Below are 56,245 nucleotides of genomic sequence, written 5' to 3'. Positions count from 1 at the left end.
CAAGCCCGCGACCGACAAGCCCGCGACCGACAAGCCCGCCGAGGCGCCGGCGGACAAGCCCGACCCGGGCGTCCCGCTGGCGGGCGAGCGCCACTTCAAGTCGCTGCAGCAGCTGACCTTCGGCGGAGAGAACGCGGAGGCCTACTTCTCCGGCGACGAGAAGCGGCTGGTGTTCCAGAGCACCCGCGACGGGGCCGGCTGCGACCAGATCTACACGCTCGACCTGGCCGAAAAGACAGCCAAGAAGGTCAGCTCGGGCAAGGGCCGCACCACCTGCGCCTACTTCCTGCCGGGTGACCAGCGGATCCTCTACGCCTCGACCCACGCGGCCGCCGACGACTGCCTGCCCAACCCCGACCGCAGCCGCGGCTACGTGTGGAAGCTGTACCCCGAGTTCGACATTTATACCGCTGCCGCGGATGGGAGCGACATCCAGCCGCTCGTCACCGGCCCCGGCTACGACGCCGAGGCCACCGTCTCGCCGACGGGCGACGCGATCGTGTTCACCTCGACGCGCGACGGCGACCCCGAGCTCTACAAGATCAACGTCGACGGCACCGGCCTCGTCCGCCTCACCAACACCCGCGGCTACGACGGCGGCGCCTTCTTCTCGCCCGACGGCAAGCGCATCGTCTACCGCGCCAACCACCCCGAGGGCGAGGAGGAGCTCAAGGCCTACGACGACATCATCAAGGAGCACCTGGTCCGCCCGACCCGCCTCGAGATCTTCGTCATGAACGCCGACGGCAGCGAGCAGCGCCAGGTCACCAAGAACGGCAAGGCCAACTTCGCCCCGTTCTTCCACCCCGACGGCAAGCGCATCATCTTCAGCTCCAACCAGGGCGACCCCAAGGGCCGCAACTTCGACCTCTACCTGATCGGCGACGACGGCCAGAACCAGGAGCAGGTCAGCTTCAGCGACACCTTCGACGGCTTCCCGATGTTCACCCGCGACGGCAAGCACCTGGTGTTCGCCTCCAACCGCGGCGCCAAGAGCCACGGCGACACCGACGTGTTCCTCGCCGAGTGGGTCGACTGACCCTGTCTCGAAGGACCTGTCCTAAGGGGCCTGTCCCGAAGGACCTGGCTCTCGGGCCTGCTCGACGGGTGGCGCGAGCAGCTCCCGCCGCTCGCGCTTGGCGGCGAACATGAGCTCGAGCCCGACGACGTAGGCCACCAGGTCGAGCGCCACGAACACCGCGACGCCGGCGGCGATCGCCGGCCCGCGCCCGCGTCCGCGCCGGCGCACTGCCCGGCCGGCGAACACCGCGAGCGCGACGATGCCCGGCAGGACCAGCAGGCCGGCCCAGCCGAGGTGGAGCGAGTCGAGCAAGAGCGTCGGTGGAGGCGCGACGTCGGCCAGCAGCGGCGCGCTCACGACTCGGGCTCGGTCAGATACGAGTACGGCTGCTGCTTCCACACCGACGGCCAGGTGGCGATCACGCTGGGCCGCTCCTTCATGCGCAGGCAGAAGGCGTGGAGGTTGGGGTAGCGCTGCTGGAGCTCGAGCCCGAGGTGGGCCGCGGTGGCGACGTAGGCGAACACCGCGAGGTCGGCCAGGCCGATGGCCGAGCCGGACGCCCAGTGGCCGATGCCGTAGTAGTACTCCCAGAAGAACAGCTCGTCGTGGAGGAACGACGCCAGGTGGTCGACCTCGGCCGGGTCGAGGTCGATCGCCTTGGTGTTCATCAGGTACGAGAACAGCGCCATCCCGACCTGCTTGAGGTTGTTGGCCTCGTGCAGCCGCGTCAGCGCCCGCCCGCGCAGCGCGTTGGTGTTGGGCAGCAGCGCCGGCTGCGGGTAGGCGTATTCGAGGTAGTCGAAGATCGCCAGCGTCTCGTAGACGACGATGTTGCCGTCCATCAGCACCGGCACGGTCCCGCGCGGGTTCTTGGCCAGCATCTCGGGGCTCTTGTGCTCGCCGGCCGCGAAATTCAGCAGCTTGCACTCGTGGTCGAGCCCCTTCTCTTCGAGGGCCAGCCGCACCATCCAGCACGGCGGCGAGCACTCGACCGCGCGGATCGTGCTGGGGTCCGGCATGTAAAGCCTGATCTCCTCAGACGATTCGGACGAGGACATGAGTGCGTCTTGTTAACACTTCCGTCCGCCGCGCGTCAAGCGCACACCTGCCCGCCCGGTTAAAGGGGCCTTCAGCGGCCCCTCGGAGGTCTTCGAGTACACTTCCGGCACAATGAACGCCGGGAAAGCCAAGAAGCGCGTCATCATCGTCGGCGGGGGTTTCGGCGGCCTGCGCGTGGCTCGCGGGCTGGCGGGCGTCGACGACGTCGAGATCACCCTGCTCGACCGGCGCAATCACCACCTGTTCCAGCCGCTGCTGTATCAGGTCGCCATGGCCGGCCTCAGCCCGGCCGAGATCGCCGTCCCGATCCGCACCGTCTTCAGCCGCCAGCGCAACTGTCGCGTCATCCTCGAGTCCGCGGTCGGCATCGACTTCGCCAACAAGAAGCTGAAGACCTCCGGCCTCGGCGACCTCGACTACGACTGGCTCGTCCTCGCTTGTGGCTCGCGTCACAGCTATTTCGGCCACGGCGAGTGGGAAGACTACGCGCCCGGCCTCAAGTCGCTCGAGGAGGCGACGGAGATCCGCCGCCGGGTCCTGACCGCGTTCGAGCTGGCCGAGAAGGAGACCGACCCGGCCAAACAGCGGCGCCTGCTGACGTTCGTGGTCATCGGGGCCGGCCCGACAGGCGTCGAGCTCGCCGGGGCGCTCGGCGAGATCAGCCGCTTCACCCTGTCCCGCGACTTCCGCCGCATCGACCCCGAGCGCGCCCGCGTGATCCTCATCGAGGCCGGTCCGCGGATCCTCCCCACCTTCGCCGAGAAGCTGTCCGACAAGGCCACCCGCGACCTCGAGTCGCTCGGCGTCACCGTGTGGACCAACACCATGGTCACCAACGTCACCGCCGAGGGCGTCGTCCTCGGCGGCGAGTCGGTGCAGTCCGCCACCGTGCTGTGGGCCGCCGGCGTGGCCCCGTCCGAGCTCAACCGCTCGCTCGGGGTCGAGCTCGACCGCCAGGGCCGCATCATCGTCGAGACGGACTGCAGCATCCCCGGGCACCGCGAGGTGTTCGTCATCGGCGACCAGGCCCACCTCGAGGAGGAGCCCGGCAAGCCGCCGCTGCCCGGCCTGGCCCCGGTGGCGATCCAGCAGGGCAAGCACATCGCCCGCAACATCCAGAACGAGCTCAAGGGCAAGCCGCGCGAGCCTTTCCGCTACCTCGACAAGGGTCAGATGGCGACCATCGGCCGCCGCCGCGCGATCGCCCAGTTCGCCGGCATGGAGATCGCCGGCTTCGTCGCCTGGCTGGCCTGGCTGCTCGTCCACGTCTACTACCTGATCGGCTTCAAGAACCGCCTGCAGGTCATGTGGGAGTGGACCTGGTCGTATATCCGGTTCCGCCGCGGCGCCCGGCTGATCGTCAACAAGGAGTGGCACGCTCCGCGGGCTGCGCCGGCCAAACCGGCCGAACCACCGGCCGTGCCAGGGCCGCTTCCGCCGCCGCCGGCCACCCAGGCCCACGCGTGAGCTCGCGGGCGCGAGCCTAGATTTGCCCGCCAGGCGCCGCTCGGCGGGCGAGCGCGCGCGGATTCGCCAACCGCGTCGGACCGTGCGCACCCTCTCGTCGCGGAAGCCCTTTGCAAAAGCGGCCGAACTGCCGCGATCATCGTAGCGACCGCGATGTCCGCCACCCCCGACGACATCCCTCGCGACTACGACATGAGCGGCTCGCTGTGGATGCGTCTGGTCGACGCCTCCAGCATGTCGGTGTTCTTCTTCTTCGAGTACCTGCTGGCGCGCGACGTGTACCTGCACCTCGACGCCGCGCCCGGCGGCCTGGCGACCTGGCTGTTGCCGCTGGCGCTGGTGCTCGGCTACGTCACCGCCGACTTCGTCTCGGGCTTCGTGCACTTCCTGGCCGACAACATCGGCTCGACGCGCACGCCCTTCTTCGGCCCGGTGTTCATCCGCCCGTTCCGCGAGCACCACGTCGACCCGCTGGCGATCACCCGCCACGACTTCCTCGAGGTCAACGGCGCCAACTGCCTGATCAGCCTGCCGGTCCTGATCGGCACCTGGTACTTCGTGCCGATCCACGGCACCGCCTCGCTGTTCTTCTCGGCCTACATCGGCCTGTTCCTGTTCGGCATCTTCCTCACCAATCAGTTCCACAGCTGGGCCCACCACCCGAACCCGCCTGCGTGGATCCGTCGGCTCCAGCGCACCGGCCTGATCCTCGGCCCCGAGCACCACGCGCGCCACCACACGCCGCCGTTCAACACCTACTACTGCATCACGTCCGGCTGGCTGAACCCGATCCTCGCCCGGACCCGCCTGTTCGAGCGCCTCAAGGAGCCGCTCCGCCGCGTGCTCGAGCCGATCGCCGGCAAGGCCGACGAGGTCGGCGGCGTCCAGGAATAAGCTGTCCTTCGGGACAGGCCATGATCATCTGTCTCTCGGGCCAGCTCCACGCTCGCGCCGCCAGCTCGCCTGTCGCTCGGGGCAGCCCTTCCCGGCAGGAGCTCGCCTGAACCAGCCCTGCCCGCCCTGCGCCGCCGGCTCGCCTGTCGCTCGGGCCAGCGCCACGCCGCCCTACGCCGGCCGCGTCCACAGCGGCGGCCAGTCGTCGAAGCGCACCACCTCGACCCCGTCGATCGCCAACGCGTAGAGCGGCTCGTCGGGGAATTCGCCGAGGCGGATCGTCCAGCGCTCGCCGTCGACCGTCGCCACATACATGGCCGAAGAGTCCTGTCCCTTCGCCCATTCGATGACTCGCCGCAGCCGCCCGTCCATCTGCATCTTCGTTTAAAATCCCAGGCTCTGGTTGACGCCGGCGTCGGTCTTCTGCGCGCTCTCGACGATCGCCAAGAAGGCCGCCTCGCCCTCGAGGCCCTTGGCCTTGTTGCGGTCGAGCAGCCAGTCGAAGGTCGGGCCGTCGGGGTTGCCGTACTTGGCGCGATCGCGCTCTTGCAGGGCCGCCCGCTCGGCCGGGTCGGACATCATCGCGCGCGCGGTCATGCGGGCGTCGTGGCGCAGCTGGTACGCGCGGCGGGCCTGCTCCTCCGCGGGGATCTGCTCGGCCTTCCAGCGCTCGACCTCGCCGGCGATCGCGGCCACGCGCTCGAGATAGAGCTGACGGGCCTGGCGATTGGTCCAGCGCGTGCCGGTCTGCTCGAGCCGCTCGGCCTCCGCGGCGTCCTTCGGGCGCGGCAGCCCCTCGGGCCAGGTCTCGACCGTCGCCTCTTCGCGCGCACAACCAGCGAGCGCCGGGCCGGCCAGGCACAGCGCGACGAGGGCGAACCGGAGCCACGAGCGCACGGGGCCATGATGCCACAAGGCGCCGCGCCTGTAAGTCGCGCCCGGGGCCCGACGTTCGCCGGTATCATCGGCACCCTCGCCGCCTCGTGAGCCCGTGATGCATCGACTTCGACACCTCCTGGCCGCCGCGTTCATCCTCCATTCGTTCGGTTGTGCCAAGCGGGCCAGCGAGAGCGCCGCGTCCTCGCCCCCGATGGAGGAGTCCTGGGGCGGCGGCGGCGCGATGGCCGGCGGCGAGGCGGCCCCCGAGATGCCGTACCCGACCGTCGCCTCCAAGGCCGACGACTACGAGCGAGCCGCCAGCACCGAGGACATGCGGGACGCCGCCCCGCCCGCGACCTCGCTGGGCGCCCCGGCCCCGACCAAGAGCGTGCAGTCCGGCCCGACCCGTCCCGAGCCCAAGCCGGCGGACACGCCGACCGCCAGCGCCGGCCAGGGCGAGGACAAGGGCAAGGAGCCGCAGAAGCAGTTCGCGCGGCAGATCATCTACACCGCCGACATGGCGATCTCGTGCTTCAAGCTCGACGACGCCATGCAGCGGGCCGAGGCGCTCACGCTCGAGGCGGGCGGCTACGTGCAGACCATGTCGCAGGGCTACTTCGTCCTGCGGATCCCCGCGGCCCAGTTGCGCCGCGTCATGGAGGAGCTCGGCAAGCTCGGCGTGGTCGAGTCGCGCAACCTGCAGGCCCAGGACGTGACCCAGGAGTACGTCGACCTGACCACGCGGATCCGCGTGCTGCGCGAGACCCAGAGCCAGCTCATCACCCTGCTCAAGCAGGCGCGCAACGTCGAGGAGGCGCTGCAGGTCCGGCGCTCGCTCGACGCCATCACCATGGAGCTCGAGCAGGCGCTCGGCCGCCTGCGCTTCCTCGAGAACCAGATCGGCTTCTCCACGCTCACCGTGCGGATGAGCGAGCGCGGGCCCCAGAACGCGGTCCCGTCGAGCAACGATCCCTTCCCGTGGGTCGACACCCTCGGCGTCGAGGCCACCGAGTGGAACTGAAGGCCATGTTCAAAAATACCTGTTCTTTCGCACTCGTCATCGCCGCGGCCGGGCTGCTGGCCGGCTGCAAGAAGTACGCGATCGAGCCGCCCGTCGGCTTCGTCGAGGTCAGCAGCCACTCCTACGAGACGCGCATGAAGGCCCAGGACGACGTCGGCCTGCGCGTCCATCGGTTCGAAAACGTCCGCGGCGGCACCCTCGGCTACTGGGCCGCCGACCTCGTCACCAAGCTGGGCAAGCGCGGCTACGTCCTCACCAACCAGCAGCCCGCGCGCAGCAAGAACGGCCGCGAGGGCACCCGCTTCGACTTCGACTACACGATCCCCGGCACCGACGCGCCGAAGTTCTACACCGTCGTCCTGTTCGTCACCGACGAGTACAAGTTCACGCTCGAGCTGGCCGGCGACCGCGAGCACGCCAAGGCCTACCAGGCGCGGGTCGCCGAGATCACCCGCGAGCTCAAGGTCCGCGGCTGCAAGACGGCCTCGAAGATCTGCGGCGGTCCTCAACCGCCCAAGCTGAGCTCCCCGCCGCCCGACCCGATCCCGGGCCTCCCCGAGCCGCCCGAGCCCGCGACGCCCGCCGCGCCCGCCGCGGCCCCGAGCCCGTGAGCCCCTCGCAGCGCGAAACTCCTCGCGCAGCGCTCCTTCCTGGAGCGTCATCACGACCTCGCCGAACTCGGGCGCCCGACGACCTCGGCTCGCACCGATGTCTCCTCCCTCGAGCAAGCATCATCACGACCACGCCGAGCTCGGCCATCCAGACACCTCGGCTCGCGTCGATGTCTCCTCCCTCGAGCGTCCTCACGACAACGCCGAGCTCGATCGTCCAGACGACCTCGGCTCGCGCCGATGTCTCCGTACTGCGCTGCTCCCTCGAGCCGTCTTCACGACATCGGCTCGCGCCGAGGTCTCCTCATCGCGCCCGTCACTCGCGTGCAGTCGCTTCTGCCGCCCCCCGCCAGTCTCTCCAAAGACCTCACGCGCCACGCTTTCGTCGCTGTCATGACCTCGCTCGCCCTCGGCATGCCCGGTTTGGCGTGCCCTTCGACTGACGGACCTTGACGTCCTCCCCCGCCACGGGCCACCAATACGACTCGTGCCGTTCGTCGCCGTCGCCTCCGCCGGATTCGCCCACGCGCGGCAATGGGGCGTGCTCGCGGCGCTGCTCGGCTTCGCCGCCGGCTGGACCGCCTGGGCTTTGTTGCGCGGCGACCCGGCCGCGCTCCTCGGCGACGACCTCGACCTCGGCCAGCGCCTCGCTGCCGTGCGCGCCGGCCTCGCCGGCCTCGTCGTGTTGCTCGGCGGCTACTTTCTCGCCGCGCGCCGCCGCGGCCGACCGCTCGCCGAATTCGCCGTCGCCTGGAACCGTCGCCTCCTGCTCCTCGCCGGCGCGCCCGCCTGCGTCCTGCTCGCCGTCCCCGGCCTCGCCGAGCGCCGCGGCTTCGTCCCGCTGGTCACCAGCCTCGGCCTCGGCCTCCTCGCTGCCGCCAGCGCCGCCGGCTGGCGCGACATCCTCGCGCGATGCCGCCCGCGGCCGCGCCTCGTCGCCGCGATCTTGCTCGCGCTCGGCCTCGGCGTCGCCGCCCTGCTCATTCATCTCGGCGTGGTCCGCCATCACGCGCTCGTCAGCAACATCCACGACCTGGGCATCTTCGAGAACGTCCTGTGGCGCTCGCTCCACGGCGATCTGCTGGCCACCAGCCTGTTCCCCGACGACACTTTCAATCATCAGCACTTCGCCCCGCTGCTGCTCGCGCTCGTCCCGTTCTACGCGATCGCTCCGCGCGCCGAGACCCTGATCGTCGTGCAGGTGCTGTGGCTGTGCTCCGCCGCGATCCCGCTCTATCTATTCTCCCGAAGGCGCAGCGACAGCCTCGCCCTCGCGTTCGCGGTCACCCTCGCCTTCCTCGTCTCGCCGCTGATCCACGCCAGCGCGCTGTGGGACTTCCACGACCTCACCCTCGCCGTCCCGCTGGTGCTGTGGGCGCTGTGGGCCCACGACGGCGATCGCCGCCTCGGCCTCGCGCTCGCAGTGGCCGCCCTCCTGCTCGTGCGCGAGGAGATGGGCCTCGTGGTGGCAGCCTTCGGCCTGTTCGCCGCCCTCGACGCCCGCCCGCGCCGCGGCCTCGTCCTGCTCGCCCTCGGCCTCGCGTGGTTCGTCCTCGTCGCCCGCGTGTTCGCCCCCGGCACCGGCGTGGGCGCCCACGCCGACGGCCTGCGCGGCAACCTGGCTGAAGCGACAGGCTACCGCGACCTCGCCCTCGCCCTGCTCGCCAACCCGCTGCGCCTCCCGCTCGAACTCCTGCGGCCCGACAAGTTCGGCTACCTGCTGTGCCTCGGCGCCCCGCTGCTGCTCCTGCCCATGTGCGCCGGCCGCCTGCTCGTGCTGCTCCTCCCGGGCGCCGCGATCTTCGTGCTCAGCGGCAACCAGTACGTCGCCGATCCGTACTTTCACTATTCCGCCTTCTTCTTGCCCGCGGTGTTCGCCGGCGCGGTCGTCGGCGCGGCCAACCTGCAGCGGCGACTCGGCCGACCCCTGGCGCTCGAGCTGGCGGCCGGCATCGTCGTCGCCGCGCTCGCGTTCGGCTGGTCGTTCGGCCTGCCCGGCGGCAGCTTCCGCGCCGGCTTCCACCCGGTCCCGACCGCGCTCACCGAGGCCGAGCGCGAGCGCCACGCCTGGCTCACCGAGCTGGCCCGCACCCTGCCCCCCGACGCCTGCGTCGCCGCCACCGGCGACGTCGGCGCCCACCTGGCCGCCCGCCGCTGCTTCGCCTGGTTCCCCGCCCGCCTCGACGTCGACTACCTCGTCCTCCACCGCGAGGACATCAACGCCAAGCACATGCCCCTGCTCCGCAAGCTCCGCGCCGAGCAGCGCTTCCGCACCGTCGACGAGCAGCACAAGATCCTCGTGCTGCAGCGCAACCCCGACAAATGACCTAGAGGACATGCTCTTAAGGGCATGCTCTTAAAAACATGTTTTATTGAACATGTTCCGTGGATCGATGCGTTCGGCGCGCAACTTCGCAGTCACCGCCGCCTCCACCGCGCTCGGCATCACGCGGCCGCCTCCGCCAGCACCTCCCCCCACGGGCGCCCCACCTTTTACACAGCCTTGACCGTCGCCCATCGCGTCCTCCGCTACACCCGACGTCGGAGGCAACGATGCAGATCCGCGGCGCGCTCTGGACCACCATGGCCCTGTTTCTGTCCCTCGGCGCGCCGGTGAGCGCGAGCGCGAGCGACCTTCCACCTGTCCTCGAGGACATCATCGGCCGGAGCCTCGGCCTCGCCCAGCTCGCGCAGCTCGCCCTGGCAAACGACGACGCCGCCGCCCAGGCTGCCCGCCTGCGCCTGCGCGCCGCCGGCCCCGAGGGCCTCCGCGCCTTCGAGCGCGCCCACGAGGCCGCGCTGACCGCCGCTTACGACGCAGTCCTCGCCGCCGCCGAGGCCCCGCAGGACCGCCGCGATCCCGCAGGCCTCGCCGATCCGGCCCGCGCCCGCCTGCTGGCCGCCCTCGACACCGTGTGCGGCCAGCGCGACTGCCTGCTGTCGCGCCTCTACTGGCACACCGACCTCGACGAAGCTGTCCGAACGGCCAGGCGCGAGGGCAAGCCGGTCCTCTCGCTGCGCCTGCTCGGCGACCTGCGCGACGAGCTGAGCTGCGCCAACAGCCGCTTCTTCCGCGCCCTCCTCTACCCCGACCCGGCGGTGCGCGCCCTCCTGCGCGACCGCTTCGTGCTCCACTGGGCCAGCGAACGAGCGGCGCCGAAGATCACCATCGACCTCGGCGACGGCCGCCAGGTCGTCACCACCATCACCGGCAATAGCGCCCACTTCGTCCTCGACGCCGGCGGACGTCCGGTCGACGTCGTCCCCGGCCTCTACGCCCCCGCCGAATTCGTCGCCGCTCTGCAGCGCGCCGAGGACCTCGCCCGCCGCACCGCCGTCCTCGCCGGCGACGACCTCCGCGACGCGCTCGCCGACCACCACGAGGCCCGCGTGCGCGCCCTCGACGAATCGTTCAAGAGCCAGGCGATCACCGCGGGTCAGCGCGTGTCTCCGCCGCCCCGCGCGGCTCGTCCCGGCGCCCTTGAGCCGCGCGCCGGTCAGGCCGCGCCGCTGGCGATCAGCAAGATGGCCGTCGAGGCGCCGCTGCTCGGCGCCACCGGCGAGCCCGTCGACCGCGTCGCCGAGCGCTGGGAGCGGATCGCCGACGTCACCGCGCCGTCGATCGCCCTCTCGCGCGCGAGCCTCGGCCTCGTGCGCACGCAGCAGTGGCGCAGCGGCGACACCTCGCGCGACGCCGCCGACAGGTCCGCGGCGATCGTCGCGCTGCGGCGTACGCTCGCGCTCGACACGCTGCGCAACGAGCAGGAGATCCACCGGGAGATCCACGGCTGGTGGGCGCGCGGGGCCACCGCGCCCGCGGACCTGCAGTCACTCGTCCGACGCGTGTACGACGAGTTGTTCATGACGCCTGCGCGCGACCCCTGGCTCGGACTCGCCGACCCGACGAGCTACGGCGGCCTCGTCGGCGGCGGACGGCGGTCGCAGGCCCACCTGTGAGCGCGCGCGAGCCCGCCCTCTCGTACCCGTCCCGACAATTCCTGCCCCGAAGCACAGCCGACTGTGTAAATCTGGAGGCCCGGAGGCCGGGGGCCCACGCCCCACGGGCTCGTGCGCATGAGTGATTTCCTCGTCGAAGCCGCCCGCAGCAGCCCCGCGATCGCCGCGAGCCTGAGCAAGCTCCGGCAACGCGCCGAGGCTGCGATCCGCGACGCCGCGATCGCCGACACCGTCCTCGACGCCCGCGACTCGGCCCCGCACCCCACGGTCCCGCGCGGCTCCGACAGCGCCACCGTGATCCCGCGCGAGCACGCGCACTCGAACGCGCTCGACGCCTTCGGCACGCGCGAGCCCAAGAGCTGGAGCGCCGACCTCCTGCGCGACGTCGCCGCGCCCGACGTGTTCGCCAGCAACCCGCTCGGCGAGCTCGAGCTGCTGGCGCTGCGCAGCGCCCAGGCCCTGCGCACCCAGGGCTCGCGCCTGCGGCAGGTCACGATCCTCGTCGCCGGCCTCGCCGCGGCCATCGTCGGCGCCGGCCTCTACGCCGCCGTCCAGGGCGAATACGGCCTGTCCGGCGGCCTCGTCGCCGGGGGCCTGGTCGTGCTCGCGCTGGTGATCGGCAAGTGGAACCCGTTCCGCCGCGCCGCCCGCTCGGCCGAGCTCGCCGAGCTCGCCGACGCCACCGCGACCACCCTCCGCCTGCGCATGCGCGCCCTCGCCGAGCTCGGCGACAGCAAGACCCGCGCCCTCGAGCAGTGGAAGGTCGTCATCGAGATGACCGAGTCGGTCCGCCGCCGCCGCGCGTGACGACGCTCCAGACGTGTTCGATAAAACATGTCGCATAAGACATGTCGATTTCGACATGCCCTGAAAGACATCCCATCCAGAATCGCTCGACGCTCCGGCCACGGCCCTCGCAGCAGCCAGGCCGAAGAAGTCCCCGCCCGCCTCCGGCCTCACGCTGCGGCTCGCGGACTCCTCGCGCTTCTCCCTGCTCGCTGAGCCAGAGAGGATCGCACTCATAGCTGCCCGTTGGCCTGCTATGAGTCGATACACTCTCCCGCGGCCTCGAGTCGACCGAGCTCCTCACGCTGCGCTTGTAGGAGTCGGCCGAGCTCCTCGCTAACGCGGCTTCACGCCGCGTCCGCGAGGAGTCAGCCGGACGCCGCGACTTCACCCCTGCACGCGGGCGAACTCCGGCCCGCGGAACACCTGCCTGGCGTTGCCGCGCTCGATCGCGTTGTGCTCGTCCCAGCGGGCCCGCTCGGCCTCGCTGCGCCGCGCCGCCGCGCCCGCCAGCAGCAGGGCCGCCAGCCGCTCGCGGGCGACCCTTCGGTTCTGCCCCTGCGAGCGCTCCTCGCGGGCCACCACCTCCAGGCCGGTCGGCTTGTGGCGCAGGCGGACCGCCGTGCTGCGCTTGTTGACGTTCTGCCCGCCCGCACCGCCGCTGCGGACCGCCGACTCTTCGAGGTCCGCCTCGCGCACCGCGGTGATCGCCTCGGCCTCGACCGGCAGGCGCGTCAGCTTGACGAACCAGTTGCGCCGGCGGTGCGTCGGCCGCAGCGGGCTGCGCCCGATCCACTGCACCGTGCCCTCCCACTGCGACAGCAGCGTCGCGATGCCTTCCCCTTCGGACATGTCCTCGAGTTCATACAGCAGCGACCACGCGGTCTCCGCCGCCGGCCCCGGTGCGCGCGACAGCTCCTCGCAGCCGAGGCCCGCCGCCGCCGCCGCCGCCGCGAACACCGGCCCGAGGCGGTGCACCACCCACGCCAGCTCCGGCGGCCCGTGACCGCCGGAGATCAGCACATACGCCTTCATCGTCGACTCCGGGTCTTGTAGGTCAGCACCGGGCGCAGCGTCGCCACCACGGTGCACAGGCCGGCCGCCACCAGATCGCCGACGACCGCGTCGATCTTTTTATAGGCCTCCGGCGCCTCCTCGTAGAGCAGCTCGCGGTCCTCGCAGATCACCCGCCCGCCGAGCGGCGTGCGCACCAGATCGTCGGGGCGGTAGCGGTCCTGCAGCCGCTCCTTGACGTCGCCGCGGCGCCACTTGCGACCTGCCCCGTGGGCCAGGGACCAGCCCGCCTCCGCGCGGCTCGGATCGGGCTTCACCACGTAGCTCAGCGTCCCGCGCGAGCCGGGGATCACCACGATCCCCGCCGTCGACGGCGCCGCGCCCTTGCGGTGCAGCCACCGCTGCGGCGCGCAGTCCGGGCACGGCACCACCGCGTTGTGGCACACGTCGAGCACCGGGGCGATCGCCGTGCCGAGCGCGTCGGCGAAGCGGCGCGCGATCAGGGCGCGGTTCGCCTGCGCCCACGCGACCGCCCCGTCGTGCGCGCGCAGGTACGCGCGCGTCCTCGCCGGCGCTGTCCAGCCCGGCCGCCGCGAAGCGGTCGACGTGGGCGCGCAAGATCGCCTCGCCGAGCCCGCGCGAGCCGCTGTGGACCAGCAGCACCAGCGCGCCTGCCGGGATCCCCAGCGACGCCCACGCCTCCGCGTCCTCGATCGCGTCGACCTGCTGCAGCTCCGCGAAGTGGTTGCCGCCGCCGATCGTCCCGAGCGACGCGTCGTGGTCGGTCGGCGCGACTGTCCTTTCGGCCAGGAACTCGCGCGCATCGCCTTCCCACGGCCCGTCGAGGTCGCCGAGGCGGTCGGCCCAGCGCTCGAGCTTCTGCCTGCGCTGCGGCAGCTCGGTGGCCCACAGCGCCATCCCGCAGCCGATGTCGTTGCCGACCAGGTGCGGGTAGATCCGCCCCTCGCTGACGAACGCCGCCCCGATCGGCGAGCCCTTGCCCGGGTGGAGGTCGGGCATGCCGACCGCCGCGATCATCCCCGGCAGCGTCGCCGTGCGCTCGAGCTGCTGCACCGCCTCGCCCTCGATCCACGTCTTCGGCGACGCCACGATCCGCACCGCCGGCCTGTCTTGCGTATCCATCCTTGCACCTCCGCCTGGCGCCTGCAGCGGCCCCAGGTCTCCGTCGTTCGTCGCCGCGCTGCCGCGAAGCGGCGCCCGCCGTCCCGCGCTCTTGTCGTTCGTGCCCATCATCGCACCCCCGGCGGCAGCCGCCGCAGCTCGCGCTTGCCGATCTGCCGCTTCGCCGTCGCGTAGCGGTCCCAGTAGCCGTAGTGCTGGTTCAGCTCCCAGCCGCGCTGCCACGGGGACCCCAGCTTGCGCAGGTCGCCGAGCAGCAGGTCGTGCACCTCGCGGTCCGGCTCGCGCGGCAGCGGCGACAGGGTGATGCGGTACCACTGCCCGTCGATCTTGCGGTACTGCGCCTCGCGGCCGATCGGCACCACCTCGATCGCGGGCGGCGGCGTCGCCGGGCCCGGCACGAACGGCACCTTCTTCAGCAGGCCCGTCTCCGGACACACGTAGACCTGCGCCCTGCGGTAAGCGCCGAGCGGCCGCACGCCCCACGAGCCGTGCTCGTACAGTCCACCGTCGATCTCCACCACGTTGGTGTAGACCATGTCGCGCAGGTGGTCGAGGACGTGCTTCTGCACCGCGCTCGTCACCCGCAGGTGCGCCGCGATCTCCGAGTGCACCGCGTCCCACGGGCGGCCGACCCGGCTCAGCAGGAAGCGGCGCAGCGGCGCCAGGTTCTCGTTCAGGTGCTTTGAGCCGCGGCCGCGGCTGATCGGCTCGTCGTTCGGCGCGGTCTCCGGGTCGGCGCGGCGGCGCATCTCCGCCCGCCGGCCCTTGCCGCCCCAGCCGCCGCCCATGCGCGGCCGCTCGATGATCACTTCATACATGTCCCAACGCAATCAACACCTCGCCTCTCCGCCCGCAAGGGCGATGGAGTGGGTCTCCCAGGAATCACAGCAGTTCGAATTGCCCATGGCAGGAATCTCGACACACGACAATGCCCGGGGCAGGCGCGGCGACGCTGCCCCCATTCGCCGAGAATGGCGAATGAACATTGGGAGGCCTCCGCCGCCGCGTCAGGCCAGCCCGCGGGCGCGGACGGGGCGGCGACGTGCGAAGACGTCGCGGCCCCGTCCGCGTCGCGCGGGCCCTCGCTGCCGGGGCTCACGGGCGACCAGAACGGCCTGAAACGGCCTCCTGGGCCCCGAGAGCGGCGTCCTGCGCCTCGCCGCCGTCAGGGCCTCGTCGCAGGGGCGACGCGGTCGGCGGGCGTCATCGCAAAAGCGACGCACCTCACCGGGAGACGGCGGGGAGACTGCTCCGGCCGCGCGTCCGAGATGTGGACCGCGGGCGAAGACGAACGGACGCGGCGAGCGGGCCTGCGTTCGAGCGGATGTGGCTCAGTGGCGAGACATGACCGAACCGCCTGGTGAGAGGCGATGTGCACTCTATACAGTACGACCCCGGGCGGGTCAAGCACCATTGCGCAATCGTATCACTTTAGGCGGTTTTTGGGCTGCGACGGCAGGAACCAGCCGAGGCCGGCCCCGAGGCCCGCGAAGGCGACGCAGACGAACAGCGTGTCGACGCCGTGCGTGCGGGGCTCGCCGGCGAAGCGGATGGCCTGGATCGCGAAGCCGAGGATCAGGCCGAGCGCGGCGCCGAGCACGATCACCGCCGGGCGGGCGGCCGGTCGGTTGTCGCGGAGGATCAGGCGCTTGAGCGTCGGCGGGCGCTCGTCGAGCGCCTTGCGGAACGGGACCATGCGCGCGTCGGAGCGGTGGAGCGGCGGCTCGACGGTCGGCATCTGCCCGGTGTCGCCCGACGCGAGGTAGAGCGCGGTGTTGCGGACCTTGCCGGCCAGCCGGCGCGACAGCTTGCGCAGCGCCTCGCGCATCTCCTCGGCCGACTGGAAGCGCGCGCTCGGGTCCATCGCCAGGGCGCGCTGGAAGAACTCGCGGAACGGCCGGGTGATGTTGGGGACGTGGTGCTCGATCGGCGTCGCCGGGTCGGTGGCGATGCTGTAGACCAGCGAGTGGACGTCGTCGGCCTGGTGCGGCAGCTTGCCGGCGATCGCCTCGTAGAGCACCACGGCGGTGCTGTAGAGGTCGGTGCGCTGGTCGAGCTGCAGGCTCGCGGCCTGCTCGGGCGACATGTAATAAGGCGTGCCGAGCAGGCCGTCGGGGGCGCTGGTCTCGGTGCTGGTGGCGAGCAGCAGCGAGGCGCCGAAGTCGAGCACCTTGAGCCCGAGCTCGAAGGTGTCGGTCTCGAAGTTGCGGATGTTGGCCAGCATCAAGTTGTCGGGCTTGATGTCGCGGTGGACGATGCCCCGCTTGTGCGCGGCCAGCAGCGCCGACAGCACGCCGTCCATCAGCTCGACCGCCTCGTCGGTCGGCAGCTTGCCGCCGCTGCGCTTGAGGTGGTCGCGCAGGCTGCCCTGCGTCAGCAGCTCCATCGTGATGTACTGCAGCTCGGCCGTGGCCGGCGAGATGTCGAGCACCCGCACGATGTTCGGGTGGCCCATCTCGCCCATCAGCTTGGCCTCTTGCCAGAAGCGCTCGATGATCTGCGCCTTGTGGCGGAAGCGGTCGGCGAGGAACTTGATCGCCACGGCGCCGTGCATGTGCGAGTGCTCGGCGCGCCAGACGATGCCCATGCCGCCGCGCCCGAGCATCGCCTCGAGCCGGTACTTGCCGTCGATCTCGGTGCCCGGCTGCAGCGCCGCCGCCCGCACGTCGCTCGGCACGCGCCGCCGCGGCTGCACCATGCCCACGTGCGCGCCGGAGCGGTCGAGCGTGGTGGCCATCGTCGTCCGCATGCCCGGGATGCTCTGCGTCGGCGCGCGCAGCCCGGGGTCGGTCGTCGTCGGGCCCGACGGCGTGGCCATGTCGGACGGCAGGTGGGCCTGCGACGTCGACGCGCTTGCCAGCGTCGCCTCGGGGGCGGGCGACGGTTCCTCGGGCTGCTTCATCGGGCGGGCTTGCGCCCCATGATGCCTCACTGAGGCCGGAAGATCACGGGGAACTCGAAGCTCGAGTTGTCACCGTTGGCCAGGATCGCGTCCTTGCCCTGGCAATCCGGGGCCGCGTTCGACAGGCAGTAGTCGATGCTCCACTGGACCACGAACGGACGCGTCTTGAACTCCTCCGGGGGGACGTCGCCTTTCGCCCACATCTCGTGCGAGAAACCGATCTTCGGCGTGCCCATCAGGGGCAGGAGCGAGCACTGAATCGCCTTGTCGCCGTCGGGCTCGTTGGCGTCCGCGACCAGCGGGCACAGCCCGGAGCAGCCGTCCTTGTCGGACTTGCACTCGCCGGTGCCGAACGGCGACATCGTCACGCGGTAGAGGAAGCCGAAGAAGCACGAATCACCGCAGGTGCCCTTCTTCACCTCGAAGCGCGGGTCGGCGTCGCCGTCGAAGCGCAGCGGCTGGTCGGGATCGAAGTCCACCACCATCGGCTCGAGCGCGTTGTCCATCTGCCCGCTGTGGTCGCCGGAGATCGCGTAGGCCTTCGGCGCCTGCTGAGTCTGCTTGGCGCAGTACGGCGCGTACACCTTCACGCCCGACTGCTCGGCCGCGACGATCCACGCCCAATTGCCGTAGCGCGATTCGCCGATCGTCCCGACGATCGCGCAGCTCTGGTCGTCGACGCCGAGGCCCGTCGGGACCTTGCCGTCGCCCGACCCGGCCGGCGTGGAGCAGGTGATCGGCGAGCCGTCGCCGCCGGTGACGTAGTCGAGGATCGTCTTGTCGCCGCCCGCGGCCACGCACGGGCCGTCGGCCGCGAGCGCGTCGTAGTCGACCTTGAGCTGGTCGCCGACGGTCAGCGCCGGACAGCTCGCCGTCGCCACGGTGTCCTCGAGGTCGGTGACGGTGATCTCGACGGTGAACTCGCCCGAGGTGGTGGGGACGCCGGAGATCTCGCCGCTCGCGGGGTTGATGGCGAGGCCGTCGGGCAGACCGGAGGCCGACCAGGTGTACTTCGGCACGCCGCCCGACGCGGTCGGCTGGTGCTGGTACTCGGCCCCCTGCGCGCCCTTCGGCAGCGCCCCGCAGTCGACCGCCAGCGCCGGCGGCGGCTCGTCGGTGGTCACGAGCGTCGTGGTCGGCTCGTCGGTCGTCACCGTGCTGGTGGGCGACGTCGGCGTGTCGGTCGTCGACGTCGTCGTCTCGCTGTCGGTCGTGGTCGCCGGCGGCTGGGTGGTCTGCGTCGCCGAGCCGACGTAGCTCCCACCTCCCGCGGCGTCGTCGTCGCTGCACGCCATGGGCAGCGCCGCCGCGCCGAGCACGAACATCCACGTCCATCCGGGCCCGGAGAGTCGCCCTCTCCGATCGCGGCCTTCGCTGGCGAACCGCCTCATCGTCCGATCTCCTTAGTTCAAAAGCCCTGCAATCGGGCGGGCGGAGCATAGCACCTCGCCGCCGCCACCCCGGCGGAATTTCTTCCGTACACCGTCCGCGGCCGCGTCTGCAGCGTCCGGCCGGCCGCGGGAAATCCCGTCCGCGGCGGTCAACCGCCCGGCCACGCGCGCTACTCTACGGCTCACCCGTGAGCTTGTGGCAGCACCTCTGGCCCCCGCGGCCGCGTCGCCTCGAACGACTGTCCGACATCCTCGGGGCCGGGCGTGACGAGCTCGTCACCTTCGCCGGCAGCGTCGAGCCGCTCGAGGCGATCCACGATCCCGTCAGCGGCGAGCTCGCGGTCGCCATCGACTACCGCGCCGCGCCGCCGCACAGCGTCGTCGGCGTCGCCGGCGCGCTCAGCGTCATTTCGCGGACCTTCCACGTCGCCCGCCAGCAGGCCGTCGACTTCCTCGTGGCCGAAGGTCCGCACCGCGTCCTCGTCTGCGTCGACCGCGGCACCGACCTCGACGCCTTCCACCGCGACCTGCTCACGCGCCACGGCGTCGGCCTGCGCACCGAACGGGCGCTGGTCCGCCCCGGCGACCGCGTGTGCGTGATCGGTCGGCGTCTCGGGGCACGCCCGACATCGCCGCTGCGCGACGAACCATACCTCGCGGTCGTGCGGGCGCAGCGGTTCTGGCCGCTCGAACCGCCGCCGGCATAGCCAATCACCGCCGGTTCCGTCGGCCACCCGCAGGCGGGACGTCTCACGTCGAGGTCACCGAAAGGCGGACGCGCCGGTCGACGCGCCCCCGCGACGGAGGCCGCGCCTCGCCCGAACCGACACGGCCACGTCCCGCGCCCCAGCTCGGACCCTCGCACGAGGTGACTCCCGCTCGAGCGCCAACCTCCTCTCACGACCTCGGCCCGGACGCCCCTCTTCAACGCCACGACCTCGCTCGCGATCAAGTTCGGACTCACGACGGACTCGCTCTCGAGCTCCGGCGCCCTCACTCGTCGGCCTCACACGACCTCGTCTCGACCTCTCCCCGACCGTCCTCGCTCCGCGACCTCGCCGCGCTCCAGCGCGGCCCTCTTGCTCGCGTCGCTCGCGACCGTCCTCGCTCCGCCACCTCGCCCGCGCTCCAGCGCGACGCTCTTGCTCGCGTCGCTCTCGACCGTCCTCGCTCCGCCACCTCGCCCGCGCTCCAGCGCGGCGCTCGTGCTCGCATCGCTTGCGACCGTCCTCGCTCCGCGACCCAGCGCCGCGCTCCAGCGCATCGCTCGCACGATCTGACTCGCAATCACTCGAGCGCCCACCGATCTCGCTCCAGCGAGACAGCCGCGCACGACTCGACCCGGCGCTCGAGCGGCGGGACCCGACTTCACCCCGACGAGACGTCGGCGCTCGCACGACGAACTCGAGCGCAGACCCGATCGCACGGACCCGAGACGAACGCGCACCCCCGACCGGCGAGACGATCGCGCTCTCACCACCCGACTCACGCGAGCGCGACCTCCCCGCCCTCGAGTGAGGTCACGACCTTTTCTCTCTTACTGCCCGGCGCCGATGTCGCCGCTGCGCTTTTGCATCGGCGGCGACAGGTCGTGTGCGAGCCGCGGCGTCAGTAGCCGCGGAGGCGGCGGATGTCACGGCGTTCTTGTTTGGTCGGCCGGCCGAGGCCGCGATCGCGCACGACCATTCCGGGCACCTCGGTCGGCGGCGGACGCGGCGGCGACTTGTCGTTGAAGAGCGTGCGGGCCACTGCAGCCGGGCCGCGCCGCTCGCTGAGCCCCAGCACCTCCAGGATCCGGACCCCGTCGCCGGTCTTGATCGTGACCTCCTCGCCGCGCTTCAGCGATCGGGCCGCCTTGGCCGTGACGCCGCCGACCTTCACGTGACCGGCCGCGCACGCCTCGCTCGCCAGCCCGCGGGTCTTGAAGCAGCGGGCCGCCCACAACCACTTGTCGAGGCGCACCGACTGCAGCGCGGGGTCACCGGCGGGGCCGGCGGCCGTCGGACCCGCCTCGGCCTCATCCTCGTCATCGTCGTCGTCGGCGCGCATCCAGGGGCTCTCAGCATGCCCGGGCCGCGACGAGTTCGCCAGCGCCGGTGACGCCTCGCGCGCGCTCGCCCGGCCTTGCGCGATCGTCGCTCGACGCGCCGGCGACGGCGGCGACAGCGAGCCGGAGCGTACGTCGCGGCCACGACGAACATGCCCCAAGAGACATCCCCGCGGCCGCGCGCTTGACAAGCGAACCCGGCCGCGAAACCCTCATGAACGCATGCAAGGCGCCCCCCCGATCAACTTCGCGGTGCCCGGAGACGTCGGGGCCGCGCAGCGAATGGCCGCCGCCGCCCGCGGCGACGCCGTCGCCTTCATCGAGCTGTGCGAGAGCTACGCCCCGGCCCTGCTGGGCGCGACCCTGCGGATCCTCGGCGACCGCGTGGCCGCCGAGAGCACCGTCTACGGCGTCCTCCTCGACGCCTGGCGCGGCGCCAAGCAGTTCGACCCGCGCCAGGCCAGCGTGCGCGTGTGGTGGACCATCGGCGCCCGCGCCGCGGCCCTGCGCGCCCTGCCCGAGCACCGCGCCGCTCGCATGGCGGCCGTCCACGACACCCAGATCACCACCCTCGACGACAAGACCGAGGCGCCCGACGTGGGCCCGCTGCGCCAGGCCGTGCAGACGGCGATGCTCGACCTCGACGACGAGCCGCGCAGCGCCCTCCAGCTGGCCTACTTCGAGGGTCTCGGCGCCGGCGAGATCGCCGACCGCGCCCGCACCTCGCCCGAGGTCGTGCGCGCCCAGGTCGCCGACGGCCTGCGGCGGCTGTCGGCCGCGCTGGCCGGCACCGCGCCGAGCATCGACGTCCCGCGCCCGCACGACCGCCTCGCCGCCGCGTATCTGCTCGACGAGCTCTCGCTCGAGGACCGCGCCCGCTTCGACCGCGGCGAGGCGATCGGTGAGCTGCAAGCCAGCGAGGTCGCCGCCCAGCGCGACAACGTCCACGGCCTCGCGCTCTACACCTTCCCCGCCGCCCTGCTGCCGCAGACGCGCGCGCCTGGTCGCCGCGATCGCCGGCCCCGAGCGCCTCAGCCCCTTCACCGACGACCTCGCCGCCCTGCTGCGCCTGCCGCTCCACGACGCCCGCGAGATCCTCGCCCGCGTCGACGCCCCCCGCGGCTGGCGCGACGACGCCGGCCTGCGGATCCTGCCCCTCGAGACAGGGTCCGAAGTCCGTGTCCCAGAGAGCATGTCCGAAGAGCCAGATGCCGTCGGCGACAGCGACATCACGGTGGTCCAGCGCGCGGCCTGGCCGCGGCGGCTGATCGTGCGCGTCGCGCCGGGCGCCGTCATCCCGTCCCGCTACCCGCACAGCGAGGCGCGCGTGCTGGTGCTCCAGGGCGGCCTCAGTCACGAGGAGGCCGGCGCGGCGCGCCCCGGCGATCTCGTGCCGTGGCCCTCGGGGACCACGCTCGGGGTCGCGGAGCCGGGCGGGCCGGAGCTGATCCTCGCCGTCCTGAACCAATGAGGTGCCGGGCGCGCCGTGGCGTGCTAACCACGGCCCCATGTCCGGATCTACCCACCGGCCCGACGAGACGCGCCGGGCCCCCGCGCGCGAGGCGATCCTCGCCGCCCACAGCTTCCCCGGGGAGTACACGATCAAGGCCTTCGGCCCCGCGGACGACGCGTTCCGGGCCGAGGCGGTCGACCTCGCGCACGGCGTGGTCGGCCCCGCGCGGCTGGTCGTGAGCGAACGACTGACCCGCTCGGGCGACCGCCTCTGCCTCACGTTCACGCTCCACGCCGAGCAGGTCGAGGAGGTCGAGGAGGTGTACGCCCGGCTGTACAGCATGCCCGCCGTCCTCTTAATCTTTTGAGCGTGGGGACGTCGCTCACTCCCTGCACGCCCTGAATGTCTCCGCGGCGCCGCGGGTCTCACCGCGCGGCTCCCGTCACCCCAGCCTTCTTCACGCCATGCCTGCACGTCCCCTCCAGCTCCTCGCCCTCGGCGTCGCGCTCACCTCCGGCCTCGGCGCCAACCTCGGCTGCAAGCCCAAGGCGGTGCGCGGCGGGCCCGGCACCGAGAACCCCAACCTCGACCAGGGCGCGATGAGCACCACGCTCGACCGCAAGGACCTGCAGGACCTGCTGCAGGTCTCGCTCGAGAAGCTGCACGCCTCGCCGTTCTGGGCCCAGATCACGAGCTTCCCGGCCCCGGTGATCGTGGCGATCTGGCCGTTCAAGAACGAGACCTCGGAGCACATCGACGACCAGCTCAACACGCTTCTCGGCGACCTCGAGACCGAGCTCGTCAACAGCGGCGTGGTCCAGGTGGTCAGCCGCGAGCGCCAGGCGGAGATGGCCAGCGAGGCCGCGGTGCAGCAGAACCGCTCGGTCTACGACCCGAACTTCGCCGCCCAGATCTCGCGCCAGATCGGCGCCAAGTACTTCGTCACCGGCAAGGTCGGCAGCGTCGACGAGTTCTTCAACAAGGAGCGCCGGGTCCAGTACACCCTGTTCATCCAGGTGATCGAGGTCGAGACCAGCCTGGTGCGCTTCCAATACAAGGCCGAGCGCAGCAAGGCGATCGTCCGCTAGAGGGCCCATGGTCGCCCCGTCCGCGCGCCCGCGAGCCGGCCTTGCCGCGCTCTCGCTCGGCCTGGTCCTCACCACCGGCTGTGCGACCTACTCGGACCGCACCCGCGAGGCCGCGGCGCGGCCCAGCGGGGCGACCTGCCCGGCGCGGAGAAGCAGGTCAACAAGCTGCTCGGCACCCGCAGCAGCAAGGACATGCCGACCAAGTGGAAGAAGGACACCGCGCTCGCCCTGCTCGAGCGCGGCATGATCCTCCACGCCAGCGGCGCCTACAAGCTCAGCGCCCGCGACCTCTCGGTCGCCGAGAAGCAGCTCGAGCTCCTCGACATCGCCCGCGACGGCGCCGGCCAGCTCGGCAAGTACGTGTTCTCCGACAGCTCCACCAAGTACAAGGCGCCGCCGTCGGAGAAGCTGGTCCTCAACGCCTACAACCTCCTCAACTACCTGCTGCAGGGCGACCTCTCGGGCGCGCGCGTCGAGGCCAAGCGCTTCACCGTGATGCACGAGTACCTCACCAGCTACGACCAGCGCGGCCGCCCGCGCGCCGAGGGCGAGGCCGACGTCGTCCACCCCCACGGCGCGTTCGGCAGCTGGCTGGCCGGCTTCGTGTTCGAGCGCCTCGGCGAGCACGAGTCGGCGCTGCGCTACTACGACGAGGCCCTGCAGGCGCGCCCGTTCGCCAGCCTGGTCGGCCCGGTCCAGCGGCTGTCGGCGCTGGCCGGCTACCGCTCGCCGCGGATCGACGCTGTCCTTGGGGGCATGTCCTATGAGACAGCCCAGGCGCCGAGCGAGGTCTTGGTGGTCGTCAGCGTCGGCCGGGTCCCGCTCAAGGAGGCGCGGCACATGCCGATCGGCGCCGCCATCGGCCTGGCCCACGCCTACATCACCGGCGACAGCCGCGTGCTCGAGCGCAGCGCGCTCAAGATGGTCGTCTACCCCGAGCTGGTGCCGTCGGGCAGCGCGTTCGAGACCGCCGAGTTGCGCGTCGACGGCCAGCCGGTCGGGCTCGAGATCGCCAGCGACATCCAGACCGAGGTCATCGACGAGTACGAGCAGATGAAGCCGAAGATCATCGGCGCCGCGATCTCGCGCCTCATCGTCCGCGCGGCGGTGGCCGAGGGCGCCCGCGCGGCCGGCAACAGCGCGAAGGAGGGCGGCGCGATCATCGGCCTGTTCGCCGCGCTCGCGGCCGAGGGCGCCTTGCTCGCGGCCGACCGCCCGGACACCCGCTCCTGGACCCTGCTCCCGGGCCTCGTCCTCGTCGCGCGCGTCCCCGTGCAGCCCGGTCCGCACGCCGCCACCGTGGTCGCGTCCGGCCGCGGGGGCAGCGAGACCCGCAACTACTCGTTCGATGTCCCGGCCGGCGGCTTTGTTGTGCTGGACGTCACCACCCTGCGCTGACCCTCGCTTACGCTGATCGTCAACCGCCTCGCGCTTCGTCTCACTCCCACGCTCTCCCTCGAGGTGCCCCATGATGCGTCGTCGCCTTCGTCTCCGCGCCCTGCACTCCCTCCTGATGGTCGTCGGCGCCTACCTCGGCCTGTGCAGCCTCGCGCCGGTCGCCGAGGCCAGCGTGCTCGGCCGCCGCGGCATCGAGATCGAGGGCCCGCAGGACCGCCGCGGCTTCTTCATCGGCCCCGGCATCGGCTTCGGCGCCACGTACTTCGACAGCCCGCTGTTCGCCCGCACCTACAACGAGGCGACGGCCTTCATCCCCGGCGGACGCATCGAGCTGGCCCTCGGCGGCGGCGTCGGCAAGCGCCTCACGCTCGGCGTCAACCTCCACCTCGGCACGTACATGTCGAGCCGCTTCGGCCCCAAGGTGTTCTTCGGCGGCGACGTCGAGGCCAACATCTTCATCGTCCGCGGCTTCTTCGTCCGCACCGGCCTCGGCATCGGCGGCGTGCCCCAGGGCGACGGCCGCCGCGTCCGCATGGGCGCCGGCGGCGTGGTGGGCCTCGGCTACGAGTTCTGGCTCAACGCCAGCGCCGCCCTCGGCGTCGCGCTGCTCTACGACCTCCGCGCGGTCCCGGGCGACGGCCTGCGGCACACGCCGTACGTCGGGCTCCGATTCGCCTGGTACTGACGAACGCGCCGGTCTTCGGAGGTGACCACCTCGCCGTCGTCCCCGCCCGCCCAGACGCGATGGCCCGCCCGTCGAGCAGGCGGACGCTCCAGAGCACCTCGTCGCTCACACCTTCCGCGCCGCCCTCGCACCACCACGGTCGGGCAGTCGGCCGGGCGCGTCGGCGTGGATCCACGACGGCCTGTCGCTCCGGGTTTCCGGAGCAGCAGCTCTGCGGGCACGGCCGAGCGTCGCGAACCATCGCGCATGCGGGTGACGGCGAGCGGCGCGGAGCTCAGGAAACGCCGAGGAGGATGCTCGTGCGGATGACGCTGGCGCCGACCTTGCCGGTGTGTTCGCCGCTGCCATCGAGGTAGACCGCCTTGACGGCGACCTGGACCTTCTCGGCCTCTTTGTTGGGGTCGTAGATCTCCACCGGGCCGCCGATGACGCACTTGGTCCCGTCCCAGCTGCCGGTGTCGAAGGTCGCGACGCGTTGGTGCCAGGCGCCGTCGTAGAAGATCGACACATCGTAGAAGAGCACTGTCCACGCGCACTGCGACTGGGTCAGCGGCGGTCCGGCCCAAAACGGGCTGACCAGCAGGTGCGGATGGATCCAGAAATTGTCGACATTGGTCGCCTCGATCACGTAGTGGTCGCCACAACTCTTGCCCCCGTAACTGGCGCTGGGCGACGAATTCGTCATGCTCGCCGACAGGCTCGGGTTGGCCGGATGGGCGATCAGCGGGGCCGAGAAGTGGTGCTGGCCATTGGTCGAGCAGCGCGGCGAGACTTGGGTCTCGGCCCACTCTTCCGGGGTGAGCTCGTCCACCTCGGAGTCGCAGGCGGTGAGCAGCGCGAAGGAGGCCGCGCCGGCCGTGAATAGGAGATACTTTTGCATGGGATACGTGCTTTCTGCGGCACCTGGACGGCCGCTCGCGGGCGACGGCGAGGGCCGTCTATCCGCACAGTGACGACCGTGCGGCGATCAATTGCAGGGCGCCGCCGCGTTCTTCGGACCACGAGGTCACATCCTGCCTCGCGAGGCGGAGCCGCTGCGGCCCGCTCGCTCTCGGCCGGCGCGAGGCGCTCGACCCTCGTCCCGGCCCTGACACTGCTACAACAAGCGGCGCCGAATTGCGCCGCGAGAGCGTCTGGTGGTGCTAGGGTTCGGCGCCGCACGGGTCCGCACGACCCCAGGCGGGACCGATCATGAAGCTCCTTGTCACCGGCAGCACGGGTCATCTCGGAGAGGCATTGGTACGCACGCTCCGCGGCGACGGCCACGACGTCGTCGGCCTCGACCGCCTCGCCTCGACCTTCACCGACGTGGTCGGTTCGATCGTCGACCGCGCCACGGTCGCGCGGGCGGTCGCCGGCGTCGACGCGGTCGTACACACGGCGACCTTGCACAAGCCGCACGTCGCCACGCACACGCGCCGCGAGTTTGTCGACACCAACATCACCGGCACCCTCAACCTCCTCGAAGAGGCAGCAGCGGCGAGGGTGCGGGCGTTCGTCTTCACCAGCACCACCAGCGCTTTCGGCCGCGCCCTCACGCCCCCGCCGGGCGCGCCGGCGGCGTGGATCACCGAGGCCGTCACGCCCGTGCCGCGCAACATCTACGGTGCCACCAAGGTCGCCGCCGAAGACCTGTGCGAGCTCGTGCACCGCGACACCGGCATGCCGTGCCTCATCCTCCGGACCTCGCGCTTCTTCCCCGAAGACGACGACGACGCGACGACACGGCGCGACTACCCCGACGACAACTCCAAGACCAACGAGTACCTGTTCCGTCGCGTCGAGCTCGAGGACGTCGTCTCGGCGCACCTGCGGGCGCTCGAGCGGGCGCCGGCGATCGGCTTCGGCCGCTACATCGTCAGCGCGACGACGCCGTTCACCCTCGACGACCTCCAGGCCCTGCGGGAGGACGCCCCGGGCGTGGTCGCTCGCTTGTTCCCCGAGTACGCGGCCGAGTACGCGCGCCGCGGCTGGCGCATGTTCCCCACCATCGATCGCGTCTACGTCAATCAGCGCGCGCGCGACGAGCTCGGCTGGCGGCCGCGCCACGACTTCGGCGCGGTCCTGGATCGCCTGCGCGCCGGCGAGGAGCCGCGCAGCGCCATCGCCCTCGCCGTCGGGTCGAAGGGCTACCACGACCGCAGCTTCGCCGACGGGCCGTACCCGGTCCTGCCCCACCGGCGCCCGGACGCAGCCGAGTGAGCTGTCACGGACGCCAGGCCGTCCGCAGCTTGTCCGCCAGGCTCCGCGCCACGGCCGGGCTGCTGACATTGGTAAATCCGAGCAGCAGCCCCGGCTCGACCGGGTGCTGGTGCTGCCAATCGCTCAATGCTTGGACCTCCAGGCCCGCTCGCCGGGCGGCGCGGGCGAGCGCGCGGTCGTCGGTGCGGCCCTGCAGTCGCACGAGCAGGTGCATGCCGCCCGCCTGCAGCTCGACGCGGAGGCGCGCCCCGAACACCGCCTGCAGAGCCTCGACCACCGCCGCCCGCCGCTGCGCGTAGAGGTTGCGCATCTTCTTCACGTGGCGGGCGAAGTGGCCCTCGAGCATGAAGTCCGCGACGACCTCCTGGACGAGCTGCGGGCACCCGCCGTGAAAGGCGGCGCAGGTCGCCTCGAAGCGCCGCAGGTCGGGCTCGGGGACGACGACGTAGGCGAGGCGCAGCGAGGGCAGCAGCACCTTGCTGAAGGTGCCCGCGTAGTACACGACGCCCTCGCGGTCGAGGCTGGCGAGCGCGGGCAGCGGTCGGCCCTGGTAGCGATATTCGCCGTCGTAGTCGTCCTCGAGCACCCGGGCTCCCGACGCCGCCGCCCAGGCGATCAGCTCCAGCCGCCGCGGCAGGGCGAGGGCGACCCCCAGCGGCGATTGATGCGAGGGCGTGACGACCGCGAGCCTGGCCCGCGCGGCACACTGGCGGCCCTCCGAGACCTGCAAACCCGCGGCGTCGACCGCCACCGCCACGACGCGCGCCCCGTGCGTCTCGAGCAGCAGTCGCGTCGGCGGAAACCCCGGATCTTCGATCCAAACTGTGTCGCCCGGACGCACCAGAGTGCGCGCCACCAGATCGAGGGTATGCCGATAGCCCGCTGTGATGAATACCTGCCCCGGGGCGCAGCGGACGCCGCGAGAGAGCGCCAGGTGGGCGGCGATGGCCTCGCGTAGACGCGGCTCACCGGCGGGCGCGGGGTAGCCGTCGGCGAGCCGGTCCGCGTCGCGCAGCCGACGAGCGGTCAGGCGCGACCACAGCGCGTGCGGGAAGGCGTCGAGCGCCGGCAAGCCGAGCTGGAACGGACGCACCGAGCGCGGGCCCGGCAGCGCCCCGGCGGGCGCGGTCGGACGGGGACGGCCGAGCCGCGCCGCGTGCGGACCGATGGGCGCGACGCGGGTGCCCGCCTGGCCCTGCGGCAGCAGATAACCCTCGCCGATCAACAGGTCGTAGGCGGCCTCGACGGTGCCGCGCGCGAGCCCCAGCGCGCTCGCCAGGCCGCGGATCGACGGCACCCGATCGCCGGGTCGCAGCCGCCCGTCGGCCACCGCGTCGCGGATGCGCGCGTAGATCTGCCGGTAATAGGGAGAGTCCCCCGAGCGGTCGAGCGTCAGCGAAAACCGCGAGGCCGACATGTCCCAGTGATTTTCGCAGATCTTGGCTCTCCCGGCCAGGACATGGTCCGCACATACTCGCGGCGTGACGATCGCAAACGACGAGGTCTCGCTGCGCCACGCGGAGCACGACGACGAGCTCCGCGCCTGCTACACGCCGATGGTCGCCCTGCGACCGGGCCTGCGCGACGCCGAGGAGCTGCTGACGCGGATCCGCCGCCAACAGGCGCAGGGATACCGCTTGCTGGCGGCCTGGCGCGGCGGTGAAGCGCTCGGGCTCGCCGGCTACCGCGAGCAGGACAACCTGATCTACGGCCGCTTCGTCTACGTCGACGACCTGGTGGTGCGAGAGGACGTCCGTCGCGAACAGCTCGGCGAGCGGCTGCTCACCGCCGTCGCCGACGAGGCGCGCCGGCTCGGCTGCGCCCGGCTGGTGCTCGACACCGGGCTGGGCAATCCGCTGGCGCAGCGCTTCTACTTCCGCCAGGGCCTGCTGGCGGCCGGCATGCACTTCGGCCGGAGCCTCGTCTGAGATGCCGGCGATCCTCGCAATCGACGCCAGCCCTCGCGGCTCGGCCTCTCGCAGCGGGCAGGTCGGTCGCATGGTGGTGGAGCGCCTGCTGCGGCGCTCGCCCGACGCTCGCCTGATCGTCCGGCCCATCGGCGTCGAACCGCTGCCGCACATCGACGCGGCCTACGCCGAGGCGATGGAGACGCCCGAGGCGCGCCGCACCGCCGCGGACCGACAGGCGCTGACGCGCTCGGAGGCGCTGATCGCCGAGCTCGAGGCGACCGACCGCCTGGTGATCTCGACGCCGATGCACAACTTCACGGTGCCATCCACACTGAAGGCGTGGATCGATCACGTGGTGCGGGCGCACCGCAGCTTCGCGCTGACGCCCCGGGGCAAGCAGGGCCTGCTGGCGGACCGGCCCACCTACGTGATCGTCAGCGCCGGCGGCCTCGTGTCCGGCGACGGCCCGCGCCAGCCCGACTTCGTCACGCCGTACCTGCGCCACGTGCTGGCGGTGATCGGGATCCACGACGTCCAGTTTCAGGTGCTCGAGGGCCTCGTGCGCGGCCCGGACGCGGTGCAGGCCGCGGAGCGGAGCGCCCGCGCGTGGCTGGACCGACAACTCCCGGAGGAATGAAGAATGACGATGCAACGGTTCGACTACACCCAGCTCTCGCCCGAGGTGATGCAAGGCTTCTACAGCGCCCACGCCGCGCTCCTGCGCGGTCCGCTCGGGCGGCCGCTGATCGACCTCGTGTACCTGCGGGTGTCGCAGATCAACGGCTGCGCGTATTGTCTGGAGATGCACTCGAAGTCGTTGCGCGACGACGGCGAGACGACCCGACGCATCGACGTCCTCGCGGGCTGGCGCGTGAGCACGGCCTACACGCCCCGCGAGCGCGCGGCGCTCGAGTGGGTCGAGGCGGTGACGGACATCGCCCACACCCACGCGCCCGACGCCAGCTACGACGCGCTCGCCGAGCACTTCAGCGAGCGCGAGACCTCCGACCTGACGACGGCGATCGCCTTGATGAACGCGCTGAACCGCGTGGCGATCGCCGCGCGCCGATGACCCCGCCTGCAGGCCCGGGGAGCGCTCACACGCGGACGGAAAATTCTGTCCCGTCGGCCAGGTGGAGCGTCGACGAACGGAAGCCGTTGGCGGGGTCTTGCATGTACGCGACGTACGGCGCGAGGTCCCGCTTGAACGTGAAGATGTTGTCGCCGATGACCACGCCGCCGGGGCGGACCTGCGGGCCGAGCATGCGGATGATCGGCAGGTAAAGGTCCTTCCAGCCGTCGAGCAGCATCATGTCGATCGCGCCCAGCGGCCCCTGCAGCGTCTGCAGCGCGTCGCCCTCGCGGATCTCGGCGAACGCCTCGAGCCCCGCCTCGCGGAGGTTCGCCCGCGCCTGCGCGACCTTCTCGGGCACCAGCTCGGTGCCGATCACGAGCCCGCCGCCGTTGTCGCGCACCGCGGCCGCGAAGTAGATCGTGGAGATCCCGAACGACGTGCCGAACTCGACGATCCGGCGGGCGCCGAGGGCCCGCGCGACCAGGTAGCACAGCGCCCCCTGCTCGGGCGACAGCGGCAGGTACAGGTCCTTGGCGATCTCGGACATCTCCGCCGCGCTCGGCCGGCGCCGCAGCAGCGAGCCGCGCAGCAGCGCCGGCACGAAGCGACGGACGATCTGCAGCCGCTGCCCGGCCGCCGCGCCGTGCAGCCGCTTCAGCACGGCCTGCACGCGGGGATCGCCGATCACGGCGCCAGGAGGACTGAGTTCGAGCGAGAACGGGAGCTTCATGGCGCGAAGGTCAACACAGCCCCGGCCGGCTGTCGAGCGACGCCGCGTCGCAGGGAGACCTCCAAGCTCGACGCCCGAGCGAGGCGAACATCTCTACGACGGACGCACACGCACGCTCCGACGACGGATCCGCATCCGCGGCAACCCGAGCGCGGGCGCCACAAGGCACATTCCGCCGTTCACCTCACCCGAGAATCGTACCGTGCAGAGCACGGGCAACTACGAGCGCGCTACGATGATTTGGCAACACATGGAGAATCGCCCGGGCCGGCTCGGAGACCCGGCGGGTCTCCTTCACGCCGGAGCGAGCCGCGCGAGACGAGCGAGGCATCGCCCGTCGCGCGCGCCTCGTCGGCTGACTCAGCGGCCGCTGAGGTTGCCGGCGACGAAGTCCCAGTTGACCAGGTGGTCGAGGAACGTGTCGATGTACTTCGGCCGCGCGTTGCGGAAGTCGATGTAATAGGCGTGCTCCCACACGTCGATGGTCAGCAGCGCCTTCTGGCCGTGCTTGAGGGGCAGGTCGGCGTTGCCGGTCTTGGTGACCGCCAGCTTGCCGTTGTCGACCACCAGCCAGGCCCAGCCGGAGCCGAACTGCGTCGTCGCGGCGTTGGCGAACTGCTCGCGGAACTTCTCGTACGAGCCGAAGTCGCGGTCGATCGCGGCCGCGAGCTCGCCGGTCGGGCGCCCGCCGCCGTTCGGCCGCATCGAGTGCCAGTAGAACGTGTGGTTCCAGACCTGCGCCGCGTTGTTGAACACGCCTCCGTCGCTGCGCTGGATGATCTCCTCGAGCGACAGCGACGCCTCGGGCTTGCCCTCGAGCAGCTTGTTCAGGTTGTTGACGTACGCGGCGTGGTGCTTGCCGTGGTGGTAATCGAGCGTCTCGGCGCTGATGTGGGGGGCGAGCGCGTCCTTGGCGTAGGGCAGTTCGGGGAGGGTGAACGGCATCGGCAGATCCTCGGGGGTGCGGGTGAGACGGGGCCCGCGAGTCACGGGCCGGGGTTTCTGGGTCGCCGTTGCATTAGCAGAGGTCACGGCCGGTGACGGCGCGGAGGTTATCCTTTTGGCAGATTGCCAATCTATTGGCAGCGCGGCCGCCCGCCCCATTTCCCCACGAACGCCCGCAGGAATCGGCCCGAACACGCAGTGGCATCAATGTCCGGCCCGCGCCGCGCGAGCCGGCGATATGCGATCTGCCAGCAATCCGCCGCTGCCGCCGCCCGCGCCGCGCGAACCGGCGCCTCGGTCGTTTTTCTCGCGCGGGCGCGAGCGCCTCCCGGCCCGCGGCGTGCGCGCACGCCCGTCCTGCGCCTGCCGGCGCGCGCCCGCGCGCCCCGCGGCACCTGTGTTTTCGCGTACCTTCGACTGGCGTCACCATGTCTGCCCCGACCGCCGCCACCACTGCTTTCGACACCCAGCGCGAGGAGGACGGACGGAGCTTGCTCGCCGCGATGCGGGCGCGCTTCGAGGCCGCCACGGCGGCGGGCGGCGTGCCGCTGTTCACCAGCGCGGCCGGCGATCTGTGGGGCACCTTCCTCGCGGCCGTCCCGGAGCCCCTGCGGCAGTGGCACGATTGCGCCGCGTGTCGCCGGTTCTTCGCGCGGCACGGCGGGCTCGTGCGGGTCGGCGACGACGGCGAGCTCGTCTCGGTGCTGTGGGACCCGTCCGGCGTGCCTCCGGCGTACGTCGCGGCCGTCGCTGCGCTGGCGCAGGCCGTCACGCGCGCCCCGATCGACGGCGTGTTCCTGTCGTCGCGGCCGCAATGGGGGCAGCCGCGCACCGGCGATTGGTGGCACCTCTCGCTCGAGCCCGCGCCGGCGCTCCTCTACCGCGCCTCGCCGGTGCGCACCGCCTCGCAGGCGGCCGCCGAGCGGCGCGTCGACCGTGACACCCTCCTGCGCGGCCTCGCCGAGTTCCCGCTCGAGCTGGTGCGCCACGCCCACGCGCTCCTCACCACCGACAAGCTCTACCGCTCGGAGGCGTGCATCAGCGTCGCCGCGTGGCTGCTCGCGCTGCACGAGCGGCTGGCCGCCACCGCCAACCAGCGCGCGCGCGACAACCTCGTGTGGCAGGCCGTCGCCGCCGCGCCCGCCGGGTTCCCGCGCGTGCGCAGCACGATGATCGGCACCTTGCTCGAGGACCTCGCCGCCGGCCTCTCGTTCGAGGCCGTCAAGGCCCGCTTCGACGCCAAGATGCACCCGCTCGCCTATCAGCGGCCGACGGCGGCCCCGAGCGCCGGCAACATCGCCCGCGCCGAGGAGATCGTCGCCAAGCTCGGGGCCGCGGGCTCGCTCGAGCGGCGGTTCGCTCGCCTGTCCGACATCGTCCCGCTGTGGGTGCCGGCGCCGGAGAAGCCCGCGCGCCAGGAGCGGGGCGTCTTCTCGCACCTGCGCGAGCGGGCCTCCGCGACCACGTGGCACGACGTCCCGCCGACCGTCATGACGTGGGACAAGTTCTCGCGCACCGTCTTGCCGGCCGCCGAGGGCCTCGAGTTCCTCGTCCCCGACCGCCCCGACTCGTACCTCGGGCTCGTGACCGCCAAGAACCCCGACGCCCCGCCGATCGTGCAGTGGGACCGCGAGGGCGCGCGCAATCCGGTGACCTGGTACCTCTACGTCGACGGCTCCGCCCCTGCGCGCTGGAACCTCAAGCCCGGCCAGTTCCACCCGGTCACGGCCGTCACCTATCAGCCGTCGATGTGGGGCGACGCGGCCAAGTTCCCGCACCATGGCCAAAAGGTCATCTTCCTCCTCAAGGGCGCGAAGGACCTCGAGTACACCGGCGGCGCCGGCTTCTTCCCCTCGTTCCTCAAGAGCGAGTACCACGAGATTCGCAGCACCCTCGAGGCCTACGCCAAGAGCGCCGTCGTCGCGGGCAAGGACGAGGCCGAGGCCTGCGGGATCTGCCTGCAGAAGGGCACCACCTGGGACTACACCTTCCGCGTCGCCGGCAAGGGCGGCGTGCGCCTCGTCTACAAGCTCGACCGCTGGGACTGACGCCGCGAAGCATGCGCAAAAGCGCCGCCGGTGGCACGCGGAGGCCCCGTCGAGTAGGGTGAGGTCTGCATGCGCACCCTGGCTCTGGGCGCCGCGATCCTGTGCGGCGCCGCCTGCATCCCGTTCGCGCCGTACTGGTGGATCGAGGACGCGAGGCTGTTCGGCACGCGCATGACCGTCGTCGAGCCCGGCGGCTATTCGACGCTGCTGCAGGTGCCGCCCGGTCAGCAGCGGGCCTCGGCGCTGCCGCTCGACACCGTCGAGGTCGAATGGCTGTTCGCCGCCGCCGAGGACACCGAGGTGCAGCCGCCGATCTGGCTGGCGTGCACGCGGCCCGGCTGCATCGAGGCGTTCTACAACCGCGGCCACGGGCTGCTCGACTGCCCGCTGCCGCTGCCGTTCGACATCCCGTGGGCCTGCCGCCTCGGCGAGGGCCACAGGATCCGCTTCGGCTTCGCCGGCGCCTTCACCCTCGCGCTCGACAGCGCGTTCGCCGGCCTGTCGCTGCTGGCGATCGGCAGTCGCACCCCCGAGGTCCCGTCGTCCACCTGCGTCGAGCGCTACCAGAAGAGCCCGCACGTCGGCCTCGAGCAGTGCCTGATCGGGCGCGACGTCCACTTCCCCGGGCCGCTGTGGGCCGTCTTGCCGTTCGCCCCGGAGCTCGGCGAGCTGCCGCTCGAGGTCGTCACCCAGGCGCCCGACACTCACCCCGACATCGTCGGCTTCCGCGTGTCGCGAGCGCGGCGCCGACCGGATCGAGCTGCTCGTCGAGCCCGAGGACACCGTGATCGTGGAGCCCGGCGAGCACATCACCGTCCTGCCGCTGCTCATCGGCGGCGGCGTGCAGGACTACGTCGACGTCTACGATCCCGACGGCCCCGGCCCCGAGCCGACCGAGCTGCTGCGTGGGTTCGAGCAGGTCTACCTCGAGGCGTACGTGTCCGCGGTCGTCGATCAGTACGACTCGCCCAGCCGCTTCGACCCCGACGCCGACATCGAATGGGTCGTGTCCGACCACCCCGAGCCGCTGACGGTCTTCGTCGTGGCGCGTGACGATCGCGCCGGCGTCGGGCTCGCCCGCCTGCACTTCGCCGGCAAGACCCCATGATCGCGGCGGCCCTCCTCGTCGTCCTCGCCGCCGCTCCGGCGCCGTCGAAGGCCGCGCCCGCGGCTGGCGAGCGCGCCGCGCGAACGACCGTCCAGGGCACCCTGCGCAGCGCCGGCGAGCGCACCCCGGTCGTCGGCGCCAAGGTCTTCGCCACCGCGCGCCGCGGGCCGGCGTGGACGCGCGAGGCCGTGTCGGGCGACGACGGCCGGTTCATCCTCACCGACCTGCCGGCGCCGGACTTCATCCTCACCGTCGTCGCCGCCGAGCACCAGCGCCTCGAGCAGCCGACGACCGCTCCGTTCTGGCGCCGGCGCAAGCCGCCTGTGATCTACTTGCAACCCGCGGGCACCGGCAGCTATCGCACGATCGTCCAGCAGGAGCGGACCGTCCGCCCGAGCCCGTTCAGCGCCCGCCTGGCTCCCGACGAGATCCAGGGCCTCCCGGGCAGCCAGGGCGACCCGCTGCGCGCGCTGCAGAACTTGCCCGGAGTGGCGCGCGCCCCCGGCGGCCTCGGCCTGCTGGTGCTGCGCGGCGCCAACCCCAATCAATCGCAGGTGTTCTTCGGCGAGCACCCGCTGCCGCGCGCCTTCCACGTGCCCGGCCTCGCCAGCGTGGTCCAGACCGGCGTCCTGCAGGACCTGCAGTACGTCCCCGGCAGCTTCTCCAGCCACTACGGCAACGCGGTCGCCGGCGTCGTCACCATGACCCCGCGCGTCGGCCGGCGCGACGGCCTGCACGGCCACGCCAAGCTCGACATCACCTCGGTCGGCGGCCTCGTCGAGGGCCCGCTCGGCAAGGGCTCGTTCCTGATGGCCGCCCAGCGCGGCTACCTCGACCTCGTGCTCAAGGCCCTGCCCTCGGACGTGCGCGGCGACCAATTCATCCGCCCGCGCTACAACGATTATCAATTGATCTTCGACCACCCGGTCGGCAACGGCGGCACCCTCACCGCGCGGGTCCTCGGCGCCACCGACGACATCCGCTACCCCGACTCGACCTACAGCCCCGGCTCGAACTTCGCCCTGCGCGCCGGCTTCCACCGCTTCGACCTCAGCTACCGCAAGCGCCACGGCACCTGGGACTTCCTGCTCGCCCCGGCGGTCCGGCTCGACCGCACCGTGTTCGAGACCAACGAGCTGTACCGGAGGCGGAGCGACGTCGTCGGCCTGCTGCGCGCCGAGGTGACCGCCCGCCCGTCGCGGCGGCTGATGCTGACGCTCGGCCTCGACACGCAGATCGATCGCTACACCACCCGGATGCACTTCGAGCCGTCGCAGTGGGTCCCGCCGGACCCTCAGAACTTCGACACCCGCGACCGCGGGGTCGTCTCCACCAGCGGCGTGTACGTGTCGGCGCAGCTCGGCGGCGGGCGCTTCACCCTGTTCCCGGGCCTGCGCGTCAACGCGTTCACCGGCAAGGACAACGCCGCGTTCGCCGTCGACCCGCGCGTGCTGGCCCGCGTCGTCGCCCACGACCGCGTGACCCTGCAATTCGGCGCCGGCCTCTACTCGCAGGCCAGCCAGCGCAAGTACGAGGAGACCTCGGGCTTCATCTCCAACTCGGAGAGCCCCTACGGCGGCACCACCTCGATCGCCGGCTACAGCCCGCTGGTCCTGCCCGGCGCGCTGCGCTTCCTCGACGCGCGGCTCGAGTTCGACCCGCACGGCCGCGTCGGCGCCGCGCGGGCCGCCCAGCTCAGCGCCAACATCCACGTCGACATCACCGGCACCCTCGGCTTCGACGGCACCGTCTTCTACCGCCACGTGCGCGACAACCTGCCGCGCCTGGCCACGAATCCGACGGCGCCCGACATCGTCACCGAGACCTACGGCCTCGAGGCGATGCTGCGCCACGACCTCACGGCGCGTCTGTTCGGGTGGGTCGCCTACACCTTCATGCGCTCGAGCCTCGGCTACGCCGACTGGCGGCCGGTGCGGCCCGACCTCCCGGCCGACTTCGACCAGCGGCACAACCTCGTGCTGCTGCTCGGCTACAAGCTGCCGCGGCGGTGGACGATCGCCGGCCGCTTCCGCGTGGTCACGGGCCTGCCCTACACGCCGCGCGTGGGGGCGCAGATCGAGGAGGGCCTGGGGATCCGTCCGCTCGACGGGCCGGTCAACAGCGCCCGCCTGCCGGTGTTCCACCAGCTCGACATCCGCATCGATCGCGCGTGGATCTACAAGCGCGCGACGGTGGCGGCGTACCTCGACGTGCAGAACCTCTACAACCGCCAGAACCCCGAGGGCGTGCTCTACAACTACGACTTCTCCGGCCAGCGCGCGGTCGTCGGCGTGCCGATCCTGCCGGTCCTCGGCGTGCGCGTCACCTATTGAGGCGACGACGTCGACGCAGACGCCCGCGCCGGCGAGCTCGTCCGTGCGGCGCTCGCGGGACACGCCGTATGGAGCGCGATTCACCAAGTTGCACGGCCGTGACGCGGGCGTGGCGTCCCCGTGATGCGCTAAGCTCCCCGCGCCATGCCCGAAGACAAGGATCCACCGGCGCTGCTGCAGGCCCGCCTCGCCAACGAGCGCACGCTGCTCGCGTGGCTGCGCACGGCGGTCGCGCTGATGGGCTTCGGCCTGATGGTCGCGCGGCTCGGGGTGTTCCTCGACACCCTCGGCCGCGCCACCCACGAGCAGGTCCGCGCGGCCGGCCAGTCGCGCTGGACCGGCGCGGCCCTGCTGATCACCGGCAGCCTCGTCGCCATCATCGGCTACCACCGCGTCCGCGCCTACGCCAAGGTCATCGACCCGAAGCGCGGCCCGCCCGGCGAGCGCGGCCTCCACATCACCGCCGCGCTCGTCATCCTGCTGGGCGTCGCGCTCGCCACCTTCGTCGTCATCATGTACTGAAGGGCATGTCCATGCGGACATGCCCTCCTGCACATGCCCTGAGGGGCATGCGCTTCAGAACATGTCGCGCATCCAGCCGACGAAGCGCTTGCCGATGCCCGGGCGGCGCTCGCCGCGGGGCTGCTGGACCTCGACGGCGGCCATCGGCTGGTGGGCCGCGCCGTAGAGCACGAGGCCGACGCCGGTCGAGAACTTGGGGTCCTGGATGACCTGGGCGAAGCCACCTTCGGTGAGCGACGGCTGGCCGCGGCCGAAGCTGGCCCCGTGGACCGGCACCCCGCGGCGGACCGGCATCTGGAACACGTCCTCGACGATCTCGGTCATGCCCTCCATCTGCGAGCCGCCGCCGGTGAGGACGATGCCTGAACCGGCCATCTCCATCATCCCGGACTTCAGCAGCTCCTCCTGCGCCATCAGCAGGATCTCCTCGACGCGCGGCTCGATCACCTCGCCGAGGAAGCGGCGGGGAACGCCCGCGGCGGGCGCGGGCCGACCCCGGCCACCTCGACCACCGCGTCGCCCTCGATCATGCTGACGAGCGCGCAGCCGTGGCGGCGCTTGATCGCCTCGGCCTCGGCCACGCTGGTGTGCAGGCCGTGGGCGACGTCCTGGGTGATGCGGTGGCCGCCCATGACGATCACCGAGGTGAACACGTTGGTGCCCTCGGAGTAGATGGTCAGGTCGGTGGTGCCGCCGCCGATGTCGATGAGCACCACGCCGAGCTCGCGCTCGTCCTCGTGCAGCACGCTGATCGCCGAGGCCAGCGGCTGCAGCACGACCTCGACGACGTCGAGGCCGGCGCGGTTACAGCACTTGATGATGTTCTGGACGCTGGTCGTGGCGGCGGTGATGACGTGGGCGCGGGCCTCCATGCGCACGCCGCTCATGCCGATCGGGTCCTTGATCTGGCCCTGGCCGTCGATCATGTACTCGAGCGGCAGGGTGTGGATGATCTGGCGGTCGAGCGGGATGTTGACCGCCTTGGCCTGCTCGAGCACCCGCGCGACGTCGGCCTCGGTGACCTCGCGGTTGCGCATGCTGACCTGGCCGAGGCTGCTAAAGCCGCGGATGTGGCCGCCGGCGATGCCGACGAACACCGACTGGACCTCGACGGCGGCCATCTGCTCGGCCTCCTGGACCGCCTGGGCGATGCTGTTGGTGGTCGCCTCGATGTTGACCACCACGCCCTGGCGCAGCCCCTCCGACGGACAGGTCCCGACGCCGATGATGTCGATGCCGTTCTCGGTCACCTCGCCGATGATCGCGGCGACCTTGGTCGTGCCGATGTCGAGTCCGACGATCACTTCTCCGACTTCTGCCATGACTCGTTCCTAGTCGTACTTCGGGATCCCGGAAGCAATTTGTTGCCGGAGGCGGCCTTCTTCTTCTTGCCTTTGCTCTTGGCCGGCTTGCTCGGGCCGCTCGCCGGCGGCGCCGGAGCGGCTGGCTCTTGGGCAATGTCCTTCGAGGCAGGCTTGTGGGCGCCGGCCCCGCGGGCCAGCACCGCCGCCTCGGCCTCGGCGTCGAGGAAGCTGGCGACCACCCGCTCGGGCGTGCCGGGGACGGCGTCGAGGTCGAGGTGGACCACCGCCAGCTGCTCGGCCCGCTCGCCCAGCGCCGCGCGCAGGGCGTCGAAGCGGGCCAGCCTGGACTCGACGTCGCCGCGCCCGAGCCGCAGCGCGGCGCCGGTCTTGGCGGTGTACAGCGCGACCGCCCCGCCCTGGTCGACGTGGACCTCCGACAGCCGCGGCCGCGGCACCTGCTGGTAGGCCGTCAGCGCGTCCAGGCCGCGGCGGATCGCCGACTGCGCCCGCGCGTCGCCGGCCACCAGCTGCTCGCGGTCGACGCCGGTGATCACCGGCAGCTCGCCGCGCTCGCCCTCCTCGAGCCGCTTGAACGGCACCCCGTCGCGGTCGATCAGGTAGAAGTAGCCCGACAGCAGCGCCGCCGCCGCCTCGTGCTCTTCGACCTCGACGATCAGCGTGTCGGGCAGCGAGCGCTGCACGCTGGCGCGCTTGACCCACGGCTCGGCGGCGATCTTGGCCTGCAGCGCGTCGGTGTCGACGGCGAGGATGTTGGTGCCGGGCTCGAGCCCGAGCAGCGACTGCAACCTGTCCACCGGGACATGTGGCGTCGCCTGGTAGACCAGCGACTTGGCCTCGAAGCGGGCCGAGGTGGTCACGAACTGGTAGCTGGCCTGGACCGCGAGCAGCACGCCCCAGGCCAGGGTCACCGCGACCGCCAGGCGAGCGGCGAGGCTCAGCAGCCGGCGGCCGCGCGCGCCGACCCGCGGGACCGCGGCGACGAGGTTCTTCAGGCCCGCCCGCGGCACGTGGATCGCCGGCTTGGCCCCGGCCCGCGGCGCGTCGACGCGGCGATTGACCCGCGCGCCCGCCCGGCTCGCAGTCACTGCGGGCTTGCGCGCGACCGGCGTGGGCGCAGGCACGGGCCGCGGCCGCGCTTGCTGCACCCGTCGGTTCTGCTTGCGCGCCGGCGCGGCGTTCGCGCGAGGGCTGTTGTTGAAGAGACCCATGGCGAAGGGAGCGAGCCTGGCGACTATCAGGCGCCCCATGTGTGGGCAAGAAATCGGCGCCATGTGGGACTGAACATCCGCGCAAGCGCGCGCCCGCGGCGCGGCTGCGCGCGGGCCGACGTCCCGCTCAACCTGGTCTGAAGGACAGGTCGATTCGCGCGCGCGCCGAGGTCGCGCGACCTGCCTCGGACGAACGAGAGACGCGCCGGCACACTCGCATCCTTCGCATCGACGACTCGGCCTCGCGTGGAGCGGCCGGCGACTCAGAACGATTGCGGCGCCTGACCGCCGCTCGGCGGCCGGCGGAGCACGCCGTACACGGTGCCCGAGCCGGTGCTGATCGGGGTGCTGTTGGTGGCCGAGGTCATCACTGCGATCGCCTCGCCCCCCATCTTGCAAGCGCGGGGGCGGACGATCTCGCGGAACTTCTCGTCCAGCGGGTCCATCTTCCCGACCTTGCCGATCGTCACATAACCGAGGATCTCCCATTCACCGCCCGGTCGCATCTTCTGCATGTCGGCCTGGATGAACTCGAGCGGACAATTCGCGTCGAGCGGCGAGGCAAAGACCATTCGTGTCTCGGAGACTTGTGAGCAGGATACCGTCGCAGCCGCGACGAGGAGCGGGAGCAAAGATCTACGCATCGCGGCCGAGGGTACAGAGACACGCAAAGCGATGTCAATGAACCATGAGCCCGCGCATCCTCGGACGATTCTTTCAGCTGTCCTCGGAGTGGAGGGACGACTGCGTCTTCAGAGCGCGAAGTCCCCGAGCGTCGGCCGCTGCAGCCAATTGCGTTCGGACCAGCCCGCGCCTTGCTCGGCCGCGTGCATCGTGAAGGCGTGGCGCGACGTCGCCGAGTGGTTGTGCGAGCTGCGGTGCGGCAGGTGATCGTGGAACACCACCACGGTGCCGGCCGGCACCTCGAGCGCGACCGCCTGCGCGTCGGTCGGCCACGGCGTGGCGTCGACGGTGTGCAGCGTGCCGGTGCGGCGGCTCCAGTCGACCTCGTAGCGCTCGCGCAGCGGCGTGCGGTGGCCGCCGGGCTGCACCCACAGGCAGCCGTTGTCGCGGTGCGCGTCCTCCAGCGCGACCCACAGCCCGGTCACGCACGCCGGCTCACTGATCAGATACGTCGCGTCCTGATGCCACCGCACCTCGCCGCCGATCCGCGGCTGTTTGAAGATAAACATCGTCTGCCACAGCACCGGCGCGGCATAGCCGAGGTCGCGCAGCAGCTCGCCGAAGCACGGCTGGCGGCAGAACTCGCGGAACTCGGGCACGAGGTCGTGCAGCGCGTGGCCGATCTTGTTGATCGCCAGCCGCGGCGGGCAGATGAGCCGACCGTCGGCACCTCGCGCGCCCTCCTCGAGGAAGCAGCGCACGCCCTCGGCCGAGGCGAAGAACACGTCGTCGCGGCCGGCGTCGCGGTCCTTGGTGGTGAAGACGGTGCGCTCGGCCTCGGGGTCGAAGCGGTCGACGATCGCCAGCGCCGCGCCGCGGATCGACGCCAGCGCCTCGGCGGCGACCAGGCGCGGCAACACCACGAACCCTTGCTCGCGGAACTCGTCGACTCGCTCGCGGCTCAACATCGGCTCCCATCCTTACCCGTCGCCAGCGTCTTGGCGGCGGCGAAGATCTGCTGGCGCAGCCACAGGTGGCCCGGGTCGTCCTGGTGGCGCTCGTGCCACACCTGGCGCACCGTGAAGCCCGGGACCGCCAGCGGCGGCGCCAGCGTGCGCAGATCGAGGGCCGGGCCGAGCCGCCGCACCAGCCGCGCCGGCGTGGTCAGCACGAGGTCGGAGCTGGCGACGATGAGCGGCGCCGCCAGGAAGTGCGGCACGACCAGGGCGATCTGCCGCGCGTGCCCGAGCTCGGCCAGCTGGTCGTCGACCACGCTCTGCGACCCGCCGCGCACGCTGACCAACACGTGGCGCAGGCGCAGGTAGGTCGCCAGGTCGATGGTGCGCTTCACGTCCGGGTGGCCCTTGCGGCACACGAGCACCATCTCCTCCGAGAACAGCGCCTGCTGCTGCAGACCGGGGCTGTTCTCGAACACCACCCCGAGAGCGACGGTGATCGCCCCGGTCTCGAGCGGCGCGGCGACGTCGCTGAGCTCGAGCGGGCGGACCCGCAGCTGCACCCCGGCGCCGCCGCCGACACGCGGGCGAGCAGCGGCGGCAGCAGCACGGCCTCGATGTAGTCGGTGCTGGCGAGCACGAACTCGCGGCGGCTGGTCCGCGGGTCGAAGCGGGCCGAGTTGCTCAGGAGGGCGCCGACGTCGCGCAGGGCGGCCCGCAGCGGGACCAGCAGTTGCTCGCCGCGGGCGGTGGGGATCATCCCCCCGCGGGTGCGGACCAGCAGCTTGTCGCCGAAGGTCGCGCGCAGGCGCCCCAGGGCGTGGCTGGTGGCCGAGGCCGTCAGCCCCAGCCGCGCGCCCGCCCGGGTCACGCTGCGCTCGCTGAGCAGCGCCTCGAGGGCGACCAGCAGGTTGAGGTCCACGCCCTGCAGTTGCACACCGTGCATCCTATCATGAAGACGATGCGCTTGCTGCAACTCCGCCGCGGCCGCACGATGGCGGCCGAGGACGACGACATGAGCAAGCGAATCATCCTGATCACCGGGGCGAACAAGGGCATCGGCTTCGAGACCGCGCGGCAGCTGGCGCGCGAGGGCCACACGGTCATCGTCGCCGCGCGCGACGCCGCCAAGGCCGAGGCCGCGGTCGCCCAGATGGCGCGCGAAGGGCTCGGCGCCGAGGCGGTCGCGCTCGACGTGACCGACGCCGCCTCGATCGCTCGCGCCGCCGAGCAGGTCGGCGCCCGCCACGGCAAGCTCGACACCCTGATCAACAACGCCGGCGTGGTGCAGGAGGGCTGGGGCACCACCACCAGCCAGACCACGCTCGAGCAGTGGCGCGGCACCTTCGAGGCCAACGTGTTCGGCCTGGTCGCGGTGACGCAGGCGTTCCTGCCGCTGGTCCGCAAGAGCGAGGCCGGCCGGATCGTCAACGTCAGCAGCATCCTCGGCTCGCTGACCCTGCACGCCGACCCGTCGTCGCCGATCTACGACATGAAGTCGGTCGCCTACGACACCTCGAAGGCCGCGGTCAACCAGTACACGATCCACCTCGCCCACGAGCTCCGCGACACCAGCGTCAAGGTCAACGCGGCCCACCCGGGTGGGTCAAGACCGACCTCGGCGGCGAGCAGGCCCCGATGGAGGTCGAGGACGGCGCCAAGACCAGCGTGTGGCTGGCCACCCTGCCCGCGGACGGCCCGACCGGCGGCTTCTTCCACATGCGCGACCGGCTGCCCTGGTAAATCGTAGCGACTGTGAGAGCTGTGCGAAGGGACATGCCCGCTCGGGCATGTCCCTCTTGCCATGCCCGCGAGCTCGACGAGGCCGCTGCGCACATGTGAAAGGGACATGCTCCGAAGAGCATGTCCCTCGCGTCAGGCGACCGCGCCGGCGCTCAGCGGATGAAGCCGTTCTCGTCGCGGCGGCGCAGGAACGCCGGGATCTCGCTCGGGTCGCTGCCGACCGCGGGCGGCTCGATGCGCTGCGACTGGCGCACGCCCTGGTGGACCTGCTGCTGCGGGTGCTGCTGCTGCGGGTGGACCTGCTGCTGCGGGTGGACCTGCTGCTGCGGGTGGACGGGCGTGTGGACCTGGGGGGCGCTCGGCTGGCCGATCACGCCGGAGCGGCTCATGCTCGACGAGCTGGCCGAAGGGACAGGCACCGAGGTGCCGCGCTCGTGGACGCTCAGGCGCTCGACCATCGACTGGCGCAGGCTGCTGGAGCTCTGCTGCGGCTGCGGCGGCGGCTGCGGCGGGTTCGAGGCGAACATCGGGTTCTGCTGCACGGGCTGCGCGCTCGGCATGCCGAACGGGACCTGGACCTGCGAGCGGCGCTTGCCCGGGGCGGTCGTCATGGTCGAGCGGATGACCTGCTCGAGCTCTTCCTCGGCCGGCGCGTGGCGGTCGAAGCCGGTGGCGATGACGGTGATGCGCAGCGCGTCGCCCATGTTGTGGTCGATGACGGCGCCGAAGATGATGTTGCAGTCCTCGTGGGCGGCCTCCTGGATCAGCGAGGCGGCCTCCTCGACCTCGTGCAGCTTGAGGTCGGGACCGGCGGTGATGTTGATGAGGATGCCCTGGGCGCCGTGGATCGTGACGTCCTCGAGCAGCGGCGAGCTGATCGCCTGCTGGGCCGCCGCGAGCGCGCGACCCTCGTCGTGGCCGATGCCCATGCCCATCAGCGCGCGGCCCTGGCCGCTCATGATGGTGCGCACGTCGGCGAAGTCGACGTTGATGATGCCCGGGACGGTGATGAGGTCGGACACGCCCTGGGTGGCGTGCTGCAGCACCTCGTCGGCCAGGCGGAAGCTGTCGAGCAGGCTGGTGTTCGAGGAGGTGACCTGCAGCAGGCGGTCGTTCGGGATCGTGATGAGGGTGTCGACGGCCTTCTCGAGCTTCTCGATGCCCGAGTCGGCGAACCGCAGGCGCCGCTTGCCCTCGAAGCGGAACGGCTTGGTGACGACGCCGACGGTCAGCGCGCCCATCTCCCGCGCGATCTGGGCGATGATCGGCGCGGCGCCCGTGCCGGTGCCGCCGCCCATGCCGGCGGTCACGAACACCATGTCGGCCCCGCGCAGCGCCTCGGCGATCTCGTCGACGCTCTCGAGCGCGGCCTCGCGGCCCTTCTCCGGGTTGGCGCCCGCCCCGAGCCCGCGCGTGACGTCCTTGCCGAGCTGGATCACGGTCTGGGCCATGCTCTTCTCGAGCGCCTGCACGTCGGTGTTCGCCGTGTAGAACTCGACGCCCTCGACCTTGTTCGTGATCATCGTATTGACGGCGTTGCCTCCAGCCCCGCCGACGCCGATGACCTTGATCTTCGCCTGTTGAACGACTTCCTCGAGTTCGAACTGCGCCATACTGCCTGCCCACTTTCCCGCCGGGCTCCTGGCCTGACGGTCATGTGCTTCGCTTCTCGAACTACGCACTTATCCGAGGCGATCGCCCATTGCAAAAATTTGTGTTCTTCGCAGGGGTGTGTAGTCGGATGTAGGTCCGACTCATACCCCTACAAACCAGGCCCAGGCGCCCGAGCGGCGGCAAATTCACCGCGTAGATCGTCCAATCGGGCGTACGGCCAGCACCGCAGGCGGCCGACCGAGGTGTCTCATGGGACAGATTTTGCCTTCCGAACGTGCGGCCGGGCCCGCCGCCCACGAGTCCGGCTCGAGGGCCTCGATCACACGCGATCGAGGCCGATCGTTTTTCAGGGAGATCGGACGCGCCAACGACTCCGAGGCGCACCGAGGCGGCTGTCCCCACGGACAGAAAGGTGATCAGGCTTTCAGGCCCGATCACAGCACCAGATCGATCGGCCAGGTTCGAGGAGCGCAGCAGGCGCGGCGACCATGCCCGAGCCCGATCGGCGGAGCAATTTCGGGCCTGCCGACCCCGATGCGACAATTGCGGCCGCCGCAGATCCACGCATGCAGATCGGGGACCGGTCCCGAGAGACAGATCAAATCCCGCCGCCAGCCCGGCTCCTGCAGGCCAAAACGCCCTGGATCGGTCCCAGGGGACAGATCGAAGATCGCCTCCGGGAACGTGAGCCGCCCCCAGCCCCCAGACCGGGTCCAGCGATTCTCCGCCCCGGCGCCGCCGATCGGTCCTCCGGGACAGACCGGTGATTCCCGGCCGTCTGTCGATCGGTCCTTCGGGACAGATCCAGCGATTCTCGAGCGCCCGTATCGGCGCCGCCGATCGGTCCTCCGGGACAGATCGGCGATTTCTCCGCCGGCCCGAGCGCCCCGCCCGGCCCTCCAACGGTCCCTCGGGACAGATCGGCGATAGGTCCGCGATTCAGCGCAGGGCCGCCCGCATGGCCGCGACGACCTCGGGCCCGAGAGAGCGGCCGAGCCACAGCGCCTCGGCGAACACGCCCTGCCACAGCAGCATCTCGAGCCCATCTTGGACCAGGGCCCCGGCCGCCTCGGCGAGGTCGAGCAGGCCGCCGGCCGGGCGCGGGTAGACGATGTCGACCACGCGCGCCCCGGGGGCCAGACCGGCGACCAGCGCGGCCGCGGGCGCCGGGTACTCGGTCGGCCCGTGGGCCATGCCGACGGTGGTGCAGTTGACCAGCAGGTCGACCCCCGCGCCGCCGACCGCGTCCCAGCCGGCAGCGACCACGGGCCCGCCCGCCGGCAGCTCGGCCGCCAGCGCCGCGGGATCGCGGCTGACCCACACGACATGTCCTCCGGGACCGAGCAGCTCGCCGACGATCGCGTCGACCACCGCCCGCGCCGCGCCGCCTGACCCGAGGACCATGGCCTTCAAGACATGTTTGGAAGAGAGCTGGCGGACGGCCGCCGCGAAGCCGCGGCCGTCGGTGTTGTGGCCGACGATCGCGCCGTCCGCGAACACGAGGGTGTTGACGGCGCCGATCCGCCGCGCCTCGGGGCCGAGGTCGTCGCACAGGGCCAGCGCGGCCTGCTTGTGCGGCACGGTGAGGTTGAGCCCGCCGAAGCCGAGCGCCCGGGCCCCGCGCACCGCGTCGGCCAGCCGCCCGGGGGCGACGTGAAACGCGAGGTAGCGGTGCGGCAGGCCGAGCGCCGCGAACGCGGCCGCGTGCATCGCCGGCGACCGCGAGTGGGCGACCGGATCGCCGAGCACCCCGAAGCACTTCGCCGCCCCCTGCCCCGCGCTCGCCGTCGTCATCGCCGCGAGGATACCGGAGCGCCGCTCGAAACGCCTCGCGGCGCTAGCGCCGGTCCGGTCGGGGCACCGCGGCGAACTGCCGTAGCACCGCGGCGAGGGGCTCGTCCCACATCTCCTGGCGCGCCCAGGCGTCGGCGGTGAAGCCGTTGTTCTCGGCGATCCACGGATCGGCGCCGTGGGCGAGGAGCTGGCGCACCAGCTCGACGCTCACCGCGCGCCCGTCGTGCACGGCGTAGTGCAGCGAGGTGCGGCCGTAGCAGCCGCGCGCGTTCGGATCGGCCCCGCGGGCCAGCAGCAGCGCCGCGATCGCGGTCTGCTTCTGCCAGCAGGCGAGGTGCAGCAGGGTGTCCTCGTCGCCCGTGCGCGCCGTGACGAGACCCGGCTCGGCGTCGAGCGCCTGCTCGATGGTGTCGAGGGAGCCGCGCTCGACGGCGAGGACGAGTTCGTCGGGTACCACGCCGCGCATGCTACTACGGCCGCGCCGGCCAGTAGACGCGCCAGCGCGGCTGCTCCTCGGCCAGGCCGGGCACGTGCCAGCTCCACGGGGCGCCGTCGCCGTTGGCCGCGGCCAGGCCGGTGACCACGAGCTCGGGGCGGCCGTCGCCGTCGAGGTCGCCGGTGTGCCACAGCACCGTGCCCTCGTTCTGCGGCACCGCGGTCTGGCCGCGGCCCCACAGGAACCCGCGGCCGAGGTAGCCGCCGCTCGGGGTCGGCCAGCGGGTGGCGGCGACGAAGCCGGCACCTGTCCCCAAGTACACGTCCCAGTACGGCTCGGCGCCGCCGAGCGCCTCGCGCTTGTACACGCCGCCGGCGATCTCCCGCGCCGTGTTGGTGACGACGAGGTCGAGCCGGCCGTCGCCGTCGAGGTCGAGCAGCTCCCAGCCGGTGGCGTCGTACGGCGCGCTGGAGCTGCCGGCGCCGTCCTGGCCGCCGCTCACGGCGTAGTAGCCGCGCTCGCCGGTGCCGCCGCCCGCGGGCGGGAGCGCGACGGTCCTCGAGGACAGCTCGAAGCCGGTCGCGCCGGCCGGGTAGGCGGCCCACCCCGGGGCCCCGTCGAGGTCGAGCGCGGCCGGGCCGGCGGCGACGTCGTCCAGCTGGCCGGTGACCACGAGCTCGAGCCGGCGGTCGCCATCGAGGTCGAGCAACGCCCACTCCTGGTCGCCCGCGGCCTCGGCGACGCCGGTCAGGCGGGCGAACCCGGTCGTGGCGCCGCCGCCCGGCGGCAGGCTCCACACCGTCAGCGGGGCGTCGAAGCCGGTCGCGCCGCCGCGGTGGACCTCCCAGAACGGGCTGTCCGGAAAGCCAGGTGAGACGTGGCGCTGGCCGCTGACGCGCCCGCTGACGACGAGGTCGGTCCAGCCGTCGCCGTCGAGGTCGAGCAGCGACCAGGCCGGCGCGTTCGGGGCCAGCGGGGCGCCGTCGACGTGGTGGAAGAACCCGGCGTCGTTGCCCGGCGGCAGGACCCACGCCTGCGGCTCGGCGGCGAAGCCGGACCCGTCGCTCAAGTAGACGTCCCAGCGCGGCGCGTCGGGCCAGCCGAGCGGGACGACCTCGGACTTGCTCGCGCGCACGCCGGTGACCACGAGGTCGGGGCGGCCGTCGCCGTCGACGTCGCGCAAGGCCCACACGACGTCGCCGACCTCGACCGGCTCGCCCGCCGCCGCGACCAGGCCACGACCGTCCAGGCCGACGCCGACCGGCACCGACCAGGCCGAGGGCGCGGCCGCGAAGCCGTCGCCGCCGCCGCCGCGGTGCACCTCCCAGAACGGGGCCAGCGGAAAACCCTTGGTGCGCGTGACGAAGCCGTCGCCGGTCGGGTACGCGGCGGCGGTGCGCACGAGGTCGAGCGCGCCGTCGCCGTCGAGGTCGAGCAGCGCCCAGTCGTCGTCGCCGATCGCCGCCGCCTGGCCCGTCGGCGTGGCGAAGCCCTCGCCCGCGCGCCCGCCGACGGGCACCGCCCACGCCGCGGGCTCGCGCGCGAACCCGACGCCCGCGCTGCACTCGCCGTCGCTGCACACCTGTCCTTCCGGACATGGCCCTTCAGGCACCCACGCGCGGCAGCCGTCCTCGCCGGCGGCGCAGCGGGCCACGCCGCCCGCGTCGCACATCGCGGCGCCGTCCTCGCAGGCGTCGACGCAGCCGTCCGGCGCGGACCCGCCGGCGGTGTCGTCGCTGCTCGACGAACCTGTCCCTTCGGTCAGCTCGTGACCGTCGTCGTCGCCGCCGCCGCTCGGCTCGTAGCCGACACACCCCGACACGAGCACGACGACGACAGCCGAACGCGACGCGACCGATGACATGACTCATGCTTACGGCGCGTCCGCGCACGGTGCAAGAGCGCGCCCTCGCGTCGCCGGCGGGCGCCCTGCGCATCCACTGGAGCCAGGCGCCCGGTCGGCCGGGAGACCTGGATCAACGCCGCTTGTCGCCGAGGCGCGCCGCGATCAGGTCACCGACCTCGCCGCGCTTGGGGAAGCGATTGAGGGCGTCCTTGCTGAAGATCTTCTGACCGTCGACGACGACGTCGAAGACGCCCCGATCGCCGCGGTGGACCTTGCACTCGAGCCTGTCGCCGAAGCGAGCCTGCAGATCGGCCACCAGACCGGTGGCTTGGGGCAGGTAGTTTCAGCGCACGCAATAATAAATGTCGACCTGCATGGTGCGGCGATCCTAGCACATCACTTGGCCGGAGCTGCCGGGGCCGCGGGGCTGCAGGCTGAGCCGGGCCGGTGATGCCCGGGACCGCCTGGTCGCCGATCGTCGCCAGCGAGCCCGGGCACTCGAGCGCGCCGAGGAAGGCCACGAGGTCGTCGACCTCCGCGTCGGTGAGGCCGCGGTCGGCGTAGTTGGGGTCGAGGCCCTCGCGCTTCGGGCCGCCGGCCATGGTCTTCACGGCGGTGCGGAGGTCGGCCACGCTGCCGTCGTGGAAGTAGGGCGCAGTCCGCGTCACGTTGCGCAGGGTCGGGGTGCGGAACTTGTAGGTGTCGGCCGGATCTTTCGAGGCATCGAGGCGACCCTTGTCGGTCCCCTCGCCGGCGTCGGACAGGCCGATGCCCATGTTGTGGTAGAGGTCGTCGCTGAAGTTGTCGCCGACGTGGCAGGTGGTGCACGCCCCCTTGCCGCGGAACAGCTCCCAGCCGCGCTGCTGCGCCTCGTTCATGCTGTTCTTGTCCCACGCGGTGCCGCCGCACAGCAGCGTGCGCTCGTAGGCCGACAGCGCCTTGGCGACGTGCTCGGGCAGCACCGGGTCGCCGTCCTTCAGCGCGAACACGCGGGCGAACTCGGCCTTGTACTCCGGCAGCGCGCCGATCTCGGCCGCCTTGGCCGCCAGCTTGTCCTCGCCGACGCCCATGTTGCCGCCCTTCCACGCGCCGATCGCCTGCTTCTCGAGCGTGGGCGAGCGGCCGTCCCAGTAATAAGCGGTGTGATAGGCGACGTTCCAGATCGTCGGGGTGTTGCGCGGGAGCTCCTTGTCGCCGGGGCCGAGGGCCTTGGCCCGCCCGTCGGCGTTGCCGAGCTCGTTCTGATGGCAGCTGTAGCAGCTGCGCGTGCCATCCGTGCTGAGCCGCTTGTCCATGAACAGCTTGTGGCCGAGCTCGACCTTGGCGGCGCTCATCGGGTTGTCGGCCGGCACCTCGGGCGCGCGCATGCCCTGCGGCAGCTCTCACGCGTACTCTTCGGCCGGCTCGGCGTCGACCGGCGTCTCGGGCGCCCTGGCGTCGGCGGGCTTGTCGGCCTTGCCCGCCTTCTCCGCCTTGTCGCCGGTCTTCGGCGCGACCTCGCCGGGCTCGCCGCAGGCGAGAAGGGTGCAGAGCCCGCACGCGAGCGCGTGGCGGAGGCGGTGCGAGGTTGCGGGGTGGGGCGGGCGCGCGTACATGCGCCGCACCCTACACCAGTTCCAGGGCCCCCCAAGCCCGCGGCAGCCGGCGACTCGCCGCCGCGCCAGGCCTCGAGTATCCTGCGTCGGCGATGAAGCCGGACGAGCTCGGGCCGATGCGGACGCTCCTCTTGCAACGCCGCGCCGAACTGCTGAAGGGCGGCGACGTGCCGGTGGAGTTCGAGCAGCAAGAGGTGGTGACCAAGCCCGACGAGGACGCGGCGCCGCTGACCGAGATGACGCAGGTCATCGCGTCCAACCGCAACCGCGCCCGCGTCGAGGCCCTGGCCGCCATCGAGCAGGCGCTCCGCCGCATGGCCGACGACCCGGAAGAGTTCGGCCTGTGCGAGGCCTGCGACGAGCCGATCGCGCAGCGCCGCCTGCTCCTGGTCCCCACCGCCACGCTGTGCGCGACCTGCCAGCGCGAGGACGAACAGGCCAACAGCCCCCGCGGCCGCAGCCGCCGCCACCTCACCGACTACCGCTGAAACTGTCTTCAAGAACATGCTCCCGAGGGCATGCTCTTCGAGCATGTCCATCGAGGCATTCAGCGCGCCGTCACTCGAGCGGGTAGTCGGTGTAGCCGCGCTCGCCCGGCGTGTAGAACGTGGAGGGGTCGCCCTGGGCCAGCGGCAGGCCGGCGCGCAGGCGCGAGACCAGGCGCGGGTTGGCGATGAACGGGCGGCCGAAGGCGATCAGATCGCCGCGACCTGCGGCGAGATCGGCCTCCGCGCGGGTCGCGTCGTATTCGCCGGAGAGGATCAGGCGGCCGCGGAAATTCTTCTGAATGTCTGCCTGCAGATCGGCGGGCACCACCTTGCCGCCGAAGTCGACCAGGTGGACGTACGCGAGCCCGAGCTCCGACAGGCCGCGCACCAGGTGGACGAACACCGCGTCGAGCTCGGGGTCGACCGCCATCCCGTTGAACGTGCCGTGCGGGGACAGGCGGATCCCCACCCTGCCTGCGCCGATCCGCGAGGCAGTCGCGCGCGCCACCTCGAGGGCGAAGCGCGCCCGACCCTCGACCGTCCCGCCCCACCCGTCGCTGCGGCGGTTGCTCGCGCTGTTCAGTACTGGTCGATGAGGTAGCCGTTGGCGCCGTGCAGCTCGACCCCGTCGAAGCCGGCCTCGCGCGCGAGCCCGGCCGAGCGCGCGTAGCCCTCGATCGCGGCGGCGATGTCGACCTCGCTCAGCTCGCGCGGCACCGGGTGCGGCTGCGGCCCCTCCTGGTCGGTGTACATCGCGCCCGCGAGCGCGACCGGCGAGGGCCCCCGCACCTCGGCGCCGGGCGGCAGGTTGAGCGGGTGACCGACGCGCCCGGTGTGCATGAGCTGGACGAAGATCCTGGCGCCGCCGGCGTGGGCGGCCTCGGTGACGCCGCGCCAGCCGCGAGCGTGCTCGGAATTGAAGAGGCCGGGGATCCGCGCATAACCGAGGCCGTCGGCGGCGGGGGCGGTGCCCTCGGTGACGATAAGCCCGGCCTCGCTGCGCTGGCCGTAGTAGGTGGCCATCAGCTCGTTGGCCAGGTTGCCGGGCGCGCGACTGCGCGTCATCGGGGCCATGACGACGCGGTTCTTCAGCTCGAGGTCGCCGAGCACGATCGGGGTGTAGAGGAGCTCGCTCATGGGTTCAACGTAGTGACGGCCGTGCGACTAAAGTAGATGCTCCGCCGACAACTCATTGTTGCTCCCGGCGGGCCAATCGACGGCCGCCCGTCGATCGCCGACCATGTCGCGATGGCACCCCGCCCGATCGAGCCGCTCGACGCGTTCATCACCCGCCTCCGCCGCGCCGCACCCCTGGCCCCCGGCGCCCAGGTCCGCTTCGGCCGCCACCACTTCAACCACGCCGTGGTGGTGGAGGACGGCCGCTGGCGCGTGCGCCCGCTGGTGCTCGACCGCGCCAAGGCCGACGCCTTTAAAGGAGCGCGGCTACTTCATGCCGGAAAACGCAGAGGACCTCAGCGAGCCCGGCGACCCGGTGGAGCTCGAGGCGGACAGCCTCGATGGTTCAATCATGCTGCTCAAGGCCGGGCCGTGGCCGCTGTGATTGTTTTTTAAAACATGTCTGTCGGGACATAACCTTAAGGCCATATACCAGGCCTGCTCGATTGCATGCGGCACAGGGAGAGCGCGAGCTGGAAGGCGGCCGCGAGCAGACCGGCGGCGGGGATCGACCTCGAGCGGCCTGACGATTCGCCGTCTCATCCGCGAGCTCGCGTGCCGGAGCCTCGTGATGCGGCGCGGGTCGAATCGGCGCTACGCCGATGCTCTGGCGAAGCAGAGGCGGCCGAGCGCGCGCGTCACTGCGAGCGCGCGACGGCTACCCGCTCGAGCGCGGTGTTGCTGACGATCGTCGGCGCGAACCAGCTGCCGCCGACGCGGCGCGTGTGGCGGGGCGTGTGGGCCTGGCCGTCGAGATAGACCAGCTCGAGGTCTGCGGCGCCGACGCCGGCGGCCAGCGCCGGGGGGCCGTAGATCGTCGGGCTCGGCTGCAGCACCGTCGCGGCCGGTTGCCAGGCGCCAGCGGTGTACAGCGCGACGTAGAGCTGGCCGTCCTGGCCGCGGAAGGCCAGCGCCGCGTCGCCGCCGGGCAGCGGGGCGAGGGCGGGCGGCGCCGAGGCCTGGGCGCCGGGGACCTGGGCCGGGGCCGACCACGCGCCATTATTAAAAACGCCGAAGCGCAGCTGACCGCCGCTGTTGACGGCGTGCACGGCGAGGACCCGATCGTTGGTGAGCGTGACCACGGCCGGCTGGCGGTCGAACGCCTGCGCCTCGCTGTCGACCAATTGCTGCGCCTGCCAGGCATTGGTCCGCCGGCGCGCGAACAGCTGGTTGTTCTGCGCGCCGTCGTGGAAGACCAGCAGGGCGTCGCTGCCGAGCGTGGTCACGCTGCCGGGCCCGGGGCCGAAGCTGCCGATCGTCTCGGCGGTCGGATTCCACGCGCCGGCGGTGAAGCGCGCGTAGTAGTGCTGGAAGTTGTCGCCGTGGAACACCGCGTGCGCGCCGGCCCCGACGGCGCTGATGGTGGGCGCGGCGCGGGTCGTGTCGGCGCCGATCTGCGCCGGCGCCGACCAGGTGCCGGCCTGCCAGGTGACGTAGCGCAGCTGGTTGTCGGCGGGGTCGCCGATCTTGGTGAAGCGGAACACGCCGACGCCGATGTCCTCGCTGGTGACCGCGATGTCGAGGCCGTCGACCGTGGGCGCGGCGATGCTCTTCACCGCCCAGGCGGCGCCGTCGAAGTGGCCGCCGAGCATCGATGTCGCGTTGCCGCCGAGCAGCAGCACGAACTCGCAGGCGTCGCAGTCCGGGCCGCCGCAGTCGACCCCGGTCTCGCTGCCGTTCTTCTGGCCGTCCTCGCAGGTCGCGCCGGTGCAGTCGTTGGCGCAGGCGTCGTCGTCGACCATGTTGCCGTCGTCGCACTGCTCCATGCCGGCCCACACCAGGCCGTCGCCGCACTTGGCGGCCGCGCATTCGAGGGTGCAGGCCGCCTCGTCGGCGTTGAACATGCCGTCGTCGCACGCCTCGCCCTCGCCGGCCTGGACGATGCCGTCGCCGCACTGCGGGAGCTGACAGGCGTCGGTGCAGGCGTCGTCGTCGACGTCGTTGCCGTCGTCGCACGCCTCGCCCGGATCGATCTGGCCGTCGCCGCAGGCCTCGCCGGGACCGGTCGTGCTGGTGTCGCTCGTGGTGGTGTCGCTCGTCGAAGTGTCGCTCGTCGAGGTGTCGCTCGTCGAAGTGTCGCTCGTCGAGGTCGTGTCGCCCGCCGAGGTCGTGTCGCTCGTCGACGTCGTGTCGCTCGTCGACGTCGTGGTCGTGTCACTCGTCGTCGTCGTCGTGTCGCCGGTCGTCGTCGTGCTCGTGAGCGCGTCGGTGGTCGTCGGCGCGTCGGTGGTCGTCGGCACGCCGGTCGTCGTCGTGCTGGTGGTCGCGCTGACGAACGAGGTGCTCGGATCGTCGGCCGTGCTGCCACTGGTGCTGCCAGTGCTCGCGGTGCCGTCGTCGCCACAGGCAGGCACGAGGAGAGCGAGGACCAGCGCGCGCACGTAGTTCGGCATGGCGGCAGGATAACCGTCGGCCGACCCACGCGGCGAACAAATCACCCCCCGACGCCGATCGGCCTCTGCAGGTCAGGGGCTCGCGCGCCTAGACCTTGAGGCTCCGCGCGATCGGCAGGTCGCGCACGCGCTGGCCGGTGAGGGCGAAGATCGCGTTGGCCAGCGCCGGGGCCACCGGCGGCACGCCCGGCTCGCCGACGCCGCACGACGGGCCGTCGTCAGCGACGATCTCCACGTGGATCGCCCGCGGGGCATCGGGGAAGCGCATCAGGCGGAAGTCGCGGAAGTTGCTCTGCACCGTCGCGCCCTGCTGCATCGTGATCTCGCCGTACAGCGCGTGGCTGAGGGCGAAGATCACCGCGCCCTCGAATTGCGAGTGCACGCGCTCGCGATTGACGAGGGTGCCGGCGTCGAGGCAGCTCCACACCTCGTCGACGCGGATCTTGCCGTCCGGACCGTGGACCACGCTGACGACCACGGCGACGTAGGTGAGGAAGCTGCGGTGGACCGCGAGGCCGAGCGCGCGGCCGTTTTTTTGTCGGTTGTCCCAGTCGGCCAGCTCGGTCACGCGCTCGATCACCCGGCGGTGGCGGGCGGTGTCGATCGGGTGCTCGTCCAGCGATTGGCCGTAGTTCGGCAGCGACTCGACCCCGAGCTCCTTCAGCGTGACGATCCGCGGCGGGCCGACGATCTCGAGCAGGGTGTCGCGCGGGTCGCGGCTCCTCGCCGCGGCGATCTCGGCGATGAAGCTCTGGACGGCGAACGCGTGATAGATGTTGGCCACCGAGCGCAGCCAGCCGATCCGCGTGTGCGCCCGCGCCTCGCAGTTCTCGGCGCGCACGTTGGCGATCGCCAGCGGCACGTCGAGCACGCCCTGCTGCAGCTCGCCGGGGGCCGACAGCGCCGTGTCGCTGAAGGTCGAGCCGATCGGCGGAAAGGCGGTGCGGTGCTCCCAGGCGACCACCTTGCCCTGCGCGTCGAGCCCGGCCACCAGCCGCTGGGTGCTGACCGTATGATAGTAGTCGTGCTGGATGTCGTCCTCGCGCGTCCACTGCACGCGCACCGGGGCGCCGGTCGCCTTGGCCAGCAGCGCCGCCTCGACCACGTAGTCCGGCTTCGACTTGCGGCCGAAGCCGCCGCCGAGCAGCGTCACGTGGACGGTGACGTTCTCCTCGTCGAGCCCCAGCGCCTTGGCCACCGAGGTGCGGGCGGCCTGCGGGTTCTGGGTCGAGGCCCACACCTCGCAGCTCTGGCCGTGGAACTGGGCCACCGCGGCCGGCGGCTCCATCGTCGCGTGGGCCAGGTGCGGCACGTGGTACACGGCCTCGACTCGCCTGGCCGCGCCCGCCATCGCCGCG

At 71.9% G+C, this 56,245-nt stretch carries 50 protein-coding genes and 6 pseudogenes (2 of these 56 only partly in view); 24 read left to right on the top strand and 32 right to left on the bottom strand.

The window, feature by feature from the left end; genetic code table 11:
• A protein-coding gene (locus tag OV079_RS44800; RefSeq protein ID WP_267775984.1) for a TolB family protein crosses the window boundary here: on the top strand, positions 1-1,039 show its 3' portion. It extends 113 nt beyond the left edge of the window; 1,039 of the gene's 1,152 nt are visible here — the last part of the coding sequence; its start codon lies beyond the left edge, outside the window; its stop codon occupies positions 1,037-1,039.
• A 21-nt stretch (positions 1,040-1,060) separates the two neighbouring features.
• On the opposite strand, the gene OV079_RS44795 is transcribed toward OV079_RS44800, so the two are convergent.
• Together OV079_RS44795 and OV079_RS44790 are read right to left on the bottom strand one after the other, a co-directional pair.
• Entirely contained in the window at positions 1,061-1,378 is a 318-nt protein-coding gene (locus OV079_RS44795) for a hypothetical protein (protein WP_267775983.1), read from the bottom strand.
• Positions 1,375-2,040: a glutathione S-transferase family protein gene (locus OV079_RS44790; protein WP_267775982.1), complete on the bottom strand. Its 666-nt coding sequence runs from the start codon at positions 2,038-2,040 to the stop codon at positions 1,375-1,377. Before OV079_RS44790 ends, OV079_RS44795 begins: the two co-directional genes overlap by 4 nt.
• Before the next feature lie 151 nt (positions 2,041-2,191).
• Here OV079_RS44790 and OV079_RS44785 point away from each other — a divergent pair, with 151 nt between their 5' ends.
• On the top strand, positions 2,192-3,547 hold the full coding sequence (locus OV079_RS44785) for an NAD(P)/FAD-dependent oxidoreductase (protein WP_267775981.1): 1,356 nt from the start codon (positions 2,192-2,194) through the stop codon (positions 3,545-3,547).
• Positions 3,548-3,700: 153 nt separating this feature from the next.
• Positions 3,701-4,441: a fatty acid desaturase family protein gene (locus OV079_RS44780; protein WP_267775980.1), complete on the top strand. Its 741-nt coding sequence runs from the start codon at positions 3,701-3,703 to the stop codon at positions 4,439-4,441.
• Between the two features lie 171 nt (positions 4,442-4,612).
• Here OV079_RS44780 and OV079_RS44775 read toward each other — a convergent pair whose 3' ends face one another.
• Together OV079_RS44775 and OV079_RS44770 are read right to left on the bottom strand one after the other, a co-directional pair.
• Entirely contained in the window at positions 4,613-4,756 is a 144-nt protein-coding gene (locus OV079_RS44775) for a hypothetical protein (protein WP_267775979.1), read from the bottom strand.
• A 69-nt stretch (positions 4,757-4,825) separates the two neighbouring features.
• Complete coding sequence (locus OV079_RS44770; protein WP_267775978.1) at positions 4,826-5,338, bottom strand: hypothetical protein; 513 nt, start codon at positions 5,336-5,338, stop codon at positions 4,826-4,828.
• A 97-nt stretch (positions 5,339-5,435) separates the two neighbouring features.
• Between OV079_RS44770 and OV079_RS44765 the strand changes: the two genes are divergently transcribed.
• The 5 genes from OV079_RS44765 (at position 5,436) to OV079_RS44745 (ending at position 11,716) form a co-directional block, all read left to right on the top strand.
• Positions 5,436-6,341 carry a DUF4349 domain-containing protein gene (locus OV079_RS44765; protein ID WP_267775977.1) on the top strand — a complete coding sequence of 302 codons (906 nt, stop codon included), beginning with the start codon at positions 5,436-5,438 and terminating at the stop codon, positions 6,339-6,341.
• Positions 6,342-6,346: 5 nt separating this feature from the next.
• Entirely contained in the window at positions 6,347-6,952 is a 606-nt protein-coding gene (locus OV079_RS44760; RefSeq protein WP_267775976.1) for a hypothetical protein, read from the top strand.
• Positions 6,953-7,439: 487 nt separating this feature from the next.
• Positions 7,440-9,278, top strand: a complete 1,839-nt coding sequence (locus tag OV079_RS44755) for a DUF2079 domain-containing protein (protein ID WP_267775975.1) — start codon at positions 7,440-7,442, stop codon at positions 9,276-9,278.
• A 227-nt stretch (positions 9,279-9,505) separates the two neighbouring features.
• Positions 9,506-10,909 carry a thioredoxin domain-containing protein gene (locus OV079_RS44750; protein WP_267775974.1) on the top strand — a complete coding sequence of 468 codons (1,404 nt, stop codon included), beginning with the start codon at positions 9,506-9,508 and terminating at the stop codon, positions 10,907-10,909.
• 117 nt (positions 10,910-11,026) lie between these two features.
• Positions 11,027-11,716, top strand: coding sequence for a hypothetical protein (locus tag OV079_RS44745; protein WP_267704677.1), 690 nt, complete (start codon positions 11,027-11,029; stop codon positions 11,714-11,716).
• Positions 11,717-12,082: 366 nt separating this feature from the next.
• Here OV079_RS44745 and OV079_RS55075 read toward each other — a convergent pair whose 3' ends face one another.
• The 6 genes and pseudogenes from OV079_RS55075 to OV079_RS44715 form a co-directional block, all read right to left on the bottom strand.
• A complete protein-coding gene (locus tag OV079_RS55075) occupies positions 12,083-12,730 on the bottom strand; it encodes a peptide chain release factor-like protein (RefSeq protein ID WP_276602952.1) in 648 nt (215 codons plus the stop codon).
• On the bottom strand, positions 12,727-13,212 hold the full coding sequence (locus OV079_RS44735) for an RtcB family protein (protein WP_267778792.1): 486 nt from the start codon (positions 13,210-13,212) through the stop codon (positions 12,727-12,729). Before OV079_RS44735 ends, OV079_RS55075 begins: the two co-directional genes overlap by 4 nt.
• A gap of 148 nt (positions 13,213-13,360) precedes the next feature.
• A pseudogene (locus tag OV079_RS59640) lies at positions 13,361-13,729 on the bottom strand (RtcB family protein); the annotation flags it as partial.
• Between the two features lie 230 nt (positions 13,730-13,959).
• Positions 13,960-14,670 (bottom strand): hypothetical protein, encoded by a 711-nt coding sequence (locus OV079_RS44725; RefSeq protein ID WP_267775972.1) that lies wholly within the window; start codon positions 14,668-14,670, stop codon positions 13,960-13,962.
• A gap of 608 nt (positions 14,671-15,278) precedes the next feature.
• Complete coding sequence (locus OV079_RS44720) at positions 15,279-16,754, bottom strand: serine/threonine-protein kinase (RefSeq protein ID WP_267775971.1); 1,476 nt, start codon at positions 16,752-16,754, stop codon at positions 15,279-15,281.
• Between the two features lie 26 nt (positions 16,755-16,780).
• Positions 16,781-18,079 (bottom strand): Ig domain-containing protein, encoded by a 1,299-nt coding sequence (locus tag OV079_RS44715; RefSeq protein WP_267775970.1) that lies wholly within the window; start codon positions 18,077-18,079, stop codon positions 16,781-16,783.
• Positions 18,080-18,333: 254 nt separating this feature from the next.
• Between OV079_RS44715 and OV079_RS44710 the strand changes: the two genes are divergently transcribed.
• Positions 18,334-18,852: a hypothetical protein gene (locus OV079_RS44710; RefSeq protein WP_267775968.1), complete on the top strand. Its 519-nt coding sequence runs from the start codon at positions 18,334-18,336 to the stop codon at positions 18,850-18,852.
• Between the two features lie 901 nt (positions 18,853-19,753).
• Here the strand turns inward: OV079_RS44710 and OV079_RS44705 are convergent.
• Positions 19,754-20,194: an RNA-binding S4 domain-containing protein gene (locus OV079_RS44705; RefSeq protein ID WP_267775966.1), complete on the bottom strand. Its 441-nt coding sequence runs from the start codon at positions 20,192-20,194 to the stop codon at positions 19,754-19,756.
• Positions 20,195-20,204: 10 nt separating this feature from the next.
• Entirely contained in the window at positions 20,205-21,104 is a 900-nt protein-coding gene (locus tag OV079_RS44700; RefSeq protein WP_267775965.1) for a hypothetical protein, read from the bottom strand.
• On the opposite strand from OV079_RS44700, the gene OV079_RS44695 reads away from it, so the two are divergent.
• The 5 genes from OV079_RS44695 to OV079_RS44675 all read left to right on the top strand — a co-directional run bounded on the left by OV079_RS44695 (position 21,094) and on the right by OV079_RS44675 (position 24,816).
• Positions 21,094-21,663, top strand: coding sequence for a hypothetical protein (locus OV079_RS44695; protein ID WP_267775964.1), 570 nt, complete (start codon positions 21,094-21,096; stop codon positions 21,661-21,663). The two genes, OV079_RS44700 and OV079_RS44695, sit on opposite strands and share 11 nt — an antisense overlap.
• A 37-nt stretch (positions 21,664-21,700) precedes the next feature.
• Positions 21,701-22,012: a DUF493 family protein gene (locus tag OV079_RS44690; RefSeq protein ID WP_267775963.1), complete on the top strand. Its 312-nt coding sequence runs from the start codon at positions 21,701-21,703 to the stop codon at positions 22,010-22,012.
• Positions 22,013-22,109: 97 nt separating this feature from the next.
• Entirely contained in the window at positions 22,110-22,733 is a 624-nt protein-coding gene (locus OV079_RS44685) for a penicillin-binding protein activator LpoB (protein ID WP_267704691.1), read from the top strand.
• Positions 22,734-22,925: 192 nt separating this feature from the next.
• Positions 22,926-24,131, top strand: coding sequence for a COG3014 family protein (locus tag OV079_RS44680; protein WP_267775962.1), 1,206 nt, complete (start codon positions 22,926-22,928; stop codon positions 24,129-24,131).
• Positions 24,132-24,246: 115 nt separating this feature from the next.
• Entirely contained in the window at positions 24,247-24,816 is a 570-nt protein-coding gene (locus tag OV079_RS44675) for a hypothetical protein (RefSeq protein ID WP_267775961.1), read from the top strand.
• 274 nt (positions 24,817-25,090) lie between these two features.
• Here the strand turns inward: OV079_RS44675 and OV079_RS44670 are convergent, their stop codons facing one another.
• Entirely contained in the window at positions 25,091-25,696 is a 606-nt protein-coding gene (locus OV079_RS44670) for a hypothetical protein (RefSeq protein WP_267775960.1), read from the bottom strand.
• A 311-nt stretch (positions 25,697-26,007) separates the two neighbouring features.
• On the opposite strand from OV079_RS44670, the gene OV079_RS44665 reads away from it, so the two are divergent.
• On the top strand, positions 26,008-27,018 hold the full coding sequence (locus OV079_RS44665) for an NAD-dependent epimerase/dehydratase family protein (RefSeq protein ID WP_267775958.1): 1,011 nt from the start codon (positions 26,008-26,010) through the stop codon (positions 27,016-27,018).
• Positions 27,019-27,022: 4 nt separating this feature from the next.
• Here the strand turns inward: OV079_RS44665 and pdxR are convergent, their stop codons facing one another.
• Positions 27,023-28,435, bottom strand: coding sequence for a MocR-like pyridoxine biosynthesis transcription factor PdxR (pdxR, locus tag OV079_RS44660; protein ID WP_267775956.1), 1,413 nt, complete (start codon positions 28,433-28,435; stop codon positions 27,023-27,025).
• 139 nt (positions 28,436-28,574) lie between these two features.
• Here pdxR and OV079_RS44655 point away from each other — a divergent pair, with 139 nt between their 5' ends.
• Genes OV079_RS44655 through OV079_RS44645 form a run of 3 tightly spaced genes read left to right on the top strand, consistent with a single transcriptional unit; the run spans position 28,575 to position 30,000 of the window.
• On the top strand, positions 28,575-28,946 hold the full coding sequence (locus tag OV079_RS44655; RefSeq protein ID WP_276604174.1) for a GNAT family N-acetyltransferase: 372 nt from the start codon (positions 28,575-28,577) through the stop codon (positions 28,944-28,946).
• Between the two features lies 1 nt (position 28,947).
• A complete protein-coding gene (locus OV079_RS44650) occupies positions 28,948-29,565 on the top strand; it encodes an FMN-dependent NADH-azoreductase (protein WP_267775953.1) in 618 nt (205 codons plus the stop codon).
• A 3-nt stretch (positions 29,566-29,568) separates the two neighbouring features.
• Positions 29,569-30,000, top strand: a complete 432-nt coding sequence (locus OV079_RS44645) for a carboxymuconolactone decarboxylase family protein (protein WP_267775951.1) — start codon at positions 29,569-29,571, stop codon at positions 29,998-30,000.
• Positions 30,001-30,025: 25 nt separating this feature from the next.
• Here the strand turns inward: OV079_RS44645 and OV079_RS44640 are convergent, their stop codons facing one another.
• Together OV079_RS44640 and OV079_RS44635 are read right to left on the bottom strand one after the other, a co-directional pair.
• On the bottom strand, positions 30,026-30,733 hold the full coding sequence (locus OV079_RS44640; protein WP_267775949.1) for an O-methyltransferase: 708 nt from the start codon (positions 30,731-30,733) through the stop codon (positions 30,026-30,028).
• Positions 30,734-31,093: 360 nt separating this feature from the next.
• Positions 31,094-31,678 carry a superoxide dismutase gene (locus tag OV079_RS44635; protein WP_267778791.1) on the bottom strand — a complete coding sequence of 195 codons (585 nt, stop codon included), beginning with the start codon at positions 31,676-31,678 and terminating at the stop codon, positions 31,094-31,096.
• Positions 31,679-32,106: 428 nt separating this feature from the next.
• Between OV079_RS44635 and OV079_RS44630 the strand changes: the two genes are divergently transcribed.
• The 4 genes from OV079_RS44630 (at position 32,107) to OV079_RS44615 (ending at position 37,689) form a co-directional block, all read left to right on the top strand.
• Complete coding sequence (locus OV079_RS44630; RefSeq protein WP_267775947.1) at positions 32,107-33,726, top strand: hypothetical protein; 1,620 nt, start codon at positions 32,107-32,109, stop codon at positions 33,724-33,726.
• A 69-nt stretch (positions 33,727-33,795) separates the two neighbouring features.
• Complete coding sequence (locus tag OV079_RS44625; protein ID WP_267775945.1) at positions 33,796-34,779, top strand: hypothetical protein; 984 nt, start codon at positions 33,796-33,798, stop codon at positions 34,777-34,779.
• A 51-nt stretch (positions 34,780-34,830) separates the two neighbouring features.
• The gene (locus tag OV079_RS44620) at positions 34,831-37,167 is read left to right on the top strand and encodes a TonB-dependent receptor (RefSeq protein WP_267775943.1); all 2,337 of its coding nucleotides are present in this window, start codon (positions 34,831-34,833) and stop codon (positions 37,165-37,167) included.
• Between the two features lie 144 nt (positions 37,168-37,311).
• Positions 37,312-37,689 carry a YidH family protein gene (locus tag OV079_RS44615; RefSeq protein ID WP_267775942.1) on the top strand — a complete coding sequence of 126 codons (378 nt, stop codon included), beginning with the start codon at positions 37,312-37,314 and terminating at the stop codon, positions 37,687-37,689.
• Positions 37,690-37,743: 54 nt separating this feature from the next.
• Here OV079_RS44615 and ftsA read toward each other — a convergent pair.
• The 6 genes and pseudogenes from ftsA to OV079_RS44580 form a co-directional block, all read right to left on the bottom strand.
• A pseudogene (gene ftsA / locus OV079_RS44605) lies at positions 37,744-39,011 on the bottom strand (cell division protein FtsA).
• Positions 38,990-40,222 carry a cell division protein FtsQ/DivIB gene (locus OV079_RS44600; protein ID WP_267775939.1) on the bottom strand — a complete coding sequence of 411 codons (1,233 nt, stop codon included), beginning with the start codon at positions 40,220-40,222 and terminating at the stop codon, positions 38,990-38,992. The pseudogene ftsA and the gene OV079_RS44600 overlap by 22 nt, the downstream one beginning before the upstream one ends.
• A 263-nt stretch (positions 40,223-40,485) precedes the next feature.
• Positions 40,486-40,794: a hypothetical protein gene (locus OV079_RS44595; RefSeq protein WP_267775938.1), complete on the bottom strand. Its 309-nt coding sequence runs from the start codon at positions 40,792-40,794 to the stop codon at positions 40,486-40,488.
• Between the two features lie 180 nt (positions 40,795-40,974).
• A complete protein-coding gene (locus OV079_RS44590) occupies positions 40,975-41,814 on the bottom strand; it encodes a phytanoyl-CoA dioxygenase family protein (RefSeq protein WP_267775937.1) in 840 nt (279 codons plus the stop codon).
• Positions 41,808-42,365 (bottom strand): LysR substrate-binding domain-containing protein, encoded by a 558-nt coding sequence (locus tag OV079_RS44585; protein WP_267775935.1) that lies wholly within the window; start codon positions 42,363-42,365, stop codon positions 41,808-41,810. The genes OV079_RS44590 and OV079_RS44585 overlap by 7 nt, the downstream gene beginning before the upstream one ends.
• A 185-nt stretch (positions 42,366-42,550) precedes the next feature.
• A pseudogene (locus OV079_RS44580) lies at positions 42,551-42,748 on the bottom strand (LysR family transcriptional regulator); the annotation flags it as partial.
• A 69-nt stretch (positions 42,749-42,817) separates the two neighbouring features.
• Here OV079_RS44580 and OV079_RS44575 point away from each other — a divergent pair.
• Positions 42,818-43,545 (top strand): annotated as a pseudogene (locus OV079_RS44575) (SDR family oxidoreductase).
• Between the two features lie 152 nt (positions 43,546-43,697).
• Here the strand turns inward: OV079_RS44575 and ftsZ are convergent.
• The 7 genes and pseudogenes from ftsZ to OV079_RS44545 form a co-directional block, all read right to left on the bottom strand.
• Positions 43,698-45,158: a cell division protein FtsZ gene (gene ftsZ / locus OV079_RS44570; protein ID WP_267775933.1), complete on the bottom strand. Its 1,461-nt coding sequence runs from the start codon at positions 45,156-45,158 to the stop codon at positions 43,698-43,700.
• Positions 45,159-46,098: 940 nt separating this feature from the next.
• Positions 46,099-46,953 carry a shikimate dehydrogenase family protein gene (locus tag OV079_RS44565; protein WP_267775932.1) on the bottom strand — a complete coding sequence of 285 codons (855 nt, stop codon included), beginning with the start codon at positions 46,951-46,953 and terminating at the stop codon, positions 46,099-46,101.
• 43 nt (positions 46,954-46,996) lie between these two features.
• A complete protein-coding gene (locus OV079_RS44560) occupies positions 46,997-47,410 on the bottom strand; it encodes an ankyrin repeat domain-containing protein (protein ID WP_267775931.1) in 414 nt (137 codons plus the stop codon).
• Between the two features lie 13 nt (positions 47,411-47,423).
• A complete protein-coding gene (locus OV079_RS44555; RefSeq protein WP_267775930.1) occupies positions 47,424-49,211 on the bottom strand; it encodes an FG-GAP repeat domain-containing protein in 1,788 nt (595 codons plus the stop codon).
• A 154-nt stretch (positions 49,212-49,365) separates the two neighbouring features.
• Positions 49,366-49,551 carry an Rdx family protein gene (locus OV079_RS55065; protein WP_338089007.1) on the bottom strand — a complete coding sequence of 62 codons (186 nt, stop codon included), beginning with the start codon at positions 49,549-49,551 and terminating at the stop codon, positions 49,366-49,368.
• Between the two features lie 199 nt (positions 49,552-49,750).
• A pseudogene (locus OV079_RS44550) lies at positions 49,751-50,569 on the bottom strand (cytochrome-c peroxidase); the annotation flags it as partial.
• 48 nt (positions 50,570-50,617) lie between these two features.
• On the bottom strand, positions 50,618-50,830 hold the full coding sequence (locus OV079_RS44545; protein WP_267775928.1) for a hypothetical protein: 213 nt from the start codon (positions 50,828-50,830) through the stop codon (positions 50,618-50,620).
• Positions 50,831-50,922: 92 nt separating this feature from the next.
• Here OV079_RS44545 and OV079_RS44540 point away from each other — a divergent pair, with 92 nt between their 5' ends.
• Complete coding sequence (locus OV079_RS44540; protein ID WP_267775927.1) at positions 50,923-51,318, top strand: TraR/DksA family transcriptional regulator; 396 nt, start codon at positions 50,923-50,925, stop codon at positions 51,316-51,318.
• Between the two features lie 70 nt (positions 51,319-51,388).
• On the opposite strand, the pseudogene OV079_RS44535 reads toward OV079_RS44540, so the two are convergent.
• From OV079_RS44535 to OV079_RS44525, 3 genes and pseudogenes are all read right to left on the bottom strand, one after another.
• Positions 51,389-52,455 (bottom strand): annotated as a pseudogene (locus tag OV079_RS44535) (alkene reductase).
• A gap of 677 nt (positions 52,456-53,132) precedes the next feature.
• Entirely contained in the window at positions 53,133-54,887 is a 1,755-nt protein-coding gene (locus tag OV079_RS44530) for a DUF4215 domain-containing protein (RefSeq protein ID WP_267775926.1), read from the bottom strand.
• An 88-nt stretch (positions 54,888-54,975) separates the two neighbouring features.
• Positions 54,976-56,245, bottom strand: the 3' portion of a protein-coding gene (locus OV079_RS44525; RefSeq protein ID WP_267775924.1) for a xanthine dehydrogenase family protein molybdopterin-binding subunit. Its footprint extends 1,004 nt past the window's final position; 1,270 of the gene's 2,274 nt are visible here — the last part of the coding sequence; its start codon lies off the right edge, out of view; the stop codon is at positions 54,976-54,978.

The organism is Nannocystis pusilla (genome assembly GCF_026626665.1).
GTDB lineage: Bacteria > Myxococcota_A > Polyangia > Nannocystales > Nannocystaceae > Nannocystis > Nannocystis pusilla.
The sequence above is the reverse complement of the archived record's forward strand: the minus strand, read 5'-3'. Positions and strand labels throughout refer to the sequence as shown.

Bases quoted from the DNA above. Each gene is read 5' to 3' on its own strand.
- OV079_RS44790 (WP_267775982.1), bottom strand. From the start codon at position 2,040: ATGCCGGACCCCAGCACGATCCGCGCGGTCGAGTGCTCGCCGCCGTGC.
- OV079_RS44785 (WP_267775981.1), top strand. From the start codon at position 2,192: ATGAACGCCGGGAAAGCCAAGAAGCGCGTCATCATCGTCGGCGGGGGT.
- OV079_RS44780 (WP_267775980.1), top strand. From the start codon at position 3,701: ATGTCCGCCACCCCCGACGACATCCCTCGCGACTACGACATGAGCGGC.
- OV079_RS44775 (WP_267775979.1), bottom strand. From the start codon at position 4,756: ATGTATGTGGCGACGGTCGACGGCGAGCGCTGGACGATCCGCCTCGGC.
- OV079_RS44765 (WP_267775977.1), top strand. From the start codon at position 5,436: ATGCATCGACTTCGACACCTCCTGGCCGCCGCGTTCATCCTCCATTCG.
- OV079_RS44760 (WP_267775976.1), top strand. From the start codon at position 6,347: ATGTTCAAAAATACCTGTTCTTTCGCACTCGTCATCGCCGCGGCCGGG.
- OV079_RS44750 (WP_267775974.1), top strand. From the start codon at position 9,506: ATGCAGATCCGCGGCGCGCTCTGGACCACCATGGCCCTGTTTCTGTCC.
- OV079_RS44745 (WP_267704677.1), top strand. From the start codon at position 11,027: ATGAGTGATTTCCTCGTCGAAGCCGCCCGCAGCAGCCCCGCGATCGCC.
- OV079_RS55075 (WP_276602952.1), bottom strand. From the start codon at position 12,730: ATGAAGGCGTATGTGCTGATCTCCGGCGGTCACGGGCCGCCGGAGCTG.
- OV079_RS44725 (WP_267775972.1), bottom strand. From the start codon at position 14,670: ATGTATGAAGTGATCATCGAGCGGCCGCGCATGGGCGGCGGCTGGGGC.
- OV079_RS44720 (WP_267775971.1), bottom strand. From the start codon at position 16,754: ATGAAGCAGCCCGAGGAACCGTCGCCCGCCCCCGAGGCGACGCTGGCA.
- OV079_RS44715 (WP_267775970.1), bottom strand. From the start codon at position 18,079: ATGTTCGTGCTCGGCGCGGCGGCGCTGCCCATGGCGTGCAGCGACGAC.
- OV079_RS44705 (WP_267775966.1), bottom strand. From the start codon at position 20,194: ATGCGCGCCGACGACGACGATGACGAGGATGAGGCCGAGGCGGGTCCG.
- OV079_RS44690 (WP_267775963.1), top strand. From the start codon at position 21,701: ATGTCCGGATCTACCCACCGGCCCGACGAGACGCGCCGGGCCCCCGCG.
- OV079_RS44685 (WP_267704691.1), top strand. From the start codon at position 22,110: ATGCCTGCACGTCCCCTCCAGCTCCTCGCCCTCGGCGTCGCGCTCACC.
- OV079_RS44680 (WP_267775962.1), top strand. From the start codon at position 22,926: ATGCCGACCAAGTGGAAGAAGGACACCGCGCTCGCCCTGCTCGAGCGC.
- OV079_RS44675 (WP_267775961.1), top strand. From the start codon at position 24,247: ATGGTCGTCGGCGCCTACCTCGGCCTGTGCAGCCTCGCGCCGGTCGCC.
- OV079_RS44670 (WP_267775960.1), bottom strand. From the start codon at position 25,696: ATGCAAAAGTATCTCCTATTCACGGCCGGCGCGGCCTCCTTCGCGCTG.
- OV079_RS44665 (WP_267775958.1), top strand. From the start codon at position 26,008: ATGAAGCTCCTTGTCACCGGCAGCACGGGTCATCTCGGAGAGGCATTG.
- pdxR (WP_267775956.1), bottom strand. From the start codon at position 28,435: ATGTCGGCCTCGCGGTTTTCGCTGACGCTCGACCGCTCGGGGGACTCT.
- OV079_RS44655 (WP_276604174.1), top strand. From the start codon at position 28,575: ATGGTCGCCCTGCGACCGGGCCTGCGCGACGCCGAGGAGCTGCTGACG.
- OV079_RS44650 (WP_267775953.1), top strand. From the start codon at position 28,948: ATGCCGGCGATCCTCGCAATCGACGCCAGCCCTCGCGGCTCGGCCTCT.
- OV079_RS44645 (WP_267775951.1), top strand. From the start codon at position 29,569: ATGACGATGCAACGGTTCGACTACACCCAGCTCTCGCCCGAGGTGATG.
- OV079_RS44640 (WP_267775949.1), bottom strand. From the start codon at position 30,733: ATGAAGCTCCCGTTCTCGCTCGAACTCAGTCCTCCTGGCGCCGTGATC.
- OV079_RS44635 (WP_267778791.1), bottom strand. From the start codon at position 31,678: ATGCCGTTCACCCTCCCCGAACTGCCCTACGCCAAGGACGCGCTCGCC.
- OV079_RS44630 (WP_267775947.1), top strand. From the start codon at position 32,107: ATGTCTGCCCCGACCGCCGCCACCACTGCTTTCGACACCCAGCGCGAG.
- OV079_RS44625 (WP_267775945.1), top strand. From the start codon at position 33,796: ATGCGCACCCTGGCTCTGGGCGCCGCGATCCTGTGCGGCGCCGCCTGC.
- OV079_RS44620 (WP_267775943.1), top strand. From the start codon at position 34,831: ATGATCGCGGCGGCCCTCCTCGTCGTCCTCGCCGCCGCTCCGGCGCCG.
- OV079_RS44615 (WP_267775942.1), top strand. From the start codon at position 37,312: ATGCCCGAAGACAAGGATCCACCGGCGCTGCTGCAGGCCCGCCTCGCC.
- OV079_RS44600 (WP_267775939.1), bottom strand. From the start codon at position 40,222: ATGGGTCTCTTCAACAACAGCCCTCGCGCGAACGCCGCGCCGGCGCGC.
- OV079_RS44595 (WP_267775938.1), bottom strand. From the start codon at position 40,794: ATGGTCTTTGCCTCGCCGCTCGACGCGAATTGTCCGCTCGAGTTCATC.
- OV079_RS44590 (WP_267775937.1), bottom strand. From the start codon at position 41,814: ATGTTGAGCCGCGAGCGAGTCGACGAGTTCCGCGAGCAAGGGTTCGTG.
- ftsZ (WP_267775933.1), bottom strand. From the start codon at position 45,158: ATGGCGCAGTTCGAACTCGAGGAAGTCGTTCAACAGGCGAAGATCAAG.
- OV079_RS44565 (WP_267775932.1), bottom strand. From the start codon at position 46,953: ATGACGACGGCGAGCGCGGGGCAGGGGGCGGCGAAGTGCTTCGGGGTG.
- OV079_RS44545 (WP_267775928.1), bottom strand. From the start codon at position 50,830: ATGTACGCGCGCCCGCCCCACCCCGCAACCTCGCACCGCCTCCGCCAC.
- OV079_RS44540 (WP_267775927.1), top strand. From the start codon at position 50,923: ATGAAGCCGGACGAGCTCGGGCCGATGCGGACGCTCCTCTTGCAACGC.
- OV079_RS44530 (WP_267775926.1), bottom strand. From the start codon at position 54,887: ATGCCGAACTACGTGCGCGCGCTGGTCCTCGCTCTCCTCGTGCCTGCC.